The sequence below is a fragment of the Delftia sp. PE138 genome (assembly GCF_018320755.1).
In the GTDB taxonomy this organism is placed as follows: Bacteria; Pseudomonadota; Gammaproteobacteria; order Burkholderiales; family Burkholderiaceae_C; genus Comamonas; species Comamonas tsuruhatensis.
The window spans coordinates 1,848,654-1,906,324 of sequence record NZ_JABEPN010000001.1; the positions used below are offsets into that span (position 1 = coordinate 1,848,654).

49 protein-coding genes (2 of these 49 cut by a window edge) are annotated in these 57,671 nt (G+C 63.0%); 29 read left to right on the forward strand and 20 right to left on the reverse strand.

The genetic code is table 11. The annotated features are described in order from the left end of the window. The 11 genes from sucC to HFGMBDPB_RS08430 form a co-directional block, all read left to right on the forward strand. Positions 1-459 carry the 3' portion of an ADP-forming succinate--CoA ligase subunit beta gene (gene sucC / locus HFGMBDPB_RS08380; protein ID WP_016449395.1) on the forward strand. The gene continues 702 nt to the left of window position 1, outside the view, so the window shows 459 of its 1,161 coding nt (coding positions 703-1,161); the start codon falls outside the window, past its left edge; it ends in the stop codon at positions 457-459. Positions 460-479: 20 nt separating this feature from the next. Continuing rightward, positions 480-1,373 (forward strand): succinate--CoA ligase subunit alpha, encoded by an 894-nt coding sequence (gene sucD / locus HFGMBDPB_RS08385; protein ID WP_016449394.1) that lies wholly within the window; start codon positions 480-482, stop codon positions 1,371-1,373. Positions 1,374-1,538: 165 nt separating this feature from the next. After that, positions 1,539-2,231 carry a TerC family protein gene (locus HFGMBDPB_RS08390; protein WP_016449393.1) on the forward strand — a complete coding sequence of 231 codons (693 nt, stop codon included), beginning with the start codon at positions 1,539-1,541 and terminating at the stop codon, positions 2,229-2,231. A 294-nt stretch (positions 2,232-2,525) separates the two neighbouring features. Beyond that, the gene (locus HFGMBDPB_RS08395) at positions 2,526-3,308 is read left to right on the forward strand and encodes a PP2C family protein-serine/threonine phosphatase (RefSeq protein ID WP_047474588.1); all 783 of its coding nucleotides are present in this window, start codon (positions 2,526-2,528) and stop codon (positions 3,306-3,308) included. A 248-nt stretch (positions 3,309-3,556) separates the two neighbouring features. Then, positions 3,557-4,267 (forward strand): FHA domain-containing protein, encoded by a 711-nt coding sequence (locus tag HFGMBDPB_RS08400; protein WP_017405118.1) that lies wholly within the window; start codon positions 3,557-3,559, stop codon positions 4,265-4,267. Positions 4,268-4,489: 222 nt separating this feature from the next. After that, the gene (locus HFGMBDPB_RS08405; RefSeq protein WP_212645199.1) at positions 4,490-4,930 is read left to right on the forward strand and encodes a pilin; all 441 of its coding nucleotides are present in this window, start codon (positions 4,490-4,492) and stop codon (positions 4,928-4,930) included. Positions 4,931-5,117: 187 nt separating this feature from the next. Continuing rightward, positions 5,118-6,959, forward strand: coding sequence for a tetratricopeptide repeat protein (locus HFGMBDPB_RS08410; protein WP_212645200.1), 1,842 nt, complete (start codon positions 5,118-5,120; stop codon positions 6,957-6,959). Continuing rightward, positions 6,956-7,807, forward strand: a complete 852-nt coding sequence (locus tag HFGMBDPB_RS08415) for a glycosyltransferase family 2 protein (protein ID WP_212645201.1) — start codon at positions 6,956-6,958, stop codon at positions 7,805-7,807. Before HFGMBDPB_RS08410 ends, HFGMBDPB_RS08415 begins: the two co-directional genes overlap by 4 nt. After that, entirely contained in the window at positions 7,804-8,847 is a 1,044-nt protein-coding gene (locus HFGMBDPB_RS08420; protein WP_212645202.1) for a glycosyltransferase family 4 protein, read from the forward strand. The genes HFGMBDPB_RS08415 and HFGMBDPB_RS08420 overlap by 4 nt, the downstream gene beginning before the upstream one ends. Next, positions 8,801-9,721, forward strand: coding sequence for a glycosyltransferase family 2 protein (locus tag HFGMBDPB_RS08425; protein ID WP_212645203.1), 921 nt, complete (start codon positions 8,801-8,803; stop codon positions 9,719-9,721). The genes HFGMBDPB_RS08420 and HFGMBDPB_RS08425 overlap by 47 nt, the downstream gene beginning before the upstream one ends. Positions 9,722-9,734: 13 nt before the next feature. Continuing rightward, a complete protein-coding gene (locus tag HFGMBDPB_RS08430; RefSeq protein WP_212645204.1) occupies positions 9,735-10,838 on the forward strand; it encodes a glycosyltransferase in 1,104 nt (367 codons plus the stop codon). Here HFGMBDPB_RS08430 and HFGMBDPB_RS08435 read toward each other — a convergent pair. From HFGMBDPB_RS08435 to moaC, 6 genes are all read right to left on the reverse strand, one after another. Beyond that, positions 10,831-11,676 carry an FkbM family methyltransferase gene (locus HFGMBDPB_RS08435; RefSeq protein ID WP_212645205.1) on the reverse strand — a complete coding sequence of 282 codons (846 nt, stop codon included), beginning with the start codon at positions 11,674-11,676 and terminating at the stop codon, positions 10,831-10,833. The genes HFGMBDPB_RS08430 and HFGMBDPB_RS08435 overlap by 8 nt on opposite strands. After that, on the reverse strand, positions 11,669-12,928 hold the full coding sequence (locus HFGMBDPB_RS08440; RefSeq protein WP_212645206.1) for a lipopolysaccharide biosynthesis protein: 1,260 nt from the start codon (positions 12,926-12,928) through the stop codon (positions 11,669-11,671). Before HFGMBDPB_RS08440 ends, HFGMBDPB_RS08435 begins: the two co-directional genes overlap by 8 nt. A gap of 1 nt (position 12,929) precedes the next feature. Next, positions 12,930-14,078 carry a glycosyltransferase family 4 protein gene (locus HFGMBDPB_RS08445; RefSeq protein WP_349305363.1) on the reverse strand — a complete coding sequence of 383 codons (1,149 nt, stop codon included), beginning with the start codon at positions 14,076-14,078 and terminating at the stop codon, positions 12,930-12,932. Positions 14,079-14,486: 408 nt separating this feature from the next. Beyond that, a complete protein-coding gene (locus HFGMBDPB_RS08450; RefSeq protein WP_212645208.1) occupies positions 14,487-15,809 on the reverse strand; it encodes a nucleotide sugar dehydrogenase in 1,323 nt (440 codons plus the stop codon). Continuing rightward, positions 15,799-16,545, reverse strand: coding sequence for a class I SAM-dependent methyltransferase (locus HFGMBDPB_RS08455; RefSeq protein WP_212645209.1), 747 nt, complete (start codon positions 16,543-16,545; stop codon positions 15,799-15,801). The genes HFGMBDPB_RS08450 and HFGMBDPB_RS08455 overlap by 11 nt, the downstream gene beginning before the upstream one ends. Before the next feature lie 58 nt (positions 16,546-16,603). Continuing rightward, entirely contained in the window at positions 16,604-17,077 is a 474-nt protein-coding gene (gene moaC / locus HFGMBDPB_RS08460; protein ID WP_212645210.1) for a cyclic pyranopterin monophosphate synthase MoaC, read from the reverse strand. Between the two features lie 152 nt (positions 17,078-17,229). Between moaC and HFGMBDPB_RS08465 the strand changes: the two genes are divergently transcribed. Next, positions 17,230-18,855, forward strand: a complete 1,626-nt coding sequence (locus HFGMBDPB_RS08465; RefSeq protein ID WP_047328056.1) for a M48 family metalloprotease — start codon at positions 17,230-17,232, stop codon at positions 18,853-18,855. Here the strand turns inward: HFGMBDPB_RS08465 and HFGMBDPB_RS08470 are convergent. The 3 genes from HFGMBDPB_RS08470 to HFGMBDPB_RS08480 form a co-directional block, all read right to left on the reverse strand. Next, entirely contained in the window at positions 18,829-19,176 is a 348-nt protein-coding gene (locus tag HFGMBDPB_RS08470) for a phage holin family protein (RefSeq protein ID WP_012202791.1), read from the reverse strand. The two genes, HFGMBDPB_RS08465 and HFGMBDPB_RS08470, sit on opposite strands and share 27 nt — an antisense overlap. 152 nt (positions 19,177-19,328) lie before the next feature. Then, positions 19,329-19,787, reverse strand: a complete 459-nt coding sequence (locus HFGMBDPB_RS08475) for a hypothetical protein (RefSeq protein ID WP_016449386.1) — start codon at positions 19,785-19,787, stop codon at positions 19,329-19,331. 134 nt (positions 19,788-19,921) lie between these two features. Beyond that, positions 19,922-20,662: a TerC family protein gene (locus HFGMBDPB_RS08480; RefSeq protein ID WP_016449385.1), complete on the reverse strand. Its 741-nt coding sequence runs from the start codon at positions 20,660-20,662 to the stop codon at positions 19,922-19,924. A gap of 508 nt (positions 20,663-21,170) precedes the next feature. On the opposite strand from HFGMBDPB_RS08480, the gene HFGMBDPB_RS08485 reads away from it, so the two are divergent. From HFGMBDPB_RS08485 to HFGMBDPB_RS08495, 3 genes are all read left to right on the forward strand, one after another. Then, a complete protein-coding gene (locus HFGMBDPB_RS08485; protein ID WP_017404072.1) occupies positions 21,171-21,602 on the forward strand; it encodes a DUF3717 domain-containing protein in 432 nt (143 codons plus the stop codon). 57 nt (positions 21,603-21,659) lie between these two features. After that, positions 21,660-21,839, forward strand: coding sequence for a hypothetical protein (locus HFGMBDPB_RS08490; protein WP_047328055.1), 180 nt, complete (start codon positions 21,660-21,662; stop codon positions 21,837-21,839). A 140-nt stretch (positions 21,840-21,979) separates the two neighbouring features. Then, the gene (locus HFGMBDPB_RS08495) at positions 21,980-22,669 is read left to right on the forward strand and encodes a hypothetical protein (RefSeq protein WP_047328054.1); all 690 of its coding nucleotides are present in this window, start codon (positions 21,980-21,982) and stop codon (positions 22,667-22,669) included. 29 nt (positions 22,670-22,698) lie between these two features. On the opposite strand, the gene HFGMBDPB_RS08500 is transcribed toward HFGMBDPB_RS08495, so the two are convergent. From HFGMBDPB_RS08500 to purB, 3 genes are read right to left on the reverse strand one after another with little or no spacing between them, the layout of a single operon-like run. Beyond that, the gene (locus tag HFGMBDPB_RS08500) at positions 22,699-23,259 is read right to left on the reverse strand and encodes a YaeQ family protein (protein WP_017404069.1); all 561 of its coding nucleotides are present in this window, start codon (positions 23,257-23,259) and stop codon (positions 22,699-22,701) included. Positions 23,260-23,286: 27 nt separating this feature from the next. Beyond that, positions 23,287-24,366, reverse strand: coding sequence for an acyltransferase family protein (locus tag HFGMBDPB_RS08505; protein WP_212645211.1), 1,080 nt, complete (start codon positions 24,364-24,366; stop codon positions 23,287-23,289). A 4-nt stretch (positions 24,367-24,370) separates the two neighbouring features. Then, positions 24,371-25,750 carry an adenylosuccinate lyase gene (gene purB, locus HFGMBDPB_RS08510; protein ID WP_016449379.1) on the reverse strand — a complete coding sequence of 460 codons (1,380 nt, stop codon included), beginning with the start codon at positions 25,748-25,750 and terminating at the stop codon, positions 24,371-24,373. A gap of 114 nt (positions 25,751-25,864) precedes the next feature. Between purB and HFGMBDPB_RS08515 the strand changes: the two genes are divergently transcribed. Then, positions 25,865-26,485: a glutathione S-transferase family protein gene (locus HFGMBDPB_RS08515; protein ID WP_016449378.1), complete on the forward strand. Its 621-nt coding sequence runs from the start codon at positions 25,865-25,867 to the stop codon at positions 26,483-26,485. 352 nt (positions 26,486-26,837) lie between these two features. Here HFGMBDPB_RS08515 and glnE read toward each other — a convergent pair whose 3' ends face one another. Further along, on the reverse strand, positions 26,838-29,579 hold the full coding sequence (gene glnE, locus HFGMBDPB_RS08520) for a bifunctional [glutamate--ammonia ligase]-adenylyl-L-tyrosine phosphorylase/[glutamate--ammonia-ligase] adenylyltransferase (protein WP_016449377.1): 2,742 nt from the start codon (positions 29,577-29,579) through the stop codon (positions 26,838-26,840). 133 nt (positions 29,580-29,712) lie between these two features. Here glnE and HFGMBDPB_RS08525 point away from each other — a divergent pair, with 133 nt between their 5' ends. The 4 genes from HFGMBDPB_RS08525 to HFGMBDPB_RS08540 are packed head-to-tail and all read left to right on the forward strand — an operon-like array spanning position 29,713 to position 37,433. Next, positions 29,713-33,849 (forward strand): YhdP family protein, encoded by a 4,137-nt coding sequence (locus tag HFGMBDPB_RS08525; protein WP_212645212.1) that lies wholly within the window; start codon positions 29,713-29,715, stop codon positions 33,847-33,849. After that, positions 33,846-34,661, forward strand: coding sequence for a carbon-nitrogen hydrolase family protein (locus tag HFGMBDPB_RS08530; RefSeq protein ID WP_016454246.1), 816 nt, complete (start codon positions 33,846-33,848; stop codon positions 34,659-34,661). Before HFGMBDPB_RS08525 ends, HFGMBDPB_RS08530 begins: the two co-directional genes overlap by 4 nt. Beyond that, positions 34,658-36,769 carry a two-component system sensor histidine kinase NtrB gene (locus HFGMBDPB_RS08535; protein WP_016454247.1) on the forward strand — a complete coding sequence of 704 codons (2,112 nt, stop codon included), beginning with the start codon at positions 34,658-34,660 and terminating at the stop codon, positions 36,767-36,769. The genes HFGMBDPB_RS08530 and HFGMBDPB_RS08535 overlap by 4 nt, the downstream gene beginning before the upstream one ends. Positions 36,770-36,803: 34 nt before the next feature. Further along, entirely contained in the window at positions 36,804-37,433 is a 630-nt protein-coding gene (locus HFGMBDPB_RS08540; protein ID WP_012202778.1) for a response regulator transcription factor, read from the forward strand. A 5-nt stretch (positions 37,434-37,438) separates the two neighbouring features. Here HFGMBDPB_RS08540 and HFGMBDPB_RS08545 read toward each other — a convergent pair whose 3' ends face one another. The 3 genes from HFGMBDPB_RS08545 to HFGMBDPB_RS08555 form a co-directional block, all read right to left on the reverse strand. Further along, positions 37,439-38,713, reverse strand: a complete 1,275-nt coding sequence (locus tag HFGMBDPB_RS08545; RefSeq protein ID WP_212645213.1) for an amino acid deaminase — start codon at positions 38,711-38,713, stop codon at positions 37,439-37,441. A gap of 105 nt (positions 38,714-38,818) precedes the next feature. Beyond that, a complete protein-coding gene (locus tag HFGMBDPB_RS08550; RefSeq protein ID WP_016454249.1) occupies positions 38,819-39,517 on the reverse strand; it encodes a YiaD family glycine zipper/OmpA-like lipoprotein in 699 nt (232 codons plus the stop codon). 145 nt (positions 39,518-39,662) lie between these two features. Further along, positions 39,663-39,833, reverse strand: a complete 171-nt coding sequence (locus HFGMBDPB_RS08555) for a hypothetical protein (RefSeq protein WP_016449371.1) — start codon at positions 39,831-39,833, stop codon at positions 39,663-39,665. Between HFGMBDPB_RS08555 and mltA the strand changes: the two genes are divergently transcribed. Further along, positions 39,832-41,016 (forward strand): murein transglycosylase A, encoded by a 1,185-nt coding sequence (gene mltA / locus HFGMBDPB_RS08560; protein WP_017404060.1) that lies wholly within the window; start codon positions 39,832-39,834, stop codon positions 41,014-41,016. The genes HFGMBDPB_RS08555 and mltA overlap by 2 nt on opposite strands. 210 nt (positions 41,017-41,226) lie before the next feature. Here mltA and HFGMBDPB_RS08565 read toward each other — a convergent pair whose 3' ends face one another. Both HFGMBDPB_RS08565 and HFGMBDPB_RS08570 read right to left on the reverse strand, forming a co-directional pair. Beyond that, the gene (locus HFGMBDPB_RS08565; protein ID WP_374006324.1) at positions 41,227-42,987 is read right to left on the reverse strand and encodes an MFS transporter; all 1,761 of its coding nucleotides are present in this window, start codon (positions 42,985-42,987) and stop codon (positions 41,227-41,229) included. A 159-nt stretch (positions 42,988-43,146) separates the two neighbouring features. Beyond that, positions 43,147-43,650 carry an Lrp/AsnC family transcriptional regulator gene (locus tag HFGMBDPB_RS08570; protein WP_016449368.1) on the reverse strand — a complete coding sequence of 168 codons (504 nt, stop codon included), beginning with the start codon at positions 43,648-43,650 and terminating at the stop codon, positions 43,147-43,149. A 188-nt stretch (positions 43,651-43,838) separates the two neighbouring features. Between HFGMBDPB_RS08570 and HFGMBDPB_RS08575 the strand changes: the two genes are divergently transcribed. From HFGMBDPB_RS08575 to HFGMBDPB_RS08595, 5 genes are all read left to right on the forward strand, one after another. Then, complete coding sequence (locus HFGMBDPB_RS08575) at positions 43,839-47,420, forward strand: indolepyruvate ferredoxin oxidoreductase family protein (RefSeq protein ID WP_016449367.1); 3,582 nt, start codon at positions 43,839-43,841, stop codon at positions 47,418-47,420. A 332-nt stretch (positions 47,421-47,752) separates the two neighbouring features. Further along, entirely contained in the window at positions 47,753-48,088 is a 336-nt protein-coding gene (gene yajC, locus HFGMBDPB_RS08580) for a preprotein translocase subunit YajC (RefSeq protein WP_016449366.1), read from the forward strand. A gap of 91 nt (positions 48,089-48,179) precedes the next feature. Continuing rightward, on the forward strand, positions 48,180-50,102 hold the full coding sequence (gene secD / locus HFGMBDPB_RS08585) for a protein translocase subunit SecD (protein ID WP_016449365.1): 1,923 nt from the start codon (positions 48,180-48,182) through the stop codon (positions 50,100-50,102). Between the two features lie 13 nt (positions 50,103-50,115). Then, positions 50,116-51,066, forward strand: coding sequence for a protein translocase subunit SecF (gene secF / locus HFGMBDPB_RS08590; protein ID WP_016449364.1), 951 nt, complete (start codon positions 50,116-50,118; stop codon positions 51,064-51,066). Between the two features lie 39 nt (positions 51,067-51,105). Continuing rightward, the gene (locus tag HFGMBDPB_RS08595) at positions 51,106-53,508 is read left to right on the forward strand and encodes a DUF1631 family protein (RefSeq protein WP_212645214.1); all 2,403 of its coding nucleotides are present in this window, start codon (positions 51,106-51,108) and stop codon (positions 53,506-53,508) included. A 142-nt stretch (positions 53,509-53,650) separates the two neighbouring features. Here the strand turns inward: HFGMBDPB_RS08595 and dprA are convergent, their stop codons facing one another. Then, entirely contained in the window at positions 53,651-54,856 is a 1,206-nt protein-coding gene (gene dprA, locus HFGMBDPB_RS08600) for a DNA-processing protein DprA (protein ID WP_212645215.1), read from the reverse strand. 25 nt (positions 54,857-54,881) lie between these two features. Further along, positions 54,882-56,087: a LysM peptidoglycan-binding domain-containing protein gene (locus tag HFGMBDPB_RS08605; RefSeq protein ID WP_212645216.1), complete on the reverse strand. Its 1,206-nt coding sequence runs from the start codon at positions 56,085-56,087 to the stop codon at positions 54,882-54,884. A 199-nt stretch (positions 56,088-56,286) separates the two neighbouring features. Here HFGMBDPB_RS08605 and def point away from each other — a divergent pair, with 199 nt between their 5' ends. The 3 genes in view from def to fmt are tightly spaced (at most 36 nt apart) and all read left to right on the forward strand, a layout consistent with a single transcriptional unit that may run on beyond the window. After that, positions 56,287-56,799 (forward strand): peptide deformylase, encoded by a 513-nt coding sequence (gene def, locus HFGMBDPB_RS08610; RefSeq protein ID WP_016449360.1) that lies wholly within the window; start codon positions 56,287-56,289, stop codon positions 56,797-56,799. Then, the gene (locus HFGMBDPB_RS08615; protein ID WP_016449359.1) at positions 56,796-57,329 is read left to right on the forward strand and encodes a hypothetical protein; all 534 of its coding nucleotides are present in this window, start codon (positions 56,796-56,798) and stop codon (positions 57,327-57,329) included. The genes def and HFGMBDPB_RS08615 overlap by 4 nt, the downstream gene beginning before the upstream one ends. Before the next feature lie 36 nt (positions 57,330-57,365). Further along, a protein-coding gene (fmt, locus tag HFGMBDPB_RS08620; RefSeq protein WP_212645217.1) for a methionyl-tRNA formyltransferase crosses the window boundary here: on the forward strand, positions 57,366-57,671 show its beginning. The gene runs 678 nt beyond the window's last position; only the first 306 of its 984 coding nucleotides appear in the window; the start codon lies at positions 57,366-57,368; its stop codon lies beyond the right edge, outside the window.

Here is a 57,671-nt window from a genome sequence, read left to right on the forward strand (position 1 = left end):
CTGGACGAAGAAGATCCCGCCGAAGTCGAAGCCTCCAAGTTCGATCTGGCCTACATCTCGCTGGACGGCAACATCGGCTGCCTGGTCAACGGTGCCGGCCTGGCCATGGCCACCATGGACACCATCAAGCTGTTCGGCGGCGAGCCGGCCAACTTCCTGGACGTGGGCGGCGGCGCCACCCCCGAGAAGGTCACCGAAGCCTTCAAGATCATGCTGAAGAACCCCAAGGTCGAAGGCATTCTGGTCAACATCTTCGGCGGCATCATGAAGTGCGACACCATCGCCACCGGCGTGATCACTGCCTGCAAGGCCGTGAACCTGCAAGTGCCCCTGGTCGTGCGCATGAAGGGCACGAACGAAGAACTGGGCAAGAAGATGCTGGCCGAGTCCGGCCTGCCCATCATTAGCGCCGACACCATGGCCGAAGCGGCCACGAAGATCGTCGAAGCCGTCAAGTAAGCAGGCCCGGAGAACACACCATGTCTATCTACATCAATAAAGACACCAAGGTCATCACCCAAGGCATCACGGGCAAGACGGGCCAGTTCCACACGGAAAAATGCATCGAGTACGCGAACGGCAAGAACTGCTTCGTGGCCGGTGTGAACCCCAAGAAGGCCGGCGAAAAGATCTTCGACGTGCCAATCTACGCCTCCGTCAAGGAAGCCGCACAAGGCACGGGCGCCACGGTCTCCGTGATCTACGTTCCCCCCGCAGGCGCTGCCGCCGCGATCTGGGAAGCCGTGGAAGCCGACCTGGACCTGGCCATCTGCATCACCGAAGGCATCCCCGTCCGTGACATGCTGGAAGTGCGCAACAAGATGCGCGCCAAGGAAGCTGCAGGCGGCAAGCGCACCCTGCTGCTGGGCCCCAACTGCCCCGGCCTGATCACACCCGACGAGATCAAGATCGGCATCATGCCCGGCCACATCCACAAGAAGGGCCGCGTCGGCGTGGTCAGCCGCTCCGGCACGCTGACCTACGAAGCCGTGGCTCAGCTGACCGAACTGGGCATTGGCCAGTCGTCGGCCGTGGGCATCGGCGGTGACCCGATCAACGGCCTCAAGCACATCGACGTGATGAAGGCCTTCAACGACGATCCCGACACCGACGCCGTCATCATGATCGGCGAAATCGGCGGTCCCGACGAAGCCGAAGCTGCCCGCTGGTGCAAGGACAACATGAAGAAGCCCATCGTCGGCTTCATCGCTGGTGTCACCGCCCCTCCCGGCAAGCGCATGGGCCACGCCGGCGCGCTGATCTCCGGCGGCGCCGACACGGCCGACGCCAAGCTGGCCATCATGGAAGAGTGCGGTTTCGTCATCACCCGCAATCCCTCCGAAATGGGCCGCCTGCTCAAGGGCCTGATCTAAGCGGCACCGGTTCTGCGTGACATCCAGGGTTCGCTCCAGGAAGAAATTACGCAGAATTACGAATCGGTAAGGCGGCAAGTCCGCCCTACACTGACGACTCCAAAAAAGAAAAAGCGCCAGAGGCTACCGCCCTGGCGCTTTTCAACTCATAACAGCGGAGAAACCATGGAATACCTGCAAAGCGCCGATTTCTGGATCGGCCTGTTGAAGATCGTCTGGATCAACATCATCCTGTCTGGCGACAACGCCGTCGTCATCGCCCTCGCAGCACGCTCGCTGCCTCCCGCACAGCAAAAGAAAGCCGTCATGTTCGGCTCCGGCGCCGCCGTGGTGCTGCGGATCATCCTGACCGTGGTCGCGGCCAAGCTGCTGGAGCTGTCGTTCCTGCAGATCGTGGGCGGCTGCCTGCTGCTGTGGATCGGCCTGCAGCTGCTGACCGGCGAAGAAGATGATGAAGGCGAATCCAAGGGCCATGGCAGCATGATGGTCGCCATCCGCACCATCCTGATCGCCGATCTGGTGATGAGCCTGGACAACGTGATCGCCGTGGCCGCCACTGCGCAGGGCAACATGGTCCTGCTGATCCTGGGCCTGGCCATCAGCATCCCGCTGGTGATCTTCGGCTCCACGCTGATGATCAAGCTCATGGAGCGCTTCCCCGTCATCATCACGCTGGGCGCCGCCCTGATCGGCTGGGTCGGCGGAGAAACCATCGTCAACGACCGCCTGCTGCACGGCTACGCCATCAGCCACCCCTGGCTGCACTATGTGGCGGCCGCAGCCGGCGCCGTGCTGGTCGTGGGCATTGGCAAGTTCCTGCAGGCGCGCTCAGGCGCAAAGCACGCAGCCCAGGCCTGACGCTGCCGCAGGCAGCACCTTCGCCGCATCACGAACGCACTGCCCCGGCAGTGCGTTTTTGCTTTGTGAGGACCCATCTTGATGTGGCGTCAAGCTGACGAGCCGTTGCGCCCGCGCATTCCGGGCACTTGCGCGCACTGTTTTCATTTACGCTGTGCACCGGTCTTCACCATTGCATCTGCACACCAGGGACTGATGGCACCACCGCCGAATCCGTCCTTTGCCACCATGCCCAGCGCCCCCAAAATCCCGGACCAACCCACCCGGCAGCAAGCTCCTGCCCAGTACTGCGCCATGGTTGCACGCACCGATGTGGGCCGGCGCCGTGACAACAACGAGGACGCCGTCACCATCCACCCCAGCGCCCAGCCCTGGCCCATTGCCGTGCTGGCCGATGGCATGGGCGGCTACAACGCCGGCGAAGTCGCCAGCGCCATGGCCATCAGCCTGGTATCCGTGGCGCTGCAAAGCACCACCACCGAGGCGCCCGTGGCCAACACGCCGCAGGCCCGCCAGGAATTGCAGCAGTCACTTGCCAATGCCCTGAACCTGGCCAACGCCGCCATCCTCACCGCCGCCCAGGAAACACCCGGCTGCCGCGGCATGGGCACCACCGTCATCGCAGCCGCTTTGCTGCCCGGCCTGCTGATGCTGGCCCACCTCGGCGACTCGCGGGCCTATGGATGGCGCGATGGCCAACTGCTGCGCCTGACCCGGGACCACACTTGGCTCCAGGAAGAAATCGATGCAGGCCGCATCCAGGACCACGAAGCCCGGCAGTCCGGCCTGGGCCACCTGCTCACCCAGGCCCTGGGCGTGACCCAGGACGTCACACCCGACTTCAATGAATGGCCGCTGCAGCCTGGCGACCGCATCCTGCTGTGCTCCGACGGCCTAACCGACATGCTCGATGACGACGCCATTGCCGCACTGTTCAAGCAGTCCAGCCCGCTGCCCGTGCTGCTGACCTCGCTGCTCACGGCCGCCAATGAAGCAGGCGGAAACGACAACATCAGCGCAGCGCTCATCGAACTCCAGGCCAACCCGCCCTCTGCCGCCTGCGCTGCCATCGATTGAGCCCAGACAGAGCGCAGGGATCGACGGCAGAACCCATCCGATGGACGCGCTTGCGTGCGCAGAAACCCCAGGTTCCAATTGTCAAAAATGATTGCGCACCCAACAATCGGTCAAAGACAAGCCATAGCCTGTATCAAATACGATGACGGACTCCGGCGTGCCCGGGCCGCAGACATAATAGTTGGATAGACCCCAGCTCCGGATCACCCAGTGCAGTGCAAGCCGGGCATAACAAAGGAATTTTGAGCATGCCGACCCTGGTCATCTCCATCGACGGCGCCGTCATCAAGGAAGTGCAGCTGACCAAGGAGCGCACCACGCTGGGACGCCGCCCCTACAACGACATCGTCATCGACAACCTCGCGGTCAGCGGGGAGCATGCCGTGCTCAGCATCGTCGACGGTGCCGTCATCATCGAAGACCTGCGCAGCACCAATGGCACCTATGTCAACGGCCAGCCCATACTGCGCCAGACCCTGAACCACGGCGACCTGCTGGACATCGGCAAGTACAAGATCCGCTTCGTGCAGCAGCAGGTCAGCGCCTCCTCGCGCTCGGCACTGGCGGCCATTGCCGCAGCAGTGGAGGCAACCCGCCCAGCCCCCTTGGCGGAAGACCTGCCATCGCAGTTCAGCACCCAGACCCCCTCAGGCTTCGACCACACCCTGCCGCCTTCGATGGCCGGCCTGGCCACACGCCAGGCTGCCATCCGCATGCTCAACGGCAACGCCGCCGGCCGCGAAGTCCCGCTGGTCAAAGTCGTCACTACCCTGGGCAAGCCCGGCGTGGCCGTCGCCTCCATCACCCAGAAGCACCACGGCTTCGTGCTCGCCCAGCTGGAAGGTGACGCCCTCAGCCTCAAGCTCAACGGCCAGGAAATCGGCCGCCGCCCCATGCCACTGCAGCACGGAGACACGGTGGAGCTGGCAGGCACGCAGATGCAGTTCCTGGTGGCGTGAGGAACCAGCTCGACCCCGCCGACAAGCCTCGCGTGACGTCTGTAGCAAGCGCACGATCTCTGACAAAAACGTCACAACAAGTGGATCAATTTGTCAGAGAATGGCGTCCAACCGTGTCAGTTGCAACCAAACCATACATAGACCTGGACCTTGGCCCCCTGGAGCGACTGGCACGGCTCTTGCTCAGTAGAGCATGCAATCAACCCCTATGAGGAGAAGTTCATGAAGCGTTCCATCCAGCAAGGTTTTACCTTGATCGAATTGATGATCGTTGTGGCGATCATCGGCATCTTGGCAGCGGTTGCGCTGCCGGCTTATCAGGATTACACGGCACGTGCCCAAATGTCGGAGGCCATGACTCTGGCCAGCGGCGCCAAGGGTGCTGTGACTGAATCGTATTCCAACAACGGTGCTTGGCCGGCCACCAATGGCGCCGCTGGACTGGCAACCGCAAACACCATTACCGGCAAGTACGTGAACAACGTTTCCGTTGCTGATGGCGTTATTACCGCCCGGATGAAGAGCACTGGCATTACCAAGGATATTCAGGGCAAGACCTTGGTTCTCAGCCCCATTACTCGAGTGGGTTCGATCGAATGGAAGTGCAAGCCCGGTGCTGGTGGCGCTCCTCTCAAGTTTTACCCTGCTTCTTGCCGCGGCTAAGCCTTTGACGACGGTATAGCAGCGCAATCAGCGCATCCGACTGCCCGCTATTGCGGGCAGTTTTTTTTGAGAAGGACAAAGTAGTTTGCTGAGAAGAAATGCATGGTGCCTAGCTTTCTGGCTGTTCATCGGTCTATGCTTGGCAAGCTATCTGCCCGGTCTAAACGGCGGTTTCCTATTCGATGACATGCCGAACCTCTCCGAGTTGGGAGCACGTGGAGGGGTGGAGAATTGGGACAGTTTCAGGGCTTTCGTGTTGCATGGTTCCGCAGGCCCCCTGGGCCGCCCAGTCTCTCTCGCCAGCTTTCTGCTGGACGACAATTTTTGGCCCAGTGCCCCCGCTGCGTTCAAGCGCACCAACTTGCTGTTGCACCTGCTGACGGGCGTGCTTCTGTGCTGGACGACGCTGAACCTGCTGCGGCTGTATGGGGTTCGGGAGGAGCAGGCCCGCTGGGGCGCCGTCCTCAATATGGGCTTCTGGCTGCTACACCCCTACATGGTCTCCACCACGCTGTACGTGGTACAGCGCATGGCGCAATTGGCAACGCTGTTCGCCCTAGCCGGACTGGCGGGCTATCTGCATGGGCGCCTGCTGATGCGGCGCCGGCGTATCGGGGGGTATCTCTGGATGAGCGCTTCCCTGGGCCTGGGCACCTTACTCGCCACCTTGAGCAAGGAGAACGGTATTTTGCTGCCCATGCTGGCCATGCTGGTCGAATGGTGCAGGCCCGTGACCGTTGCTGCTGGACCAACGCAAACTGAGCGCCCCGACTGGCGCTGGCGCCTGATTTTTCTATGGCTGCCCAGCTTGGCCGTTTTCTGGACACTTGGCAAGGAGATCAATTTCTCACCCGATGTGTGGCCGGCCCGCCCTTTCAACCAGGTCGAACGCTTGCTCACCGAACCCCGCATCGTCTGGGAATACCTGCAGCATCTGTTCATCCCGCGTATAGAAGGCCTGGGCCTGTTTCAGGACGGCTATGAAATCTCGACCAGCCTGCTCAGCCCATCAACCACGCTGCCCAGCCTTGTCGGGTTGGCAATACTGCTGCTCGCAGGGCTGCTACTACGTCGACAGCAGCCTTATGTAGCTCTGGCCATACTGTTCTTTTTCGTATCCCATCTCATCGAATCCACGGTCGTGGGCTTGGAGTTGTACTTCGAGCACCGCAACTACGCTGCGGCGCTGTTCCTTTTCCTGCCCATCGTCATGGGACTACTATGGCTGGCTGAAAAGAAAAGCATGTTCATCGCGGCCACGACGCTGTGCGCCATGTTGGCCCTGCTGGCCCTGCTGACTTGGCAGCGTGCCACACTATGGTCAAACACAGAGGCCTTGCAGAACTATTGGGCCGTGGCCTCTCCCCTGTCGCCGCGGGCTCAGAACCATCTGGCCATGCAGATGTTCAAGTCCAATCAGCCAGAAAAAGGCTTCCAGCTCCTAGAACAAGCCTCGGAGAGGCTCCCTCAAAGCTCGCTTTTGACGATGCAATGGCTGCTTCAGAAGGTCTTACACAAAGAAGCCACTCCCCAGGACTTTGCCAATGTGAGAAGCCAACTGCCGAACCAGCGTTTCGACGCCCAGGCTCTGCTGGGCATACGCATGATTGTCGACAGCTTGCAGGAAACAGGCACACGCCCAGAGTACCGGCGGCAGATGCTTGAGCTGCTGGATGTAATGCGCGGTCTGCCACGCTATACGGCAGTACCACTGTTCAACCGTCTGGAGCCCTACCTGCGTGGCAGCTTGCTACTGAGTCAGGGAGAATACGCGCAGGCAACCACCAGCTTCAAGCAGGCCATAGAGAAGTATCAGGACATTGATGCCGCGCTGCCCATGGTGGCAGACATGGGCAACTCCAATCGTCCTCAGGAAGCTCTGGAACTATTGCAAGCAGCCAAGGATGTCTATGCCCAGCAATCCAATAGAACGCTTAAGAGATCAAGAGAAAGCTATGAACAGGAAATCGAGCGCTTCAACCAACTCTTGCTCCTCGATATACAAGCCATAAAGCCAGGTCACAAATGAAGCTCAGCATCGTATTACCAGCCAAGAATGAAGCTCTCAGTGTAAGCGATACGGTACGAAAGATCCTATCGGAGGTTGCCCATGCCGAAGTAATTGTCGTGAGCGACGGATCAACCGATCATACTGCACAATTGGCCGAACAGGCAGGTGCCCATGTAGTGCAGCACCCGTATAGCAAAGGAAATGGTGCGGCCATAAAAACTGGAGCGCGAGCGGCCAAAGGTGAAATTATAATTTTCATGGATGCCGATGGCCAGCATGACCCAGCAGATATCGCAAGGCTGCTTGAGAAAATTCACCAAGGCCATGATATGGTGGTAGGTGCAAGACAAAAAGGTTCGCAAGCAAGCTTAGGACGCGGCATCGCGAATGCGTTTTACAACCGGTTGGCATCGTGGATGACGGGCCATCGCGTGGAAGATCTGACTTCCGGCTTCAGAGCGGTACGCGCCGACAAGTTTCGCGAATTTCTTTATCTCTTACCCAACGGGTTCTCCTACCCTACAACAAGCACGATGGCATTTTTCCGTGCTGGCTACTCGGTAGCGTATGTACCAATCCATGCGGCGCAACGTATGGGAAAAAGCCATATTCGTCTAATTCGCGATGGCGCGCGATTCTTACTCATCATATTTAAAATCGGCACACTATTTTCACCTCTTAAGATTTTCGCCCCCGTGGCATTTTCAATGTTAGCTCTAGCGTCCGGCTGGTACGGATGGACATGGTGGCATCATGGTCGCTTCACAAATATGAGTGCCTTGCTCTACAGTGGCAGCGTAATGGTATTTCTCATGGGCTTGATATCTGAGCAAATAACAGCCTTAATGTATAGGGGACGGGATTGAGCCTATCCACCAACCAAAATCACCTTGGGGTCTGGTTCCTTGCAATTAAAACCGGGACGGGCACAGACGTTTTCACATTGCAACTCTGTTCCGCCCTCAACGCAAGAGGAATCCGTGCAGAGATCACATGGCTGCCGCACCATGCTGAATATTTTCCTTGGATGGTAAAAATCCCGCAAAAACCAGCCTGGGCCAATATAGTCCACCTAAATACATGGACTCACGATCGGTTTATACCCAAATCCATTCCAATCGTCGCAACTATGCACCTATGTGTGCACGATCTGGCGCTGCGCCCTTACAAAAGCCTGATTCAGCACCTCTATCACCAATACTGGATCCGCCCAACAGAGAAGTCACTACTCCTCCGGGCAGACAAAACTATTGCGGTCAGCCACTATACGGCGTGCCGCACACAAGAATTCTTCCAGACCAAAGAAATTCAAGTCATCCCCAATGGAATACCTATATCACCATCGCCAGCCATTAAAGCCCATGATCCGCACCAGCCATTCCGTCTGCTATATGTTGGCAACTGGTCGAAAAGGAAGGGAGTCGATCTCCTGCCAGGTATCATGCAAATGCTGGGTCCGGATTTTGAACTTTACTATACCGAAGACGCGCATGGCCTCCACAAGAAAATCAATCTTCCCTCAAACTGCAAATGCGTTGGCCGGTTAAACCAAGAGCAACTACAACAGGCTTATATCAATGCACACGCTTTAATCTTCCCATCTCGACTGGAAGGACTACCTCTAACAGTCATGGAAGCAATGGTAAACAGTCTCCCCGTTGTCGCAGCACACGCCTCTTCTCTGCCCGAACTGGTGACAAATGGAGTAACAGGCATTCTCTTTCCTCAAGATGATATAAATTCCGCTGTAGTTGCCATTAGAAAACTAGCGTTATATCCCGATTTTTGCAAGATACTTGGCGAGAATTCAAGAAAAACGATAGCATCCAGTTTCAGCCTCAACACGATGACAGATGCTTATGAAAAAATATACAGAGATATTAGATCCGAGCACTTACAATCATAAAAAGATTGTGGCAGTGATTCTCAATTACAGAACACCAGAGAAAACCCTGAAATGCCTTGAAACCCTTGTTGATCAAGGTATTTCACGCATTATCCTTGTCGAAAATTCAGAAGATGGTGGAGTTACGCTAGCAGCGATGCAGCGAGGACTGGATTCTATTTCAGAAAAAGAAGTATCAGTTGCAATCCTAGACAATGGTAAAAACCTTGGATTCTCTGCAGGAGTTAACATTGCTCTTGCAAGCAAATATATAAGAAAGGAAGATTCGGTATTACTAATAAATTCAGATGCTCATCTGATGCCGAATTCACTTGCAAATCTCATTTCAGCGCTCCCTGCTGGGGCAGATATTGCAGCTCCGCTAGTCGCGGAACCCGGTCACTCGCCTCGTCCACCTTTATTTTACTACAACAGATATTTTGCCCTATTGACTAGACACAGAATCCCAGGATCATTCCCTTATATCACAGGTGCCTGTATGATGATTTCATCAAAGGTTGTTAGCTCACAGTTATTCAATGAGAAGTTTTTCTTTTATGGCGAAGATGTGATGCTGGGGGCCACCATGATTCAGCTGAGAAAGAATTTCACTGTTGTAAAAAATAGTATTGCCGTGCACGAAGGCTCAGGAAGCGCAAAAAATGGTTCACTATTTTATGAATATCACATAAATAGAGGGCATTGGCTTCTGGCACGAGAGCTATTTCCAGAGAATATTAAATACAGCGCAGCTTTATTTTTCAGGATCTTCACACTAACAGTTCGCGCAATATTACGCTCAATCAGATTAAGAAGCACATTACCCCTGAAAGGATTTTTTAGAGCTAGTAGCGACTTCTTTTCAGGTGAAAAAAATTTTCCGAACTCTAAATAGCCACTTCAGCCAAATGACCCCCCCCGCAAAGCCAAAGAAAATAATCTTCTTTGTCCCATCCTTAATAGGTGGCGGCGCAGAGAAAGTAGCATTACTACTAGCAAGAAGCATGAGTGGTCTTGGATGTGAGATCAAAATTGCAACAGCCAGAAAAAATGGAGAGCTAGCTTACTCATTTCCGGAAAACGTAAAGATCATTGATTTTGCCTGCAATAAACCAATATCCGGAATACGCACACTATCAAAACTAGTAGCATCATCTCAAGCAGATGCAATTATTTGCTTCGGAATACAGACAGGTATCGCCGCCGCCTTATCCCAAAGAATGTACAAATGGAAATCCACTCTAATTATCAGAAACGAAAATAATTTGGAGTTAGAATGGAAAAATGCCAGCAAACTAAATCAACTTATTGGCCCAGCACTTTCAAGATGGTCGGCCAAGCAATCGAAATTCGTTTGTGTCTCCAGAACTTTATCTCAAGCCACAAAACAATATTTGAAATTGCACGATGATGAAGTCATCACCATCAGAAATCCGGTTTTCGATAACATAGATTGGCCCCAGTCAGAAAAACCGTTACATCCCTGGCTTGCATCCAGTTCATTGCCCACCTTTGTCGCCATTGGACGGCTGGAGCATCAGAAAGGTTTCGACACACTCATTGATGGATTCAAGATTGCAAACGAAACTATTCAAGCAAGATTAATAATTTTTGGAAACGGCGGATTGAGAAATCAGCTTGAAGAAAGAATAGAGTCTGCCGGACTTTCAAACCACATATCTCTACCAGGGTTCACTGAAAATCCATTGCACCAACTGCGCGCCGCAACAGCATTCATACTAAGTTCACGCTATGAGGGATTTGGCCTTGTTTTAGTCGAAGCACTTTTCAGTGGAACAACCATCATATCCACTGATTGTAACTATGGACCTTCCGAAATTCTAGAAGATGGAAAATATGGGATATTACTTCCCGTAAATGACCCCCATTCAATAGCAAATGCCATCATAAATTCCGCTAATGGCTCAATAAATCATGAACGCCCATCACCGGAATGGTACAGAGAATTCTTATCGAGCATTTCCGCCAAGAAGCATCTGGAGCTCACATAGGAATCGCCAGGATATCCGTAAAATCCTTTTTATATTGATTTCTCAAATACTCAAAAGAAACCATCTCATTAGGATGTTTCAAGTCGAATATTTTTCGATTTTTCAAAATTTCGACAAACACTTCCAAACCGCCAGAAGCAGACAAATAAGTCGGATTAAACTCTGAAACCAGCGGTACACCAGTTGCGAGCAATGCACTCGCCCCCTGAAGTGCATGCCCCTCATATCCTTCTATATCCATCCACAGAAGAGCATTATCCAGATTGATATTCAGATCATCAAGCCTTGTCGAATGTATCCTGATACCAACATTAGATACATAATGATTTCCACTATTGGTATCTGATATTTTCAGGAATAAATCCTCATCTTTCCTGCTTCCAACGGCCATTTCAAAAACTTCAACCTTTTCGGCAACCTCATTGAGTTCAATGTTGGCCTTCAGCAGGCACAAATTCTCAGGATGAGGCTCTATAGCAATCGCCGAAGAGAAGTATCCACGTTTCAATGCTGGTATCAGAATAGTGCCAATGTTTGCACCTACATCTATCAGATGTCTTGGTGTTGGCCTATTTTCTCTTTTGAGAATAGCGAGGGCCACCTCCATTTTTTCAAAATCAAATTTACCATGCAGGAAAATCTCTCGTCCGATGACTTTATCTGCTGTTGAAATAATAAACTTCTCCGGTGAGCCTGCAACCAAATATGGAATAGGCATTACATCATAGGCAGCCCGGCGAAGGATTGGAATTCCAGCTTTCAAAGGCATAAGCAATGCCCTGGTAATCACCAGCAAAGGCTTACGTAATATTTTTGAATTTCTAATTAAATCAATCATAACTCCTCCGCCGCCTCTCCATTAAACTCCAGACCCCAAAACTCAACCAGATTATCATTGTAAGCTCTGAAATGTAAGCCATCGCCACCGCACCTTTTACACCGACGAGTGGAACCAATAGAGAAACACCAATGATATTGACAAATGCTGCAGCCAAACAAGACCAACCTATTTGGTGTGTAATTCCATAGTAAATTGCGCAGAAATTCATCATTGCCCGAATCACCTGGAACACCGGTAACCATGCAATAACCCTCAGAATTTCTATTGCACCTTCATATTTAACACCAAATACAACACTCAACCAGGGAGCACACAACCATATCCCCCCTCCACAAAGCAAGGCAAACAACAAAAGCCCAGCCCCAAAATACTTCAACGACCATAGTGGATCAGAGTAGGAATATAGGCGTGGCCACAGCGATTCTTGAAGCGCCTGTATTGGTATAACCACTATTTCCAACGTGCGTTGCGCAATATTGTACGAACCCACCAAATCAAATCCGACATGAGCCAGAACAGGCTTGTTAAATTCCCCCTGCACTCGCATAGCAAAGGCAGAGAGACTCAGAGGTAGCCCGCCAGTAACTGGCATGGGCTCGGATCCTTGCGATAGTTTCCTGTCAATTTCAATTTTGAAAGATATTTTCAATAGAAAAATATAAAGCAGACCACTTGCAGCATATAGCCACAAGACACTTTCAACATTAGGCTCAAAAATTACCAATAAAATATACAGAAGCATCAGGCGAATTAATGGCAAACCGGCATTAATCGCACCATATTCTCCAATTTTGTTTACCGCTTGCTTGTAGCGTGCACACAATTCAGTAAGCGAGATAGCGCACATCTCAATAAAAATAGCAGCATATGCGGCAAAAGTTGGCAATCCATCAGGCACCAACCACTCAAAAATAATAATTGAAAGCAACGTCAACGGCAACAGCGTCAAAAGCCACCAATAAGCTGCATAGCGAAAGTAAAACCGCAAACTCTGATAATCTCTTGCACCGTTTCTCAAAACCAAATTTGATAAACCTAAACCAACGAATGGCAACAAAAACCCAGCCACTGCCAATACTGATACAAATTTCCCATAGTCAACAGGCCCGATTATATGAGCCAACGCAAATACCGTCGCTGCCTGAGTGGCAGCGCGTAACAACATCCACGCCAGCAATACCGAGCTGTGCCACGCCAATTTTCCCGGCTTCCATCGAATAATACCAAAAAGAAAATCATTTAATTTCACACTATTTCCTAGTATGACTATTACTGATTCTAACTTCTGAAGTTAGTGAAAGGTATATTTTTTCTCCAAATTTTTCCCAAGAGAAACTCTCCGAAAATGACTTCGCCTTTACTTCCCACAAGCTGGAAGATTCGGCCAATATCTCCAGCACTTTCTTGGAAAAAGAAGCATAATCATCCGATTCGACTAGATATCCAGAACAGCCATGAGCAACTGCATCGACAACACCCCCTGTAGCAAAAGCAACCGTGGGCACGCCATGTGCCGCAGCCTCAACCGCAACCATTCCAAATCCCTCAGGATCGCCTACTAAACTGCGAACGGGGAATACATGCAAGGCAGCGCATTCGTAAGCGGCGGCCAATTCTACAGGATCTGTAATCATCCCTAAGAATCTTATTTTCTCCCCTATTCCTGCTGCATCAGCAACTGCCTGAATGCTCTCCCGCGTTTGAACAGTAGCGTGAAGTGAATTATCGGGAGCATCCCCTATTACCATTAACAATGTATCAGGCTGCTGCTTTATGATCGCTGGCAAAGATTTTTCCACAAACTCTCGCAATCCCTTTCTCGTAGTCAAGCGGCCTACAGAGATGAGAATTCTTGCCTTTCCCAAACTATGCCGCTTTCGAAAATCGCAGAGCATGTGTCTTGGCTGAGGCTCGTGCGGCAGCTGGACCCCGGGATGTACCACGGACACACGCTGTGGATCCACGCCGATAGCCCGTGCCAGATCGGCTGTGGGCCTGCTGTTGACGATCACGTTGTCCATACGGCGGATCACCGGATGCCAGATCGCCTGATAAATGGGGTGCCGAACGGCAGCGTCCAAACCATGCAGGTAGACGCTAGCCAGAGAGCCGACAGCACGTGCGGACAGCCAGGCCGCGGGAGCCGTCAAGCCGCTGCCGGCCAGTATCCTGTCCGGCTTCCAGCTCTTGGCCACGCACAAGGCTTTGGCGGTGGAGCATGCGAGAAATTTCCATAGTGGCTGCAGCGGTACCTCCGTGCATTGCACACCAGGAGGACAGAGCGCGGCAGCTCCCTGCGGTCCAACCACATGCACCTCACCGCGGCCGGAAAGCTCTTGTGCCATATGCCAGTTGAGCCGCTCCATACCGCCCACCAGCGGAGGAAGATTGCGAGTCACGATCAAGAAGCGGGTAGGCCGCGGTGGAGGCGTTAAATCGGGCGATGGGGGCATTGTTCTCATCTTGCAGCAAGCCAAACCATATAGCTATGCGTGTGCATGGTTTCAGGAGGTCGCCTGTACATTTATATTACTTATCTATGAATTTACTGGAGGCCGCAATACCAGTCAATTACGTATCCATGCCATCAACTCCGATTATCTTGATGATTCATTTTTCCCCTGGAGCATCAAGACACGGATGTATACGCCTGGAAAGAATACGATAATTCCCATGTATTCAGAAGAAGATCCGGGACTTTCCAATTTATAAATTACCACAATCGAGGCCGCAGCGGCCTCCAATCCTTCAGTTTCCGAAGAAAATTAAGAGCCAAACTGCATTTCAGTCATGGAGATTTACCATCCTCACGCTACTACCACGGTTTCTCCCCCTCCTTTCATCCGCCCCCTCGTATCCACTATCAGCGATGCATTTACAAGCAGATTTTCATAATCAAACCCGTCATGATCCGTAGCCAGCACCACACAGTCATAAATGGCCACGGACTCTGATGTCAGCTGTATGGATTTCAGATCGAAATAATAATCCCGCTTGCGCGGGAACACCGGAACGTGTGGATCGCTGTATTCAACATGCGCCCCCTTGCCCTGCAATAGATCCATGATCTCCACAGCTGGGGATTCCCGCGTGTCATCAATATTCTTCTTGTAGGCCAGCCCCAGCACCAATATACGGCTCCCCTTGACGGCCTTGCCCCGTTCATTGAGTGCATCGGCGACCTTGCCCACCACCCAGTGCGGCATGTAGTGGTTGATTTCACCGGCCAGTTCAATGAAGCGCGTGTTCACGCCATATTCACGCGCCTTCCATGTCAGGTAGAAGGGGTCGATGGGAATGCAGTGGCCGCCGAGGCCGGGGCCGGGTCGATAGGGAACAAAGCCGAAGGGCTTGGTGGCAGCTGCATCAATGACTTCATGGATGTTGATGCCCATCTTGTCCGCCACGATCTTCATCTCGTTGACCAAGCCGATGTTGACGCTGCGATGGATGTTCTCCAGCAGCTTGGTCATTTCAGCCGCCTTGGTGCTGCTGACGGGCACCATGGTCTGGATGGCATGTTGGTACAGCGCCATGCCCAGTTCCAGGCAACTGGGTGTGCACCCTCCGATCACCTTGGGGATGTCCTTGGTGCCGTAATGCGGATTGCCAGGGTCTTCGCGCTCCGGAGAGAACACCAGGGCGCAATTGGCGCCAGGCTCCAGTCCACGGCTGCGAAGGCGCGGTGCCAGCACTTCGTCCGTCGTGCCGGGCCAGGTTGTGCTCTCCAGGCTCAGCAGCTGACCTTCACGCATGTGAGGCAGCGCCGCTTCCACCGTGTCAATGATGAAGCTCAGGTCGGGCTCGCGGTGAACGTTCAGGGGCGTGGGCACGCAGATGATCAGGGCATCGATTGCTTCTGTCCGTGCAAAGTCAGTGGTGGCCTCGAATCCCTGCTCCAGGGCACGTGCGATCTGCTCGGGAGTGATGCGTTCAATGTAGCCGCCTTCGCCAAGGGTAAGGACCTTGGCTTCATCGATGTCAAAGCCCAAAACCTTGATGCCAACCTCGGCGAAGCGCAGGGCAAGAGGCAGACCTACATAGCCCAGTCCATAGACACCTACGCGCACAGAGCCATGGGAGATTTTTTCCTTGAGGCTTCCAAGAGTTGAAGAGAAATTAATGCTCATTGAGTTTGACATGGTGAACTTGGTAAATCAGGGTGGGAATGGCCGGCACCAATGGCTTTATCAGCCAATCAGGAATTACGCCCATGATCCGGGTTCCCAATTTACCAGGCCTCTCTAATTCCAAAGTTTTCCGCAATGCTTGGATGCACATGTTTTCAAATGATAGCCCACAGCCAGAAATCATTCTTTCCAGAGTCTTCATTTCCAAAGGTTCACAGTCATAGAAATCCCCTTTCCCCATCATTCTGAGGTAAGGTGTGCGCCAGCTCCGCGGAAGCCAGCTCAGGAATTTCAACTGATAATGTGGCTCTTTCAGCATCCAGCGATTGGGAACCGCAATATATGCTTTTCCATTCTTGCGCAAGACACGCGCTATTTCCGCAAGATGCTCTTTCTGAAAATTCTCTTCCCCAACATGTTCTATGACATGATTGGAAATGACCAGATCGAAGTTCTCGGGATCGAAAGGCAGCTTGACTCCTTGGACCTGGATATATTCATAACCTTCAAATATTTGCCGATTATCAAAAATATCAACAGCCACCACTTCACACTGCAGAGATGAATGCTTTCCAAAATAATTAGCTATCCATCCCGAACCCGTTCCAATCTCAAGAACTTTCAGAACTCCCTTGTGATCTGAAAGATTGAGCAGAACTTCTATTTTTCGTGCCTTTTTATGTCTTGACAGTATATCCAGGGCCGCATGAGGCTGCCGCGCCAAATCAGTATTCATGAACTCCGCTCCCTTTTCTCATCTGATGATTTATCAGGTCTCGGCAGCCCTGGCTTCGCTATGCGACGAAACTGCCCGATTTCCCGCCATGCTTCTCCAACACCCTCACCCCCTCCATCACCATGCCCTTGTCCACCGCCTTGCACATGTCATAGACCGTGAGCAGGGCCACCTGCACGGCCGTGAGCGCCTCCATCTCCACCCCGGTCGGGCCAACGGTCTCCACGGTGGCAAAACAGCGGACGGACGACGTTTCGGGCAGCAACTCAAACTCCACAGCCACCCGCGTCAGTGCCAGTGGATGGCACAGAGGAATCAGGTCACTGGTCTTCTTCGCTGCCATGATGCCAGCAATGCGCGCAATGCCCAGCACGTCGCCCTTCTTGGCCGTGCCGCTCTGGATGATGGCCAGGGTTTCGGGCTGCATGGTGATGCGGCCCTCGGCGACCGCGATGCGGTGGGTTGCGGGCTTGGCGCCGACGTCGACCATGTGGGCCTGGCCCTGGGCATCGAAGTGGGTGAGGGAAGACATGGAAACTCCTGAAAATGCACTGGCCGGCCCACGGCTGTCCTGACACGCTGGTCGAACCCGCCATGAACGTTCGGCGAACCGAGGCATCATAGTGGGGTGTTCCACCGCCCCGTGACTATGCACGGGCCCGGCCCCTTGGTTCTTACCTGCCCATGCGCCCATCACGCCTGAAGACACGTATCGCCGTTGGCCTGCAGCTGCTGGCGGCCTCTCTCACCATCGCAACGCATGCACCCGCACAGGCCCAGTTGCGCCTGCCCACCTTGGGCGATGGCGCAGCCACGACTACCAGTGACGAGCGGCGCCTGGGTGACCGCATCATCCGCTCGCTGTACCGCGATCCGGACTACATCGACGATGCGGTACTGCAGGAGTATGTGGAAGGCATCTGGCAGCACCTGGTCGATGCGGCGCGCACGCGGGGCGAGCTGTCGGACGAGCTGGAAGAGCGCTTTGCCTGGGAGATCCTGCTGGGGCGGGACCGCTCGGTCAACGCCTTTGCGCTGCCCGGCGGCTATCTGGGAGTGCACCTGGGACTGATCGGAGTGGTCAGCACGCGCGACGAGCTGGCGTCGGTGCTGGCGCATGAGCTGAGCCACGTCACGCAGCGCCACATTGCGCGGCTCATTGCCCAGCAGGGCAAGCAGACGCCGCTGATGATCGGATCGATGATCCTGGGCGCCCTGGCCGCCAGCCGCAGCCCCGATGCCGCCATGGCGATGATGATGGGCGGCCAGGCGCTGGCCGTGCAGAACCAGCTGAACTTCTCTCGCGACATGGAGCGCGAGGCCGATCGCATGGGTTATGGCTTGATGGCGCCTGCGGGCTTTGCACCGCAGGGCTTTGTCACCATGTTCGACAAGCTGCAGCAGGCCAATCGGCTCAATGACAACGGCAGCTGGCCCTATCTGCGCAGCCATCCGCTGACCACGGAGCGCATGGCCGACATGCATTCACGCCTGCCGCGCGGCGTTGCGCCCGCGCCCGCCCCTTCCCTGGAACACGTGATGATGGCCGCACGGGCCCGCGTGCTGTCGCGCCCGGGCGTGGACGTGCTGCGCCAGTGGGCCGAGCTGCCGCGCTCCACCAGCTTTGGCAGCCAAACCCCGACCCAGCAGGTGGCACAGTTGTATGCCGCCACGCTGAGCGCCGTGCAATTGCGCGATTGGGCCGAGGCGCGGGAAATGTCCGAGCGCCTTCAAGCGGCCACGGCCGCCGATCCCGGCGCCCTGCGGCAGGCCAAGCTGCTGCAGGCCGAACTGGAGCTGACAGCCGGCAAGCCCGGCGCCGCGTTGCAGGCGTTGCCACCGCTTTACCTGCCTGCAGCCGCACCTGCCCAGGCTAGTCCCACGGTATCCGTCCCCGCCAAGACAACGGAAAGCGGCCCCAGCCTGGCCACCGTCAATGTGGTCGAAAACCGCGCCGTGCGCAGGCCGGAATTGCTGATGCGCACGCAGATCCTGCTGCGCGAGCAGGGCGCCGCCAGCATGGCAGGCCCGCTGCAGACCTGGGTGACGGACCACCCGCGCGATGCCAGCGCCTGGCAACTGCTGGCCCAGGTTCAGCGCTCTCAGGGCCAGGAGCTGCGCGCGCTGCGCGCCGAGGCCGAGGCCCAGGTCGCGCACTACGACTATGCGGCCGCGGTGGATCGCTTCAAGGCAGCGCAGGAACTGGCCCGCAAGGGCGGGCCCAAGGTGGATTTCATTGAAGCCTCCATCGTGGACACGCGGCTGCGTGCCGTGGAGGAGCTGCTAAGGGAACAGGCGCGCGAGAAGTGACTCGATGGCCAGGCCCAGCAGCGAGTAGATGAGCGCGCCCAGCATGGCCGCCCAAAAGCCCGCGACATGAAAGCCGCTGAGCAGGCCCGAGGCTGCCCAGAACATCAGTCCGTTGACCACGAAGAGAAACAGCCCGACCGTCACGATGGTCACGGGCAGCGTCAGCACCACGAGGATGGGCCGCAGCACCGCGTTGAGCAGGCCGATGACCAGCGCCGCGATCATGGCCGAGCTGAAGCTGTTGACCTGCACGCCACCATAGAGATAGGCCACGACCAGCAGGGCACCGGCGCTGAGCAGCCATTTGATCAGGATTTTCATGCGGGCAGCATAGCAGCAGCCAGCAGATCCGGGTTGAGGCGGCGCACTGGGAACCGTGGACCGGAGAACTCCATGAAAAACGGCATCCCGTTTTCCGGGATGCCGTCCTGACAGTGATCGCCTGACCAGAGCAGCCAGGCAGATGCCAGCCTTTAGACCATCGCTTCCTCGAACACCAGGCCCATCAGCGCGCCGATGGCCGCCAGCGTTCCCGGAAGATTCCAGCGCCGGCCCAGCGGGGCTGCAGGCGCCACGGCTGGGGCCGTGGCTTCCTGCTTGGGGCGGCGCGCATCGACGATCTGGGCCGCGCCATGCTCCTGCTGGAGCTGGGCCACCAGTTCGGCCAGCGGCCCCTTGGCCAGCACCGGCGTGATTCGGCCTGCACTGTCACCGAACACCGGCAGCAACTGGGCAAACAGCTTGTCGGCCCACTTGCCGCGCCAGCTTTCGCGTGCGCTGTGGCTCACCCATTTGCTGACACGGTGGGTTATGCGCGGTGCGCAGGCCACCAGCAACCAGTGCGAGGACTGGGCCTGCGGCGAGGCGGCCAGGGCCTGGACCAGAGGCAGAGCGTAGGAAGCGTCATCCACGTAGACGATGATGGGGTTCAAAGCAAGTCCTTGTCGAACTGGGTTTGCGGGGTGGGACAGGCGGGCGGTCAAAGCCGCCCTTGCACTGGATTGTCGCGAATCGGCGCGGGAGGCCAGACAGGCCAACCCGGCGCCAACCTCAACTTTTCAGGAAATCAAGCTCCGTGGGCATCCGCCTTGGGAGCAGGACGGCGCGAAGCGATGTACTTGCCCAGTGCCAGCACCAGCAGGGCTCCGAACACGCTGGCACCGTACTTGAGCATGTCGGTCTGGGGCAGCTTGACCATCCAGTCCCACTTCTCCGTATTGGCGAAGACGGGGTCGGTGACCAGCATGCCGCCGGCAATCCAGCCCAGCAGCATGCCGCCGGCCACGATGATGATGGGGAAGCGCTCCATCAGCTTGATCACGAGCTGCGAGCCCCAGACGATGATGGGGATGGAGATCAACAGACCCAGCACGACCAGCAGCAGCTGGTGTTCGCCCGAGCTCTGTGCGGCGCCGGCGATGGCGATCACGTTGTCCACGCTCATCACCAGGTCGGCGACGATGATGGTCTTGATGGCCGCCAGCAGCTTGTCGCTGCCCTGGATGTTGTCATGGCCATCTTCATCAGGCGCAATCAGCTTGATACCGATCCACACCAGCAGCAGTGCGCCGACAAACTTCAGGAAGGGCAGCGCCAGCAGCGTCATCGCGAAGGCGATCAGGATGACGCGCAGGATGATGGCGCCAGCCGTGCCCCAGATGATGCCCTTCTTGCGCTGCGCGGGCGGCAGCTTGCGGCAGGCCAGCGCGATCACGACCGCGTTGTCCCCGCCCAGCAGGATGTCGATGATGATGATTTGGCCCAGGGCCACCCAGAACGGGGCGTGAGTCAGAAAGTCCAAGTCCATAAGGTCCTCGCTGTTGAGTACGGCCGGCGGAAACTCCTCCCTCCTGGAGAAACACCCACCAGCACAGAAAGACCGATGCGACGACACAGCGCCTACCCGGGCAAGGACATGCCTGGCTCAGGGGAGAACACCTTGATCGACCGTCATCAGGTCCATCAAAGGTCTTGCTCGGCTGCGGTATGCACCGCAGCCCGGAAGGCCGGAAGCTTGCGCTTCGTATTGACGACCATTCCGATGCCGGCGCGGTGGCTTTGCAACCACCCCTGCCGGCAGAGAGCTACTCCCCTTCGAACCTGCGGATTGCAACACAAAGCCGCTGCGGCACGCAAGTGAAAAAACCCTTCAATTCCACGGAAAGCACAAGCAACACATCCCGCACTCCTTTTATACATCTGCCCCCAACGCTTCACTATTCATAGCAACCCTGAAGTTGATGGAGTGTTGCAGCAGTGCCCGGCCGAGGACTGGCATGCGCCTTATCATCGCTGTCCCTTCCCCTTGCCCGTCCATGACCGCACTGCACATAACCGATATCGAAGCCGCCATCAACTACTGGCGAGAGCGCCACCCGTCCCCGGACGGCGTGCTGCTGCAGCCCGAAGTACGGGCCCTGGCCGAGGTGTACGCGCTGATGATCTTCTGGCATGAGACCGAAGTGCAGGTTGAGGGCTTTCCCTCGCACGCCATGGCAGCCTGGCTGGCCTGGTACGACACCACCCCCGATACGCCCTGCATCGCCATCTGCTCCACCAGCCAGGGCGACGAGAAATGCAAGGGTTGTGGCCGCAGCTTCGACGAAGTGCAGATGTGGACCGCCATGGAGCCACCACAGAAGCGTGCCGTATGGCGCAGGATCACGACAGAAGGCGACTCCTGGCGCTTTACCCGCTATGCAGAGCGTGCGGCCGAGCGCGCGGACATATCGCGCAAACCCGGCTGATTGCCGTATATCGCACCGAACCAGTGCGATGTTGCAGGCGGCCTAACATCAGTCCCCATGCTGCAGACCGCCGCTTCCAGCCACCGCCGCCCCCGCCCCTGCATGCGCCTCACGGCAAGTGATGCGGGGAGCGCGCGCGTGCCGGCCGGCAAGGCCTGGCCTGCCACGGCCGCTCGCCTGCGCGAGCGCGATGCAGCGCGGCTGAACATCGGCCCCAGACAGGCCGCACGGTCTTGATGCGCTGCCCTGCGCGGAACCGGGCAGCGTCGCTTCACTGAATCCGCTCTTCTTGCGCCGCCTTCACCTTGAAACTGAAGGCGGTTGGGTTTTCACGCGTCTGCCGGGCCACAAGGCCTGCCGACAAAGCGAGCTTTGCCGTGACCTGTCTAGCCTTTGCCCCAGCCGGGCCCTCGTTTTCCTCCCTCTGGCGCCATCTGCGTGATGCCGTGGCGCATCGCGCCTCGGCCCGCTTGCGGCCGCACCACGTCACCGAACTGCGCATCGACGTGATGCAGCCGCTGGTGGAGGGCGAGCTCGAAGCCATTCATGAGCGCCTGTACCAGCCCGGCAACAAGCTGCACGGCCTGGAGCGACGTCCGCTTCACGATCCGCAGTTCCAGCTGCACTGGCGGGAGGCCGACGGCGAATGGTTTGCCTACGTGGAGGATATGGAGCGGCGCTGCCTGGCCGGCTACACGGTGTTCAATCGCCTGGTCGAAGTGGACAAGCGCACCGACCGCCGCGTGCGCTCGCCCCATTCGCGCTTTGCGCCGGACTACCAGCGGCGCGGCATCGCCAGCGCCGTCTACCGCAGCGTGCTCGATACGGGCACCTGCCTCGTCAGCGGCGCACGCCAGTCGCCGGGTGCCCACGGCCTGTGGAACCATCTGGCGCGCAGCTATGACGGCCGCTATGTGGGCATCACGGAGAGCAAGTCGCTGATCCATCTGGGCTGCAATGTGCCCGACGATGTCATGGACCGGCTGTCCACTCGCCGCATGCTGCTGGGCGCGGGCTGGACGGTGGAGTCCTTCGCCCAGGCCGTCCGGATGCAGTTGCCTGACTGAGACAGTGGCTTGCTTGGGCCAGTGCCCGGCTACTTCCAGCGCAGCGGCTCGATGAAGACCGTGCCTAGATTGCTGCTGAGCGTCAATGCGCCTTCCTGGATGGTGGCCTGCAGTTGCATGCTGCGCTCGGCCAGCTCCGCCAGCGACTGGGAGGTTTCGGAGGGAATCCGCCAGACCTGCAGCTTGTTCAGTCGTGCCAGCTTGCCTTCCAGGCCTTTCCACCAGACTTCCGCCGCATGGTGGAAGGCGTAGAGCACTACGGCATCGGACTTGTTGCATGCCTTGGCGATGGGCTTTTCCTCGGGCTGGCCGACCTCGATCCACAGGCGCTTGGCTCCCGTGAAGTCGGTCAGCGAGACATCGGGGTCCTCGGGATCGGACAGGCCCGCGCCAAAGGCCAGCGTGCCGTCGCCGTTGCACATGTCGCTGAGCTGGTGGGCATTGAGGGCCAGGGCCACAAGGCGCACCATCATGCGCTCGTCCGTTTCGCTGGGATGGCGAGCCAGGGTCAGCGCATGGTCGGCGTAGTAGCCGTGGTCAATGTCGGCGATGGACAGGTTCGCCTTGAAGATGGTGGATTTGAGGGCCATGAGAAAACCAGGGACAGCGCATGGCCATCAGGAGGACAGATGCGCAGGAATATCGAGGGAGGATGAGACAGCCGGCTTGCGTGGCTTGAAGACCAGCGCCTTCTTTTCAACAAGGTGCCAGGACAGCATCGCCAATAGGCCAGCCCCCACAAGACTGCAGGCCAGCGCCGCTCCAAAACCGATCCGGCCTGAAAAGTACCAGACCACTGTCTGTTGAACGGGAAAGGCGTAAATGTACAGGCCGTAAGACAAATTACCAAAGCGACCAGCTTGTCGCAGCAGGGGTGTGCTGGCGGAGCCCAGTATCACCGCGAGCACGGCCATTGCCAGCAAAGGCGCTTGCAGCACCAGGATCAGAGGTCCTTTGGCATGCAGCAGCACGCAGCCGGCCAGCAATAAGGCAAGGGCCAGCATCCGCCGGGAGATCCAGAGATGGCGCCAGCACGCCAGCGTGGCGCCAAGCGAGAACACCATCGCATACTGCAGCGCGAACGACCATTCAGGAATGGGCTCGCCAGGCTCGATGCTGTAACGCCGCCACAGCGCCACCATCAATGCCACAAAGACCAAGGGTGCGGTATAGCGCCAACGCAGCAAGCCCAGAGCGCCCGCCACAGCCAGCATCACATAGCAGCCGACCTCCAGTGGAATGGTCCACAGCGGCCCGTTGACTGCGGCGCGGATCACATTCATCTCGAATACGCCAGGCAGCTCATATCGAATCTGCAGCCAGAGATTGCTGAAATATCCCCAGGTCAGCGGCTGCTCCAGATACACCCTCAAGGGGATCGAACTCACCAGCGGCCCCAGCACCAGGGCACACAGGGCCACAGCCACGGTCAGACCCGGCCATATACGCAGCACCCTGCGAGTAGCGAATCGACCCAGATGGGGATCTGCCAGCCAGGATAGCGTCACCAGATAGCCGCTGATGGCAAAAAAGATGACGACGCCCACGGCCCCAGGCTCGTCGTAAAGCAGCTTTGGGATCGGTAACCCAAGGACCGCGAACTGGTGGCTCCAGATGACCAGCAAGGCTGCCAGCAGCCTGAATGCGTCGAAATTATTGGAGCGCAGGGCAGTCCCAGCCCCTAGGGCCACTTGCACCAACTCAGACGCGGCGCGCCAGCTCAGCCGCCTTGCCCACATAGGAGGCAGGCGTCATGGCCAGCAGGCGGTCCTTGTCGGCCTGGGGGATTTCCAGGCCGTTGATCAGGCGGTGCAGGTCTTCGGCCTGCACGGTCTTGCCGCGCGTGACTTCCTTGAGCTTTTCGTAGGCGCCCTGCACGCCGTAGCGGCGCATGACGGTCTGGATGGGCTCGGCCAGGACTTCCCAGGCGTTGTCCAGGTCTTCCTGCAGGCGCTCTTCGTTGAGTTCGAGCTTGTTCAGGCCGGTCATCAGCGAGCTGTAGGCCAGCGTGGCATAGCCCATGGCCACGCCGATATTGCGCAGCACGGTCGAATCGGTCAGGTCACGCTGCCAGCGCGAGATGGGCAGCTTTTCGGCCAGGTGCTTGAGCAGGGCGTTGGCCAGGCCCAGGTTGCCTTCGGCATTCTCGAAGTCGATGGGGTTGACCTTGTGCGGCATGGTCGAGGAGCCGATCTCGCCGGCCTTCAGGCGCTGCTTGAAGTAGCCCAGGGACACATAGCCCCAGACATCGCGCGAGAAGTCGATGAGGATGGTGTTGGCGCGCGCGATGGCGTCGAACAGCTCGGCCATGTAGTCATGCGGTTCGATCTGGATCGAGTAGGGCTGGAAGCTCAGGCCCAGACCCTGGGGCTCGGGCGACTCGATCACGTTCTTGCTGAAGGCTTCCCAGTCGAACTCGGGCCAGGCGGAAAGGTGGGCGTTGTAGTTGCCGACGGCGCCGTTCATCTTGGCCAGGAGCTTGACCTCGGCGATGCGGGCAGAGGCCTTTTCCAGGCGCACCAGCACGTTGGCGATTTCCTTGCCCACGGTGGTGGGGCTGGCGGTCTGGCCGTGCGTGCGGCTGAGCATGGGCACGGCAGCATAGGCATGGGCCATCTCGCGCAGCTTGGCCGTGATGCCGGAGATTGCGGGCAGCAGCACGCTGTCGCGGCCGGCACGCAGTTGCAGCGCGTGGCTGGTGTTGTTGATGTCTTCGCTGGTGCATGCAAAGTGCACGAATTCGGCGGCCTTGAGCAGCTCGGGACGGCCGTCGAACTTGCCCTTGATCCAGTACTCCACGGCCTTGACGTCGTGGTTGGTGGTCTTTTCGATGTCCTTGATGGCCACGGCATCGGCCTCGGAGAAGTTCTTCACCAGGTCCTGCAGATAGACGCGCGCGCCTTCGGACAGGGGCTTGAACTCGGCAAAGCCGGCATCCGACAGGGCGATGAACCAGGTCACCTCCACCTGCACGCGGCGGTGCATGTATCCCATCTCGCTCATGATCGGGCGCAGAGGAGACAGTTTGGCGGCGTAGCGGCCGTCGAGCGGGGACAGGGCGGAGATGTGCGGCAGATTCATGGGCCGTGATTGTAGGTGCGCGCGGCAAAAACGGGGGCCGAGGGGGAGATCGTCGGGCAGCGCATAGAATCTGCTGCCCGCCCATGGGCCGCCTCTTCGCCACGGAAAATTGCCATGAAACTGATAGGTTCCTCCACCAGCGCCTACGTACGCAAGGTACGCGTCGTACTGGCAGAGAAAAGGCTCGACTATCAGTTCGTCGAGGAAAACCCCTGGAGCCGCGAGCTGTCGCCCGGCACCGGCAACCCGCTGGGCAAGGTGCCGCGCCTGGTCATGGACGGCAGCGATGCCATGTTCGACTCGCGCGTGATCGTCGAATATCTGGACACACTTTCCCCGGTAGGCAAGCTGATCCCCGGCACGGGGCGCGAGCGCGCCGAGATCAAGACCTGGGAAGCACTGGCCGATGGCCTGCTGGATGCCGGGGCGCTGGCCCGCCTCGAAGCCACCTGGGATGGCCGCAGCGAAGAACAGCGCTGCCAGGCCTGGATAGACCGCCAGCTTGCCAAGGTGCGGGCTGCACTGAACGTGATGTCCCAGGGGCTGGGCGACAAGCCGTATTGCTGCGGCATCCACTTCACCCTGGCCGACGTGTGCGTGGGCTGCGCCCTGGGCTGGCTGGACTTTCGCTTTCCCGAGCTGGACTGGCGCGCCGACCACCCCAATCTGGCCGCACTGCAGGCCAAGCTGGCCGAGCGTGCCAGTTTTGCAGCCACGCGCCCTCCCCAGCCCTGACGCCGCACCAGCCCGGGAATGCAAAAAGGCCACCCGATAGGTGGCCTTTTTGCTGGCATAAAAAAGTTGCGAAGCATCCCGAAACGAATAAAGAGAGGGAGGGAGGAGAAGCGCTTCGGGCGGAACAGTTCAGGACTGTGGCCCCAGAGGCTTCGCAACGTGAAATTCGGTCTGGATACTCTCTCTCAACAAGCTGTTCAATAGATGAGCTACTTTTGCAGAAGTTCCAGGGGTCGTGGGCAGGAAAAATGTAACATTTTGAGGATGCCCGCGATCCTGCTGTAGGCCAATTTCCACGGATGCTGAAGTGAAGGCGTTCGCAGCCGCAAGCCGCCTTCTTTGCTTCACATCGTCAAGCCGCAACGGCGTTGGCGAAAACCGCATCCCACAAGGCCTTGACGGGCGCACTCAGCGGCTCGGCCTGCCCTGGCACCAGCTGTGCCGAGCGCTCATCCAGCCGTGCCACGTGCTGCAGGCGGCGCAGCTCGCGGTAGGCCCGGGCCGCCTGCTGGCCTACGCCGGCCGGGATCAATCCTGCCTGTTCGGCGCGCTGCAGCAACGCGATATTGCCGAGGTTGGCCATCAGTTCCGGGTGCGAGGCCGATTGCGAGAGCACGAGGTACTGGACCGCGAATTCCACATCGACCATGCCGCCCGGGCTGTGCTTGACATCGAACAGGCCGCCGCGCACCGGATGGGCGCCGCGCACGCGTTCGCGCATGGCGACGATTTCGTCGCGCAGCGCCGAGGCGTCGCGAGGCGCGGTGATCACAGCCTCGCGCACGGCATCGAAGCGGGCCTGCAGATCGTCACTGCCCAGCACGAAGCGCGCCCGCGTCATGGCCTGGTGCTCCCAGGTCCACGCCGTGTTGCTGCCGCGCTGCTGCTGGTAGTTGGCATAGGAGGCGAAGCTGGTCACCAGCAGGCCCGAGTTGCCGTTGGGGCGCAGCGCGGTGTCGATCTCGAACAGGTCGCCCTCGCCCGTCTTGACGGCCAGCCAGTTGATGAGCTTGCGCACAAAGGCGGCATAGATCTCGGAGGCGTGTTCGTCTTCGTCATCGAAGACGAAGACGATGTCCAGGTCGCTGCCGTAGCCCAGCTCCTTTCCGCCCAGCTTGCCGTAGCCGATGATGGCGAACTGCGGCGACTCGCGGTGGCGGTTCTTGAGCCGGCTCCAGCACCAGCTGGCCGTCACCCGCAGCACGCAGTCGGCCAGTGCGCTGAGATCGTCCGCCACCTGCTCGACCGTGATGCGGCCTTCGATATCGCGCGCCAGCGTGCGAAAGACCTCGGCATGGTGGGCGCGGCGCAGCAGGTTCAGCAGGGTTTCGTCATCGTCCTCGCCCGTGGCCTGCAGCGCGGCCAGGCGCAGGGCCAGCTCATGCTCGAAGTCCATGGGCGAGAAACGCTCGCCCAGCATGGCTTCGTTGGCCAGCTCGTCGATCACGCCCGGGTGCTGCTGCAGGTAGCGCGCGGGCCAGCGTGCCGCGCCCAGCAGGTCCAGCAGCCGCTCGTGCACGGCGGGGCGCTCCAGCAGCAGGGCCAGATAGCTTTCACGGCGCAGCAGCGGCTCCAGCCAGTTCAGAAAGCGCAGCGCGGCGTCTTCGGGCACGCTGCGCTCAGCCACCCATTGCGCCGTGCGCTGCACGAGTCGAAACAGCCGGCCGCGCGCCTCGTCGCGCAGGTTGGCGATGCGGGCATTGCCGCGCCAGTCGGCCACATGGGCGGCCAGGGCTGGCGGCAACTGCTCCATGAGGCCGTCTATCTCGCGCGGCGTGCCCTGGGCGGGGCTGCGCGCGCCATTGCAACGGCCCGAGCCGCACTGGGGCTGGGCCGAGCCGCCCAGCAGGGTGTCGAATTCCTCGGCCACCTTTTCGCGATGGGCATCGAGCTGGTGCAAAAAGGCGCAGGCATCGGCAAAGCCCATGGTGCGCGCAATCCATTCCAGGTCATCGTCGCGGGTGGGCAGCACATGGGTCTGCTGGTCGTCCAGGTACTGGATACGGTGCTCGACACGGCGCAAAAAGGTGTAGGCCGAGCCCAGGGCGTCGGCCACTTCCTGGCTCATGAGGCCGGCGCGCGCCAAGCGGCCCAGCGCCTCCAGCGTGGGGCGGCAGCGCAGTTCGGGGAACTGGCCGCCACGCACCACCTGCAGCAGCTGCACGGTGAATTCGATCTCGCGGATGCCGCCGCGCGAGAGCTTGACGTCATTGGAGCGGCCCGGATGGCCCGCGCTGCGCCGCGCCGCATGCTCGCGGATCTGGCGGTGCAGCGAGCGCAGCGCATCAAAGACCGCGTAGTCCAGGTAGCGGCGAAAGACAAAGGGCAGGACCACGGCACGCAGCGCCTGCACCTGCTGGGAGCGCACGCAGTCCATGGGCGCCACGACGCGGCTCTTGAGCCAGGCAAAGCGCTCCCACTCGCGTCCATGGGTCTGCAGATACTCCTCCAGCGAGGCCAGCGAGACGGCCGAAGGCCCCGAGTTCCCGTTGGGACGCAGCGCCAGGTCCACGCGGAAGACAAAGCCGTGCTCGGTGGTGTCGCCGATCAGGCCGTAGATGCCCTTGACCACGCGCGCGAAGTACTCGTGGTTGGAGATCACCCCGCGCCCATCGGGCAGGCCGGCGGTGTCGCCGTCCTGCTCGTAGACGTAGATCAGGTCGATGTCGCTGGAGACGTTGAGCTCGCGTGCGCCCAGCTTGCCCATGCCGATGATCCACAGCTGCACTGGCCGGCCGTCGGGGCCTTGGGGCGCGCCATGGCGCGCGTCGAGCTCGGCGCGCGCCTGGATGCAGGCGCGCTCCAGCGCCAGCTCGGCCAGTTCGGTCACGGCGCGCGTGACCACGGCCAGCGGCGCCTGCTGCTCGCAGTCGAGCACCATGGTGCGCTCCATGACCAGCTGGCGCAGCACACGCAGCGCAGCCGACAGGTCCAGGCCACGCTCCAGCAGTGCCACCAGGGCCTGCTCCATGGACGCGCGCTCGGGCGGACCCGGCGGCAAAAGGCTCAGCTCGTCGCCATAGCGACGGTGCAGCCGTTGGTGAAAACGGGAATAGGCGGCCTGTGCGGGGACATTCAAGGCCGTACCTGCCATTGCGTGAACTGAGGATTGCATACGGAACGCGAAAGAAGCGGCCACTCACGCGCAGAGGGATTGCAGCAACCCTTGGTTACCGCCCAGGCCCTGAGGGCGCCGGTCATAATTCCCGTCATAGCTGATGCCGCCGATGATCGAACCGAAACCGCACCCCACACGCCTGACCCGTTGGATGGCCGGCCTTGCGCGGTGGTCACTGGGGCTGGTCCTGGCCTTCTGGCTGGTCCTCGCCTCCGTGTGGGGGGTGCTCCATGGCTGGATTGTGCCGCGAATCGGCGAATGGCGTCCTCAGCTGGAATCCCTGGCCTCACGCACGCTGGGCCTACCGGTTCGCATAGGCAGCATCACGGCCCGCAGCGAGGGATTGGTCCCCCGCTTCGAGCTGGGCGACGTGGTGGTGCAAGACCCCGAACATTCGGCAGACGCCCTGCGCCTGCCCAGCGTGGTGGTCGCCGTTTCGGCACGCTCGCTGATGCGCCTGGGCGTGGAACAGATCTACATAGACCGTCCTGAACTCGTGGTGCGCCGCGCGGCCGATGGCCGAGTCTTCGTGGCCGGCATCGAGATCAGCCCTTCGGCCGGCGGGGACAATGCCGCCGCCGACTGGCTGTTTTCGCAGACCGAACTGGCGCTGCGCGGCGGCAGCCTGCTGTGGTTGGACGAACTGCGCCAGGCTCCGCCGCTGGCCTTGCGCGATGTGGACCTGGTGCTGCGCAACAAGGGCTGGGGCCACGGACTGCGCCTGGATGCCACGCCGCCCGAGGGCTGGGGCGAGCGCTTCATGCTGACCGGCCTGTTCCGCGAGCCGCTGCTGTCCACGCACGAGGGCAACTGGCGCCGCTGGAGCGGCCAGGCCCATGCGATGTTCACGCAGATCGACCTGTCCCAGCTTGGCCAGTACATAGACATCTCTGGCTTGCGCCTGCAGCAGGGCCGGGGCGCGCTGCGCGCCTGGATAGACCTGCGCCAGGGCCAGCCCGTGGGCGCCATGGCCGACGTGGCCGTGAACGCGCTGCAGCTGCAGTGGCGCGAAGACCTGCAGCCGCTGAAGCTGCAGGCCCTGACGGGCAGGCTGAGCGTGCAACACCAGGACGGCTGGCGCTTCGCTGCGCAGAACCTGGAATTTTCCACGGGCGACGGCCTGCACTGGCCGGCTGGCAATCTGCGCGCGCGCTACAACCCCGCCGGCGCCAGCACGCAGGGGGCGCTGGGTGAGCACGGCGAGTTCCAGGCCGATGGCATTGACCTGGCCATCCTCGCCCAGCTGGGCCAGCGCCTGCCGCTTCCAGAGCAGGTGCAGCAGCACCTGGCCGATCTGGCACCGGCCGGCCGTCTGCACCAGTTCCAGGGAAGCTGGCGCGGCCCGCTGGAGTCCTTGCAGCAGTACAAGGCCAGTGGCGAACTGCAGCAACTGTCGATCAACGGCGTGGCATCGTCCGAAGGCCCCGCGGCGCCGGGCATGCCCGGCCTCAAGGGCCTGAACGCGCGCTTCTCGCTGGACCAGGACGGCGGCCAGGCCCAGCTGGAGATGGAGGGCACAGAGCAGCGGCCGGCGTCGCTGTCGTTCCCCGGCGTGTTCGAGGAGCCCGAGATCCCGCTGCACCGCCTGCAGGCCAGCCTGCGCTGGCAACTGCGCGGCCAGGCCATCAGCGTGCAGGTGCCCAGCCTGCGCTTTGCCAACGACGACACCGAAGGCGAGGCCCGCGCGCAATGGCATACCGGCGACGGCAGCGACAGGCAGCCGCGCTTTCCCGGCGTGCTGGACCTGCAGGGCCAGTTGCGCAACGCAGACGGCACGCGCGTGCACCGCTACCTGCCGCTGGAGATTCCCGCCGACGCGCGCCACTATGTGCGCGAGGCCATACACGCCGGGCGCGCGAGCACGGTGAACTTCAAGGTGCGCGGCAACCTGGACCACGTACCGGCCGACAAGCCCAGCCAGGGCGAGTTCCACATCGCGGCCAAGCTGCATGACGTGCACTATGAATATGTGCCGCCCCATCTGCTCACGCATGGCGAGGCGCCCTGGCCGGCCCTGGTCGATCTGTCCGGCGAGCTGGTGTTTGACCGCTCCTCCATGGTCGTGCGCAATGCGCGCGGCCAGTTCGCCGGCTATCCGCAGCTGCAGATGCGCGACATCCAGGCCAGCATTCCCAACCTGGCCCACACCGAGGTGGCCGTCACCGCCAAGGGCCAGGGCCCGCTGGCCGACATGCTGGGGGTGGTGAAGACCTCGGCCCTGTCGGCGCTGACCGGGCACGTGCTGGACGGCAGCGAGGCCACGGGCGCCGCGCAACTGGCCCTGCAACTGCAATTGCCCATCGACCATCTGGACCGCAGCAAGGTGTCCGGGCAGGTCACGCTGGCGGGCAACTCGCTGCAGCTCGATGACGAGACACCGCACCTGAGCCAGCTGCGTGGCGCCGTCAAATTCTCCGACACCGGCTTCTCGCTGGTGGGCTTGCAGGCGCGGGCCCTGGGCGGTGAACTGCGTGCCGATGGCGGCATGCAGGCGCTGGCGCGCAATGCGCCAGCCACCGAATCGTCCGTCAAGGTGCGGGTGCAGGGCACGGCCACGGCACAGGGGCTGCGCGATGCCAGGGAACTGGGCTGGGTGGCCGACCTGGCCCGCCATGCCGAGGGCCAGTCGCCCTATTCCCTGCTGCTGAAGGTGCGCCGTGGCACGCCCGAAATCCAGGTCCAGTCCAGCCTGCAGGGCATGCGCATCAACCTGCCGGCTCCGCTGGGCAAGGCCGCCGAGTCCATCCAGCCGTTGGCCGTGAGCCACCAGCTCGCGCCCGCCAGCTTCGCCGCGCCCGATGCCCCGCTGCGCGACCAGATCAGCGTGCAACTGGGCGACACGGGCTCGGTCTTCTATGAGCGCGACATCAGTGGCAAGCACAGCCGCGTGCTGCACGGCAGCATCCTCATCGGCCAGGAAGCGGTCACGGCCCCCACTTCGGGCCAGGGCGTGCAGGCCCATGTGCAGTTGCCGCTCTTCAATATCGACGACTGGCTGGCGCTCGCGCCGCAGTCCAGCGGCACCATGCCAGAGCCCGCCGACGCCGCCACGGACCCTGCGCGCGAATACCTTCCCGATCGGCTGAGCCTGCGCGTCAAGCAGCTGCAGGCCAAGGGGCGGCAGCTGCACGATGTGGTGGCGGGCATTTCGCGCGATGGCGGCTCGTGGCACAGCAACCTCACTTCCCAGGAGCTGGATGGCTATGTAGGCTTTCGCGAAGGCACGGACGCCCAGCCCGAAGGGCAACTGGTCGCCCGGCTGTCCCGCCTGACGGTGCCGGAGGCCAAGTCCGAACGCGTGGACGCCCTGTTCAACGAAGGGCCGCGCCAGCTGCCGGCGCTGCAGATCGTGGTGGACGACATGCACCTGTCGGGCCATGCGCTGGGCCGCCTGGAGGTCGAGGCCCGCAACCGCCCCGTGCCCGGCAACGCGGCGGCACGCGAATGGCAGCTGTCGCGCTTCAACATTTCCACGCCCGAGGCCACGCTGACGGCCAACGGCCAGTGGCGCCTGCCCCAGGGGCAGTCCGAGCATCCGGGGCGCAGCCAGCTGCAGTTCCAGCTGGACCTGCGCGACGTGGGCAAGCTGCTCACGCGCTTTGACATGCCCGGCGTGGTGGGCAATGGCAAGGGGAGCCTGCAGGGCTCGGCGGGATGGACGGGCTCGCCCATCACGCCCGATTTCCGCAGCCTCTCGGGCTCCATGCACCTGGATGTGCAGACCGGCCAGTTCCTCAAGGCCGAACCGGGCCTGGCCAAGCTGCTGAGCGTGCTCAGCCTGCAGGCGCTGCCACGCCGGCTGACGCTGGATTTCCGCGATGTCTTCAGCAACGGCTTTGCCTTCGACTTCATGCGCGGTGATGTGCAGATCACCGATGGCGTGGCGCGCACCAACAACATGCAGATGAAGGGCGTCAACGCCGCCGTGCTGATGGAAGGCACGGCAGACCTGGTCCAGGAGACGCAGAATCTGCACGTGGTGGTGGTGCCAGAGATCAACGCGATGACCGCCTCCCTGGTGGCCACGGCCATCAACCCCGTGATCGGCCTGGGCAGCTTTCTGGCGCAGGTGCTGCTGCGGGGCCCGCTGATTGCGGCAGCCACCAAGGAATTCCGCATCGACGGCAGCTGGGATGATCCCCAGGTCACTGCCTTGCCGCGCCGCCGGGCCGCAACGCCCTCTGACACACCGTCGCGCACGCCCTCCACCGCCACCGAGTCAGCCCCTTCAGGAGAGAACCCATGAAAATCGCAGCCCTGCAAATGGTGTCGGAACCCGATGTGCGCGCCAACCTCGACCAGGCCATGGCCCTGCTGCGGCAGGCGCGCGAGCAGGGCGCCGAACTCGCGGCCCTGCCCGAATACTTCTGTGCCATGGGCCTGCGCGATACCGACAAGCTGGCCTACCGCGAGAGCTTCGGCCAAGGCCCCATCCAGGACTTCCTGGGCCGCGCCGCGCGCGAGCTGCAGCTGTGGATCGTCGGCGGCACCCTGCCCCTGGTGGCCGATGACGATGCCCACGTGCTCAACAGCTCGCTGGTGTTCTCGCCCCAGGGCGAATGCGTGGCGCGCTACGACAAGATCCACCTGTTCCACTACGACAACGGCCGCGAGCGCTACACAGAGGCCGCCGTGGTCCAGGCCGGCCACACGCCCGTGACCTGCGACATCACCTCGCGCGAGGGCGAGTCCTGGCGCCTGGGCCTGAGCGTGTGCTACGACCTGCGCTTTCCCGAGCTGTACCGCCGACTGGCCGAGCAGGGTGCCGACCTGCTGCTGGTGCCCGCCGCCTTCACCCACATCACGGGCCTGGCCCACTGGGAGGTGCTGCTGCGCGCCCGCGCCATCGAAAACCAGGCCTACCTGCTGGCGCCCGCCCAGGGCGGCCACCATGAGAACGGCCGCCGCACCTGGGGCCACAGCCTGCTGGCCGACCCCTGGGGCATGGTGCTGGCGCAGCAGGCCGAGGGTGCCGGTGTGGTGCTGGGCGAGATCAAGCGCGAGCGCCTGGCGCATGTGCGCCGCCAGTTGCCGGCCCTGGAGCACCGCGTCCTGTGAATCCGCTGCACCTGTCCACGCCCGCCCCTGCCGAAGGCCGCTGGCCCTGGCGCCGCTGGCGCACTGCCTGGCGGCGCTGGTCGCTGTGGAGCCTGCTGGTCGCTTTGGTGGCCAGCATGCTCATCACCATGGTCTGGCTGGCCGGACGCTATGAGGCCTCCCAGGTCCAGGACAAGCTGGAGCGCGACACCGCCAATGCCGTGGCCGACATACGCGCCGCCCTCAACCGCAACCTGCAGGACCTGCAGGCGCTGAACGCGCCCGACAACGACCCTGCCGAGTGGAAGACCCGCGCCGCCGAGCTGCTGCAGGTGCGCCGCGAGCTGATGCGCATCGAATGGCGCGATGCGGGCCTGCAGATCCGCTCCCATGCCGAGACGCCCTACCGCAACGTGCAGTGGGAAGACCAGCTGCGCACGCAAAACACCCATCCGGAGGCCGTGCTGACCTGCACCCACGCGCGCCGCCTCAACGGCCCGGCCTACTCGCCCAGCTACTTCCAGCTGCTGGCCGAAGGCCTGGGCACGGAGATGATGGAGGTCTGCCTGCCATTGACGCAAAGCGGCCACATCATCGGCTTTGTCATCGGCACCTACAGCCTGCAAAGCCTGCTGATTACCCAGGTCAGCAAGAACCTGCCGCGCACCCAGGAAGTGTCCTTCACCGAGCCGGACGGCACGCGCCTGGCCCTGCTGGGCGCCTCCTGGCGCGGCACGCGCATGTTCACGGCGCAGCAGCTGCTGGACCTGCCGGGCAGCACCCTGGTGCTGCGCATGGACAGTTGGCACCGCGCGCCCAGCGTATTCCCCAACGTGCTCACGGCCCTGGTGACGCTGATGTCCATCGCCCTGGTGTCCGTGGTCGCCGTGCTGGTGCGCGACAACCGCCGACGCCTGCGCGCCGAGCGCGATCTGGGCGATGCGCTGGCCTTTCGCAAGGCCATGGAGGACTCGCTGGTCACGGGCCTGCGCGCGCGCGATCTGCAGGGCCGCATCAGCTATGTGAACCCGGCCTTCTGCAGCATGGTGGGCTTCACGGCCGAGGAACTGCTGGGACTGAGCATTGCGCCCTACTGGCCGCCCGAGCGCGCCGAGATCTACGCGCGCCGGCGCGACAGCCGCCTGTCCGGCAACGCCCCGCCGCCGCGCGAGGGCCATGAAAGCATCTTCATGCGCAAGGACGGAACGCGCTTTCCGGTATTGATCTTCGAGGCGCCGCTGATCAATGCCCAGGGCCAGCACACCGGCTGGATGAGTGCCTTCATCGACATCAGCGAGCAAAAGCGCATGGAAGAGATCTCACGCGCCTCGCAGGAGCGCCTGCAGGCCACGGCCCGCCTGGCCACGGTGGGCGAGATGGCCTCGCTGCTGAGCCATGAACTCACCCAGCCGCTGGTGGCCATCTCCAGCTACGCCACGGGATCGCTGAACATGCTGGGGAGCGACGATGGCACGGGCACAGGTGCAGGTGCGGGCAGCGCCATCTCGGACCATGAAGCCCGGCTGCGCCAGCAACTGCAGGACCTGCGCATGGCCATGGAGCGCATCAGCTTCCAGGCCGACCGCGCAGGCCGCGTGATCAAGAGCGTGCGCGATTTCGTGCGGCGGCGCGACCAGTCCCGCGAAGTCATAGGCGCCGCCGAACTCATAGACGCCGTGCTGCCGCTGATCAGCCTGCAGGCACGCAACCTGGGCGTGCGCGTGACCACCGACATCGAGCCCGGCCTCCCGCCCGTGCTGTGCGATCCGACCATGATCGAGCAGGTGCTGCTCAACCTGGCGCGCAACGGCATGCAGGCCATGGACTCGCCCGAGACCATGGAGCGCGAGCTGCAGCTGCGCGTGCGCCGTGCGGCCGCCAGCACGCGCCGCAGCTGGGTGGAGTTCGCCGTCATCGACTGCGGCACCGGCATTCCCCAGCATGTGGCGGAGCAACTGTTCACGCCCTTTTTCACCACGCGCAACGAGGGCATGGGCCTGGGCCTGAGCCTGTGCCGTACCGTGGTCGAGCAGCATGGCGGCCACCTGCAGCACAGCCCCCACAGCCCGCGCGGGACCGTCTTCGCCTTCACGCTGCCGGCGCACAGCCCTGCGCAGGTGCAGGCATAGATGGCACCCATGGAACAAATGGAACAATAGGCCCATGGAACCTGTACCCGACGCCACCGTCTACATCGTCGACGACGACACCGATGTCCGCGAAGCGCTGGCCTGGCTGCTGCGCTCGCGCCGCCTGCTCAGCGAATGCTATGACAGCGCAGAGGCCTTCGACGCCATGCTGCAGTCGCGCCCACCGCCACGCAATCCCTGCTGCCTGCTGCTGGACATGCGCATGGGCGGCATGAGCGGGCTGGCGCTGTTCAACCTCATGCTGGAACGCAACCAGATCGCAGGCATGCCCGTGATCTTCCTGACCGGCCATGCCGACGTGCCCACGGCCGTGGACACCGTCAAGCGCGGCGCCTTCGACTTCTGCGAGAAGCCTTTCTCGGACAATGCCCTCGTGGACCGTATCGAACAGGCGCTGGAACTGTCGGCCCAGCACCAGGCTGAAACCCGTGCGCGCGAAGCCGTGCGTGCACGCTTCAACGAGCTGACGGAGCGCGAGCGCGACGTGATGCGCCTGGTGGTCGAGGGCATTCCCAACAAGCTCATCGCCGACCAGCTGGACATCAGCGTGCGCACCGTCGAGGTCCACCGCGCGCGCGTCTTCGACAAGATGCAGGTCAAGTCGGCCGTTGAACTGGCCAACCTGCTGCGCACACACGGCTGACCCCTTCAGAAATACGTGGCAATCACGTCCACCACGTCATAGCGGTCATTGACGACGGCCAACTGCCGCCATTTGTCAAAGGTCAGGCAGGGGTGGGAGATGTCGAAGGCCAGCATGTCGCCTATGCGCAGGCCATCGTCCTCGGCCACCTTCAGGAAAGCATGCTGGTCCATCATGGCCGTGACCTCCCAATGCGGTGGCGCCGCCACGGGCGCGGCATCGCCGGGGCGGTAGCGCAGCGCGGGCCGGGGAGGCACAGCCTCGAAGGAGGTATCGCGCTTGCCCAGCGCCACGATGGCGCGGCCGGGCTCGGGCAGCGACTGCACATAGGCCCAGACCTGCAGCGCAGGCTGCAGGCTGGCACGCATCTGCTGCGCCACGGGATTGGTCTGGTCGATGCGCCGCTGCGCTGCCTGGTAGATGCCCGCGTCATGCGTGAGATAGCAGCCCGGGCGCAGCACCAGATCCAGCGGACCGCCGATGTCGGCCTTGCCGAACTCCTGGGCCACCACGTCATACCAGGCCGAGCCGGCGCCAGTGAGCACGGCCGGGCTGCGCTGCAGCCGGCCCTCGCCCGCCAGCCGCTGGAGCCAGTCCACGGCGCGCCGCAGCAGGGTGCGGATGGGTTCTTCTTCCTTGAGCACGCCCTCGTAGACCTCGATCCCGGCCAGTCGCACGCCGGCACCGGCCCGGGCCAGCGCGTCCAGCAGCGGCTGCATCTGCGCATCGGAGCGAACGCCCGTGCGCCCGCCGGGCGGGCCCAGTTCGATCAGCACCTGCACGGACCGGCCCGCTGCGCCAAAAAAGGCGGCCAGCTGCTCGACCTGCTCGGCACAATCGACCAGGCAGAAGAACTCGAAGCCGGGATCGGCCAGCAGCTCGGCCACGGCCGCCATGTTGCGCCGGCCGATCAACTGGTTGGCCATGAGCACGCGGCGCACGCCATGGGCATGGGCCACGCACGTCTGCTGAGCGGTGGCCAGCGTGATGCCCCAGGCGCCCGCGTCGATCTGCTGGCGGAACAGGCGGGGCGCCATGGTCGTCTTTCCGTGGGGCGCGAGCTGGGCGCCGTAGGCATCCACAAAGCGCTGCATCCAGGCCAGGTTGTGCGACAGGCGCGACTGCGACAGCACAGCCACAGGCAAACTCAAGTCTTCCCGCAGCAGATTCCAGCCCTGCGCGGCAGCGTCCTGCGGCGTGCAGGGGGCGGACAGCGCGCCCAGGCCCTTGTCGAGCGGGCTGACCACGTCGGCCGCGCCCGCTGTGCTTGCTTCACTCATACGACTCCCCATTGATGGATGGGAGCCAGCATAGGGCAATGCCGGTGCCCGCCCACGCAAAAACGCCCCGCGTTGCGGGGCGTTGCATCTGGCACAGAGCCCGGGTCAGCGGGGCTGCTGGTACTGCGGCTGCTGTTGATACTGAGGCTGCTGGTGCTGCTGCGGGATCTCGCCCACGAAGATCTCCACGCGGCGGTTCATGGCACGGCCGCTGGCCGAGTCGTTGGAAGCCACGGGCTGGTGCGAGCCACGGCCTTCGGTGGCGATGCGGGCGCCCGAGACGCCGCGCATGGTCAGGTAGTTGCGCGTGCTGTTGGCGCGGTCCAGCGACAGCGGATTGTTGATGGCGTCAGAGCCGGTGCTGTCCGTGTGGCCGATGATGCGCACCTCGGCATTGGGGTTGTTGCGCAGGCCCTCGGCGAAGCGGTCCAGGATGGGAGCGAAGTTGCCCTTGATGTCGGAACGGTTGGTATCGAACGAGATGTCGCTGGGAATGTCGAGCTTGAGCTGGTTGTCGGCCGTCTGGCTCACGTTCACGCCCGTACCCTGGGTGGCCTGCTCCATCTCGCGCTTTTGCTTTTCCATGTTCTGCGACCAGATGTAGGTACCCAGTGCACCCACGCCAGCGCCGATCACGGCACCCGTGCCGGCCCTGCCGCCGGTGACGGCGCCCAGCACGGCGCCGGCTGCAGCGCCCACGCCAGCGCCCGTGGCCGTGCGGCGCTGGGTGTCGCTCATGTTCGCGCAGCCGGAGATGAACAGTGCGGCCGCCGTTGCGGCGGCCAGAACGATGTGCTTGCGCATTGGAAACTCCTTTTGAATCTTGGGAACGCACCGTGCGGTAGCGCCAGGGTCCCCATTGTGGAAAGCAGGCTGCGCACAGCCTATCAGTGCGGGCAGGGCATACCCGTAGGACGGCGCCCGCTCCGCGAGGCTGCCTCCACGGCCGTCACGGGCCGCTGCGATCCTGCCCGGGAGAGGGTTTGTCTGGAGACGGATGCGAATCCCGTGGCGTGTCCACGGGCAACTCGCCCTTGCGGCGTCCGGAGAACATGGTCCACCACACAATAGCGACCAGAATCACCAAGGCCAGCAGTGCTTCGAGCAAAATCAACCCCATGAATTTCCACCTCCTGCGCCATGCCGCGATGGCGCTGATTGTAGGGACGCTGGTCGCCTGCACGACCACCACCAAGCCGGTCTACGACCCCTCGCCCGTACCCGATCTGCAGCCGGGCGGCTCTCCCGCCGTCACGCCCAGGCCCCCGCTGGTCACCAACACGCCCACCAAGAGCCGCTGGATCGCGGCCGACTGGAGCGAATTGCCCGGCCTGCAGGAGGACGCGCTGCACGAAGCCTGGAATGCCTGGCTAAAGAACTGCGAACGACCCAGTTCGGTCTTCGCAGGCCTGTGCCGCGATGTGCGCCAGCTGAGCATCGCCACGGGCGACGAGCAGCGCGCCTGGCTCATGGCCAATCTGCAACCCTACCGCATCGAGGCGCTGGGCGGCGGCCCGGACGGCATGCTGACCGCCTACTACGAGCCGCTGTTCGAGGCGCGGCGCCTGCCCGGCGACGGATTCAACGTGCCGCTGTACAAGACGCCGGCCGGCGCCGGCTTCGGCAGCCGCAAGCCCTGGTTCTCGCGCCAGCAGATCGAGACCCTGCCAGAGGCCCAGGCGGCCCTGGCAGGCCGCGCCATCGCCTGGCTGCGCGACCCCGTCGATGCGATGGTGCTGCACATCCAGGGATCGGGGCGCCTGAACATCACCGAGCCTACAGGCGCGCAACGCACGATCCGCGTCGCCTTTGCGGGCACCAATGACCAGCCCTACAAGAGCGTGGGCCGCTGGCTGCTGGACCAGGGACTGGTGCGCGACGCCACCTGGCCCGGCATCAGCGCCTGGGTGGCCGCCAACCCCGGCCGCGTCAATGAAATGCTGTGGAGCAACCCGCGCTACGTCTTCTTCCGTGAGGAGCCGCTGGAAGGCCTGGACCTGCAGTTCGGCCCCAAGGGCGCCCAGGGCGTGGCCCTGACGCCAGGCCGCTCCATCGCCGTGGACAAGCAGAGCATCCCCTACGGCACACCGGTCTGGCTGTCCACATCCGGGCCCACCGTGGCGCTGAACCGCCTGGTCTTCGCCCAGGACACGGGCAGCGCCATCGTCGGCGCCGTGCGCGCCGACTACTTCATGGGCTGGGGCCCCGAAGCCGGCGACCTGGCAGGCCGCATCAAGCAGAACCTGCGCCTGTGGGCCTTCTGGCCGCGCGCCCTGGCGAGCCAGGCCCCGCACTTGAGGTGACCCCCTGAGCGGCTACGCCGCTTCCTCCCGCTTTGGGGTGCGCCGGTTTTATCCTTTGCGCCAAGGCTCGCCCCGCATGGCACAAGACCAGCGCAGACACACCTCTATCCACTGTCCCTCGCTCTGGCGCGGCCCAACGCCAGGGGCGCCGAGCAAGAGCCGCCTCGCTGCGAGGGCGCCGTCCCCCTCTGGGGGAAGGCGCGCAGCGCCTCAGGGGGTATCGAAGTACCTCGTGACGCGCGGCGGTTCCTTGCCCTTGTGATACGCCAGCTTGCGGTCGCGCAGCGCCACGTCGGCGGCGGTGACGCGGTCGAAGCGGCGAAGGTGCTCGGTCCATGACTCATCGATGATCTGCTCCACGTAGCGCTCCGGGTGGCTCATGCTGTGCAGCAGGCTCCAGCCCAGCGCGCCCTGGCGCATGCGGCTGCGGCGGCTTTCCTGCATGAGGGCGCGGAAGGCCTCGGCCTGGGTGGGGTCGATCTGGTACTCGATGGTGACGACCACGCGGCCGGCTTCGGGGATGTTGACCTCGGGGCGCTGGAAGGCCTTGGAGGGGCTCAGGTCCTCCTCGATCTGGCGGTCGCGCACCAAGCGCTGCACCAGCAGCATGCAGGCCACGCCGCTGGCGGCCGCCACCATGAGGCTGCCGCGCACGCCCACCATGCTGGCCACCTGTCCCCAGAGCGCGGCGCCTGCCGCCGTGCCGCCCATGATGGACATCTGGTAGATGGACATGCCGCGCGCCCGCACCCAGTTGGGCAGGGCCATCTGGGCCGAAACGCCCAGCACGTTGGCCGTGGAGATCAGCGCCATGCCGGCCAGCATCATGGCCGGCACCGCCATGTAGACATTGGGCGACAGGGCCACGGCCAGCGTGGCCAGCGCATGCACGGCAGAGCCCGACCGGATCAGCCTTTCCTTGGACATGGCCTGGCGCAGGCGCGGCAGGAACATGGCGCCCACGATGGCGCCCGCCCCCATGGAGGCCAGCAGCAGCGTGAAGGTCTCGGCGCCGCCCCCGCCCTCGGTCGGGCCGTGCAGGCGCTGGGCCACCAGGGGCAGCAGGGCCATCACCGCCGTGCACTGCAGGAAGAAACACACCGTGCGCGCCAGCACCGCATGCATGCGCGGCGACTCGCGCACGAACTGCAGGCCCACGCGCATGGCCGAGGGCAGGCGCTCGCGGCCCAGCGGGTTGGCCACGTGGCGGCGTTTCCAGCGGATCAGCACGATGCCCGAGATGACGGACAGCACGGCATTGAGCACGAACACCCAGGCACTGCCCAGGCTGGCGATGATGGCGCCCGCCACCAGGGGTCCGATGATGCGCGAGGCGTTCATGGCCACCGCGTTCAGCGCCATGGCCGAGGGCAGGTGGTGCTTGGGCACGAGTTCGGGAATCAGCGCCGAGAACACCGGCCAGCGCATGGCCAGGCCGATGCCGTTGGCAAAGGTCAGCACCAGCAGCCAGTGCGCCGTCATCCGGCCCGAGAGCACGAACAGGCACAGCACCAGGGCCACGGCCGCCACCCAGAACTGGGTAACGATGAAGTAGCGGCGCCGGTCCAGGATGTCGGCCAGCGCACCGCTGGGCAGGCCCAGCAGGAAGACGGGCAGCGTGGAGGCCGATTGCACCAGGGCCACGAGCACGGGCGAGGTGGTCAGCGAGGTCATGAGCCATGCCGCCGCCACATCGTTCATCCACATGCAGGTATTGGCCGCCATCCAGATCAGCCAGAGCATGCGGAAGGTGGGGCCGGACAGCGGCGCCCAGACGCCCTGCTGGGCCTGGGCCGTCTTCTGGCCTTCGGCCTCGGCGGCCGCCCTGTCGGCAGCGGCCATGCCGGACGGGTCCTCGAGCAGGGTGCCCGGCGCCCCCGCGCCCGAGGGCTCGGCCGGGGGCTGGGTGGAAGGCTCGGTTTCTGAGGCGGGTGGCTGGGCGGGGTCTGGTGTTGATTGTTCTGCGGCCATGTGTCCCGATTCTCGGGCCAAACGCAGGGTGGCGCCAGAAATGGTTGCCTTACTAATAACCACGATCACCACCTTGTACGACAACCGTTTTTCGCTCCTGTTACAGGAGCACACTGTCGCTTCGGCGCGACCTTCATAGGCCAGTCCGCCGGCCTGCGGCTACTGGCCAGGCAGTCCCTGGCCCGCCATGGGTCCCAGCTGGGACAGCGGCAGCGCATGGCTGGACTTGATCTCGCCCAGCGAGAAACTGGTCTGCATGTCCTTCACGTTGGGCAGGTTCAGCAGCGTGTTGCGCGCGAACTGCGCAAAGCTGTCCAGGTCGCGCGCCACCACCTGCAGCTCGAAGGTGCCGGTGCCGCTGATGTAGTGGCAGGTGACCACCTCGGGCAGCTTGCGGATGGCGTCCTCCATCTCCAGCGTCAGCGTGCCGGCCGTGCGCACGGCATCGAGCCGCACGAAGGCCAGCACGCCCAGGCCGATCTTGTGGCGGTCGATGTCGGCGTGGTAGCCGCGGATGAAGCCCGCTTCTTCCAGCGCCCGCACGCGGCGCCAGCACGGCGCGGCCGACAGGCCCACGCGCTGGGCCAGCTCGGCATTGGTCAGGCGCGCGTCGGCCTGCAGGTGGCCGAGGATGGCAATGTCGAATTTGTCCAAAGTTTGCACAAAACACCATTTTCAAGAAAGATCCTTGCTCAGGATACTTGAAACAGCGCAAAGAAAGCAAAGACCTATCAGACGAGCACGAATACACTGAAAAAAGGCGATTTGGTTCAGACAACGAGTGCCGTGCATGCCTCTTTCCCGTTCCGGGCAGGACATGACAGGGCGCCGACCATCGATGGAGACAAGCCATGAATGCCCCACTGCCCGAAGACGTGCGCCGCGCCCTGGAGACGGTCACCCTCGACGACAAATACGCTCTGCAGCACGGCCGTGCGTTCATGAGCGGAGTACAGGCCCTTGTGCGCCTGCCCATGCTGCAGCGCCAGCGCGACGCTGCAGCGGGCCTGAACACCGCAGGCTTCATCAGCGGCTACCGGGGCTCCCCGCTGGGCGGCTATGACCAGGCGCTATGGGCCGCGAAAAAGCACCTCGAATCCAACAACATCGTCTTCCAGCCCGGCGTCAATGAAGAGCTGGGCGCCACGGCCGTCTGGGGCACGCAGCAGCTGGATCTCTATCCCGAGACCAAGAAGTTCGACGGCGTCTTCGGCCTGTGGTACGGCAAGGGCCCGGGCGTGGACCGATGCTCCGACGTGTTCAAGCACGCCAACATGGCGGGCACGGCCCGGCACGGCGGCGTGATCGCGCTGGCCGGCGACGACCACATCAGCAAGAGCAGCACGGCCGCCCACCAGAGCGACCACATCTTCAAGGCCTGCGGCACGCCGGTGTTCTTTCCCAGCAATGTGCAGGACATCCTGGACATGGGCCTGCATGCCTTTGCCATGAGCCGCTTCTCGGGCCTGTGGTCGGGCATGAAGACCATCCAGGAGGTGGTCGAGTCCTCGGCCAGCGTGTCGGTGGAGCCGGACCGCGTGAACATCATCCTGCCCGAGGACTTCCAGATGCCGCCCGGCGGCCTGCACATCCGCTGGCCCGATGCGCCGCTGGAGCAGGAGCAGCGGCTGATGAACTACAAGTGGTATGCGGCCCTGGCCTATGTGCGCGCCAACCGGCTCAACCACAACGTGATCGAGGGCCCCAACGACCGCTTCGGCCTGATCGCCAGCGGAAAGGCCTACAACGACATGCGCCAGGCCCTGGCCGACCTGGGCCTGGACGACGACACCTGCCGCCAGCTGGGCATACGCGTGCACAAGGTCAACGTGGTCTGGCCGCTGGAGGCCACCATCACGCGCGACTTCGCGCGCGGCCTGCAGGAAATCCTGGTGGTGGAGGAAAAGCGCCAGGTCATTGAATACCAGATCAAGGAAGAGCTGTACAACTGGCGCTCCGACGTGCGGCCCAACGTGGTCGGCAAGTTCAGCGATGAGCACGGCGGCGAATGGTCGGTGCCCAATCCCAGCCAGGACTGGCTGCTGCGCCCCAATGCGGACCTGACACCGGCCCTCATCGCGCGCGCCATCGTCCAGCGCCTGACCAAGATCGGCGTGCCCGAACACATCGCCCAGCGCATGCACGAGCGCATTGCCGTGCTGGACGCCCGCGAAGCCGCGCTCAAGGTGGCCCAGAGCCAGCCCACGGGCGACCGCGTGCCATGGTTTTGCAGCGGCTGCCCGCACAACACCAGCACCCGCGTGCCCGAGGGCAGCCGCGCCGTGGCCGGCATCGGCTGCCACTACATGACGGTGTGGATGGACCGCTCCACCAGCACCTTCACGCAGATGGGCGGCGAGGGCGTGACCTGGGTGGGCCAGGCGCCCTTCACCAAGGACGCCCATGTCTTCGCCAACCTGGGCGACGGCACCTACTTCCACAGCGGCCTGCTGGCGATACGCCAGAGCATCGCGGCCGGCGTGAACATCACCTACAAGCTGCTGTACAACGACGCCGTGGCCATGACGGGCGGCCAGCGCGTGGGCGAGCGGCCCGAGGGCCATTCGGTGCTGCAGATCATGAACAGCCTCAAGTCCGAGGGCGTGGCCAAACTGGTCATCGTCACCGACGAACCCGCCAAGTACGACGGCGTGCCGCTGGCCGAGGGCGTGACCGTGCACCACCGCGATGAGCTTGACCGCATCCAGCGCGAGTTCCGCGCCCTCAAGGGCTGCACGGCCATCATCTACGACCAGACCTGCGCCACCGAAAAGCGCCGCCGCCGCAAACGCGGCACGCTGGCCACGCCCGACAAGACCGTGGTCATCAACGAGCTGGTCTGCGAGGGCTGCGGCGACTGCTCGGTGCAGTCCAACTGCCTGTCGGTCGAGCCGGTGGAGACCGAGTTCGGCCGCAAGCGCCGCATCAACCAGAACACCTGCAACAAGGACTACTCCTGCGTGAAGGGCTTTTGCCCCAGCTTCGTCACCATCGAAGGCGGCCAGCTCAAGAAGCCCAAGAAGGAGAAGAAGGGCGACCTGTCCATGCTGCCCGCCATCCCGGAGCCCGTGCTGCCGGTGGCCGAGCAGGCCTGGGGCATTGTGGTGGCCGGTGTCGGCGGCACGGGGGTGATCACCATCGGCTCGCTGCTGGGCATGGCGGCCCACCTGGAGGGCAAGGGCGTGATCACCCAGGATGCGGCCGGCCTGGCGCAAAAGGGCGGCTCCACCTGGAGCCACATCCAGATCGCCAATCGTCCCGAGGCCATCTACACCACCAAGGTGGACATGGCCAAGGCCGACCTGGTGATCGGCTGCGACCCCATCGTCACGGCCACGCCGACCACCATGTCCGTGATGCAGCCGGGCCGCACCTTCGTGGCGCTCAACAGCCATGGCTCGCCCACGGCAGCCTTCGTCACCAACCCTGACTGGCAGGCACCGGACGACCGCTGCGCCAGCGCACTGGCCCAGGCTGTGGGCCCCGAGCTGCTGGGCAGCTTCGACGCCGAGCAGGTGGCCGTGCAGCTGCTGGGCGACAGCATCTACACCAACCCGCTGATCCTGGGCTACGCCTGGCAAAAGGGCCGCGTGCCGCTGTCGCATGCGGCGCTGATGCGTGCCATCGAACTCAACGGCGTGCAGGCCGACAACAACAAGGCCGCCTTCGAGTGGGGCCGCCGCTGCGCCCATGACCTGGCTGCCGTGCGCGCCCTGTTCCAGACGGCCCAGGTGATCCAGTTCGTCAAGAAGCCTTCGCTGACCGAGATGGTGGCCAAGCGCGTGGACTTCCTCACGGCCTACCAGAACGCCGCCTATGCGGCCGAGTACCAGGCCTTCGTGGACAAGGTCCATGCCGCCGAGCGCGCCGTGGCGGGCTCGGGTACGCGCCTGTCGCAAGCAGTGGCCCGCTATCTGTTCAAACTCATGGCCTACAAGGATGAGTACGAGGTCGCGCGCCTGCACACCGATGCGGCCTTCAGCCAGCGCATCGCCAGCATGTTCGAGGGCGACTACCGCGTGGTCCACCACCTGGCGCCGCCGTCGTCGGCCGCCAAGGACGAGCAGGGCCATCTGGTCAAGAAGTCCTACGGTCCCTGGATGCGCAAGGCCATGCAGGTGCTGGCGAAGATGAAGGGCCTGCGCGGCACGGCGCTGGACCCCTTCGGCCGCACGCAGGAACGCCGCACCGAGCGCGCACTGATCCAGGAATACCGCCAGTGCATAGAAGGACTGCTGTCCGAGCTCACGCCCGAGCGCCTGGCGCTGGCCGTGGAGATCGCCAGCATTCCCGAGGACATCCGCGGCTACGGCCACGTCAAGGAGCGCAACCTGGCTGCGGCCCGCACCAAGTGGAAGGCGCTGATGGCACGCTGGAACGCCCCGTCACGGGGCGCGGGCAGCACGGGACAGCCCGCAGTCGGCGTGGCCTGAAACCACACGGACAGCCCCGCCACAAGGGCGTCCTGTAAGATCGCGGCCGCCGCCCGTACCGTGAGGTGCGGGCGGCGCGGTTGCCTCCGGGGCCGCTTCAAGTGCCGTCACGCCGGGCGCAAAAACCACGAAAAACCGCGCTCCGCCCCTTTAAAAACGGCAGATGGCCGCCAGTTGCAGCCATCGTCGCCGAAAAACCCGCAGCAGCCAGATCCTGGCAGCCCATGTGGGTCAGGGCTGACGCATACAATGCTCCGTTCTCCTGCGCGGGCCCGTGCATATCGGCGTGCGCAGCGACCCTTTTTCGACCTTCCAATCCTGGAGTCTTGCCCGTGTTTATTTCTTCCGCTTTTGCCCAGACCGCACCCGCAGCAGCAGCCTCCGGTGGCGACTTCATGTCGCAGTTGATGGGCATGGCGCCTCTGGCGCTGATGTTCGTGGTGCTGTACTTCGTGATGATCCGTCCGCAGATGAAGCGCCAGAAGGAGCATCGCTCCATGATCGAGGCACTGGCCAAGGGTGACGAAGTGGCAACGGCCGGCGGCATCATCGGCCGCGTGACGCGCATGTCCGAGCAATTCCTGCACATCGAGATCGCCTCGGGTGTGGAAGTCCAGATCCAGCGCAGCGCCGTCGTCCAGGTGCTGCCCAAGGACACGCTGAAGTAAGCGTTGTCCCTGTCTTGCGGGTGTGCGGACCGCGCAGGCGGCAGCACACCCTTTTGTGCGTTGCTGTCTACAAAGAGCGAAGAGCGCGATCATGAACCGATATCCGGTCTGGAAGTACGCGATCATCGTGATCGCGCTGCTGGTAGGGGTGCTCTACACCCTGCCCAATTTTTTCGGTGAGGCGCCTGCGGTGCAGGTCTCCTCGGCCAAGGCCACCATCAAGGTGGACAACGCCGTGCTGCAGAAAGTCGAAGAGGCCTTGAAGGCTGCCGATGTCAAGCCCGACGTCCTGTCCATCGAAGGCACCTCGGTGCGCGCGCGCTTCAACACGCCCGACGAGCAGCTCAAGGCCAAGGACGTGATCCAGAAGGCCCTGATCCCCGATGCCAACGACCCGGCCTACATCGTGGCCCTGAACCTGGTGTCGCGCTCGCCGCAATGGCTCACGGCCATCGGCGCCAAGCCCATGTACCTGGGGCTGGATCTGCGCGGTGGCGTGCACTTCATGCTGCAGGTGGACATGGCCGCCGCCCTGACCAAGAAGGCAGACTCCTTTGCCGGCGACCTGCGCAGCTCGCTGCGCGACAAGAACATCCGCCACGGCGGCGTCTCGCGCAACGGCAACACCGTCGAGATCCGCGTGCGCGACGAAGCCATGCTCACGGCCGCGCGCAACCTGGTCTCCGACCAGTTCCCCGATCTGGCGGCCACCTCCGAGCCGGATGGCGCAGGCTTCAAGCTGCTGGCCTCCATCAAGCCCGAAGCCCTGCGCAAGGTGCAGGAGCAGGCGCTCAAGCAGAACATCGTCACCCTGCACAACCGTATCAACGAGCTGGGCGTGGCCGAGCCCGTGATCCAGCAGCAGGGCCTGGACCGCATCATCGTGCAACTGCCCGGCGTGCAGGACACGGCCAAGGCCAAGGACATCCTGGGCCGCACGGCCACGCTGGAAGTGCGCCTGGTCGACGAATCCTCCGAGGCGCGCGGCGCCGAACTGGGTTCGGGCCCCGTGCCCTTCGGCTCCGAGCGCTACCTGGACCGCAACGCCCAGGCCGTGATCGTGCAAAAGCAGGTCGTGCTGACCGGCGAGAACCTCACCGACGCACAGCCCGGCTTCGACAGCCAGACCCAGGAGCCCACGGTCAACCTGGTGCTGGATGCCAAGGGCGCACGCATCTTCAAGGACATCACGCGCGAGAACGTGGGCAAGCGCATGGCCATCATCCTGTTCGAAAAGGGCAAGGGCGAGGTCGTGACGGCTCCCGTGATCCGCACCGAGATCGGCGGCGGACGCGTGCAGATCTCGGGCCGCATGACCACGGCGGAAGCCAACGACACGGCCCTGCTGCTGCGCGCCGGCTCGCTGGCCGCGCCCATGGAGATCATCGAGGAATACACCATCGGCCCCAGCCTGGGCGCCGACAACATCAACCGCGGCATCCACTCCGTGGTCTGGGGCCTGGTGGCCATCGCGGCCTTCATGTGCGTGTACTACCTGCTGTTCGGCGTGATCTCCACGGTGGCGCTGTCGGTCAACGTGCTGCTGCTGCTGGCCATCCTGTCCATGCTGCAGGCCACGCTGACCCTGCCCGGCATCGCCGCCATGGCGCTGGCGCTGGGCGTGGCCATCGACTCCAACGTGCTGATCAACGAGCGCATCCGCGAGGAACTGCGCGGCGGCGCGTCGCCGCAGGCGGCCATCCATGCGGGCTACGAGAACGCCTGGCACACCATCCTGGACTCGAACGTGACCACGCTGATCGCGGGCCTGGCGCTGCTGGCCTTCGGCTCCGGCCCGGTGCGCGGCTTCGCCGTGGTGCACTGCATCGGCATCCTGACCAGCATGTTCTCGGCCGTGTTCTTCTCGCGCGGCCTGGTCAACCTCTGGTACGGCCGCCGCAAGAAGCTCAAGAGCATTTCCATCGGCCAGGTCTGGAAGCCTGAAGACACCAGCCAGCTGCGCTCGGTGACGGCCAAGGGATCCAGCGTCGCCGATTCCGGCGCCAACAACTGAAAGGGGGAAGACCATGGAGTTCTTCCGCATCCGCAAAGACATCCCCTTCATGAAGTACGCGTTGATCCTCAACGCGGTGTCCTTCATCACCTTCGCGCTGGCCGTGTTCTTCCTGCTCACCCGCGGCCTGCACCTGTCCGTGGAATTCACGGGCGGCACCGTGATGGAGGTGGCCTATACCCAGCCCGCCAACATCGCCAAGGTGCGCGACACGGTCGCCGGCCTCGGCTACGCCGATGTCACGGTGCAGAACTTCGGCACATCGCGCGACGTGATGATCCGCCTGCCCGTGCAAAAGGACGTGACCTCGGCCCAGCAAAGCGAGCAAGTACTCACGGCACTCAAGAAGGAAGACGCCGAAGTCACGCTGCGCCGCACCGAGTTCGTGGGCCCGCAGGTGGGTGACGAGCTCATGCACAACGGCCTGATGGCCCTGGGCTTCGTGGTGCTGGGCATCGTGATCTACCTGGCCATGCGCTTCGAGTGGAAGTTCGGCGTGGCCGCCGTGATCGCCAACCTGCACGACGTGATCATCATCCTGGGCTTCTTCGCGTTCTTCCAATGGGAGTTCTCGCTGTCGGTGCTGGCCGGCGTGCTGGCCGTGCTGGGCTACTCGGTCAACGAGTCGGTCGTGATCTTCGACCGTATCCGCGAAGCCTTCCGCAAGTTCCGCAAGCTCAGCACCACCGAGGTGATCGACCACGCCATCACCAGCACCATGAGCCGCACCATCATCACCCACGCATCCACCGAGGCCATGGTGCTGTCCATGTTCTTCTTCGGCGGTCCCAGCCTGCACTACTTCGCGCTGGCGCTGACCATCGGCATCCTGTTCGGCATCTATTCCTCGGTCTTCGTGGCCGCCGCCATCGCCATGTGGCTGGGCGTCAAGCGCGAGGATCTGATCAAGGCGCCCAAGGCTTCCACGGACCCCAACGACCCCAACGCCGGCGCCACCGTGTAAGCGGATGTTTTAGCCCTGGACCGGCTTACACTCCCGGGCATGCCCTCCCTGCCCCACCCTTCCAACGCGCCTGCTGGCCCCCAGTCCTCGCTGGGCCAGCAGGCGCGTTTGCATTGGGTGCGAGGACTGTGCAAGGGCCTGCCCGGCGTGGCCCAGCAGCTGCTGGCGCAGATGGAGCAACAGGCCCAGGCCGTGGGCACGCAGCGCGAAATGCAGGAGCGGCGTGAAGCCTGGGGCAACTACCGCCAGCACCAGAGCGCCTGGCTGAACGCCAGCATGCAGGCCCTGCAAGGCGCGCTGCAGCCGGCCAAAGCCGCGCCTGCCGCCGTGCCGCAGCGCGGCGCGCTGCAGTTCGAGTTGCTCAGCGACGATGTGGTGGAGAACAAGATCCTGGCCTCCCGCATGGCCCTGGCCATGGGAGAGACCGCAGCGCCGGCCTTCGACACGCTGCGTCTGCGCATGCAGTTCATCGAGGGCCGCGAGCTGCCCTCGGACGACATCCTGCGTACCGAAACCGTGTGCCGGCACCTGGTCGAGCAATGGCTGGCCACGGGCCTGCAGCGCGGTGATCTGCAGCGCGTGCTGGACCTGCTGCAGACGGCCCTGGCGCCCGTGCTGGTGACCGAGTACCAGGCCGCCCATGTGCTGCTGGACGGCCAGGGCGTCACCCGCTCGCAGGACGTGGCCATGCGCTTGCGGCGCACCGAGGCAGGCAACTCCACGCGCGCCATGGGCCTGGGCCAGACCGCCGCGCCACCTGCTGCGGCCTCGCAGCATGCCACTGCATCACAGCATTCCTCGGCCTATGCGCCCACGCAGATGGGCGGCGTGCCCGGCGCTGCGGCGCCCCCCCATGGCCAGATGCCGGCGATGCCCGCCATGCCCGTAGGCCTGACAACCCTTTCGCGCGCACGCCACCGCGCCCAGGAAGTCGTGGGCCAGTTGCGCCGCCTGCTCATGCAGCCGGGCGTGGGCGTGCAGGGCCTGGTGCCCGGTGTGGGCGCAGGCATGCCCCAGGCGCCCGCATCGGCCGCGCTGACCCAGGCCTTGCTGGAGCAGCGCGTGGTGGCCCAGACGCAGTACCAGCAGATGCTGGCCCAGGGCCTGACCACGCTGCACATCGATGTCAGTCCGGCTGCCATCGGCCAGCTGGTCGGGCAGGTGCGCGAACGTTCGGCCGACCTCAAGCGCAAGGCCACCACCTCGGGCGAAAAGGCCACCATCGAGATCGTGGCCCTGATGTTCCAGGCCATCCTGACCGAGGACCGCATTCCGCCCTCGGTGCGGGTCTGGTTTGCCCGGCTGCAGGTGCCGGTGCTGCGCGTGGCACTGGCCGAGCCGGAATTCTTCAGCAACCTGCGCCATCCGGCCCGGCTGCTGATCGACCGCCTGGGCTCCTGCGTGATGGGATTCGACGCCTCCAGCATCAGCGGCAGCGCGCTGGAGTCCGAGATCCGGCGCATCGTCCAGGTCATCGAGCAATACCCCGAAACGGGCCAGAAAGTGTTCGTGCTGGTGCTGCGCGAGTTCGAGGATTTCCTGGCGCGCTACCTGACCCAGTCGCAGGACAAGGCCAAGATCGTCACCGTGGCCCAGCAGGTGGAGCAAAAGGAAACCCTGGCCATCCAATACACGATCGAGCTGCGCCACCTGCTCACCGACATGCCGGTGCGCAAGGAGATCCGCGAGTTCCTGTTCAAGACCTGGACCGAGGTGCTGGCCCTGGCCGCCGTGCGCCACGGCGCCAAGGACGCGCGCACCATGCGCTTCAAGCAGGCCGCCAGCGAACTGGTCTGGGCCGCCAGCGCCAAGCCCACGCGCCAGGAACGCTCGCGCGTGATCCAGACGCTGCCGACGCTTTTGCAGACCCTGCGCGAAGGACTGGCCCTGATCGGTGTCACGGGCGACGCCCAGTCCACGCGCATCAAGCTGGTCACCGACACGCTGGCCGAGGCCTTTGTCTCCAAGACCGCGACCATCGCCCCGGCCCGCATCGAGGCCATGGCGCAGCGGCTGGCCCATCTGGAGCAGTACATCAATGAAGACGGCATGCTCGACGAGGACATGCCGCTGTCGCCCGAGAACATCGAGATGATCCTGGGCGTGGACACGGCCGGCCTCAACGTCATCCCGAGCACGAACACGGCCGTGGAGCCGGTGATGCTGGAATGGGCGGCCTCTCTGGAGACGGGCCGCTGGTTCACCCTGGACCACAACGGCGCGCGCATCCAGGTGCAATACACCTGGCGCAGCCGCCGCAAGCAACTGCACCTGTTCGCCGCGCTCGATGGCACCTGCCACCTGCTGCAGCTGCGGCGCATGGCCTCCTACCTGCAGTCCGGCCTGCTGGCCGTGCATGACGAGGAGGCGCTCACCGTGCGCGCGACGCGGGATGCGCTGCAGAAGATTCAGGCGAACCCTGAAAGGCTAAGCTCCCCCTGAGGCGCTACGCGCCTTCCCCCGGGGCACGGCGCCTCTCTACCCGCTTCGCGGGGGAGGGGGACGATGCCATCGGCTAGGCGCCCCCACCGCGAGGCGGCTCTTGCTCGGCATCTCCCGCTTGGGGACGCGCCAGTTTTTGAGATCAGGCCTGGGCCAGGCGCTGGAACAGGCCGCCGGGCAGGCGTTCCACGCGGCCTTCCAGTTCCAGCTCCAGCAGGCGGGCCTGCAGGGCTGAGGCGTCCATGCCTGTGCGGTCCATGAGCTCGTCCAGCGACAGCGGGTCGTGGGCCAGGGCGCGCAGGGTGGCGTCGCTCTCAGGGTCCTGGGCGGACTGGAAAGCTGCCGCTGCCGGTACGGGCTTGGGAAGCGGCAGGCGCGCGGCCGTGCCCTGCAGCTCATCGAGCACGTCCTGCGCCGTTTCCACGAGCTTGGCGCCCTGGCGCAGCAGCGCATGGCAGCCGCGAGACTGGGGCGCGTGGATGGAGCCAGGAATGGCAAAGACTTCGCGGCCCTGTTCGCTGGCCAGCCTGGCCGTGATCAGCGAGCCCGACTGCAGGGCCGCCTCGACCACCAGCGTGCCCTGGGACAGGCCCGCGATGATGCGATTGCGCTGTGGAAAGTGCGCGGCCATGGGGCCGGTGCCCAGCGGATATTCGCTGACGATCAGCCCGTGGCTGGCCACTTCGCGAGCCAGGGCGGCATGGCGCCGCGGGTAGACCTGGTCCAGGCCCGTGCCGACGACGGCAATGGTGACGGGAGCACCCAGTCCGCCCAGGCGTGGCGCCGCGCGCAGCGCGCCTTCATGGGCCGCGCCATCCACGCCTTGCGCCAGTCCGGAGACGATGCACAGGCCGGCCTCGGCCAGCGCCTGCGCCATGGCACGCGCGTTGGCCGCGCCCTGGACCGTCGGCCCGCGGCTGCCGACCATGGCCAGGGACTGTGGATAAGGGAACCAGGGGCCAGAACCTGTCATGCAGCGCTCGCTGCCCTGCACATGCAGCAGCAGCGGCGGATCTTCGGTCTGCAGCAGCGCCTGCGGATACTGGGGATGGCCCAGCGCAAGCACGGCATGCAACTGCCCGGAAGCGGGCTGGTCCAGCCATTGCGCCGTGGCCGCCACAAGCTGGTCCAGGCGCTGGGGCACGGTCTGCAGGGCATGGGCCTGAGCGGCGGTCACCAGTCCGTGCCAGGCGGACGGCGGGCCGCTCCAGATGTCCTGCGCACCACCGCAGGCCGCCAACAGACGCCGGGCCGTGGTGCGGCCCACTCCGGGCGTCAGCAGCAGCCGGAGCCAGGCAGAGAGTTCGTCAGGAGCCAACCGGTCCGTGGACTGCAGGGCGGCCGCCATGGCGCTGCCGGCAGGCCGTGGTGGCTCAAGGAGCCGGCGAGGTCAGGCTGTCGCCGACCTCGACACCGCGCCGCGCCTCCAGGATCAGCGCGTAGGAGACGCGATCGAAGGTCCGGAACACCATGGCATGGCCGTTGTGTTCGTCGGGCAGTTGCACCTCTTCCTTTTTCTCGCCCGTCTTGTCCACGATGCGTGCGCCGCGGCGTATCAGCTCCAGCACCGTGCCCACGTCCATGCCGTCCTGCGTGCCCTTGTTGATGGCAATGACCTGGTTGTTGGCCGCCCAGCGCACGGCCTGATCACCGTACAGGGAAACCACATGGGCCTTCACTGCCTGTTGCGGCGCGTGGGGCGCGTAGTTCATGTAGCTGCGCTCGGGCGCGGGCAGCAGGCGGTCGCCGGCGCGCATTTCGGTCTTGGAACGCGACAGGTCCACCGTGGCGGGAGAGTTCTGCTGGTGCTTTTCGCCCTTGCTGTCGACGATCTCCAGCGTGGTCTCGCCCTCGATGAGATCGGCCAGGCCCAGGTACTTGGCCTCATAGCCCAGCACCTCGCCGGAGATGGGATCCTTGAGCGCCACGGCATCGCGGAAGACGCGGTACTGGCGCGGCAGGCCGTCGCCCTTGCGCAGCGGCGCCTCGGCGGTGCCGCGTGCATAGGCGCGGTCGCCGCTGGCCATGAGCACGCGCTCGTCCGTGGTGGCGATCAGGCGGGGCGCGCGCAGCAGCGTTTCGGCATCGACGACCAGGGGCTCGGCCAGGAAGGGCTCGATCAGATGGGGCTGCAGCGTGGGCAGGGCCGCCTGGGCCAGGGATTCGCTGCGCGTGCTCGGAGTGATGCGGACCACGCCGGGCTCTCCGCCATCGCCCATGGGGCGGGCCGTGCTCAGGCGGGCGTAGCCGTCACGCTTGTCCAGGTACAGCACCTGGCCCGGATAGATGAGATGGGGGTTGGCGATGGCCTGCATGTTCATGCCCCACAGCTCGGGCCAGCGCCAGGGACGGCGCAGGAACATGCCGGAGATGCCCCACAGCGTGTCGCCGCGCTTGACGGTGTAGCTGTCGGGCGCATCGGGCGCCAGCTCACCCACGGGAACGCCCTGCTGCGCCACCTGCTGGGCTGCCGAGCGCTGCGATGGCGTCACCGGATACTGCTGCGCGTGGGCCGCCGCACACGCGGCGATCAGGGCCGAGGCAACAGTCCAGGTACGAGCTGTGGCGAATGCAGTCATGGAATTCCTCTTCTTGTGTCTGACACAGCGTCCCTCCTAGGCACTGCGGCACGGCCGATCTTGTCATGAACGGCCATACAGGTCTTACAAATCAGCAAAGATTCTGCGTGCAAGGCCATGAGAGGGCAACGCTTATTGCGTCGTCCCGCTGCGCCCAGGCAGAAAAGTGGCGAAAATAACGACATTCACCGACCACGCCATGTCCATTCTGCCCATTCTTTGCTATCCCGACCCCCGCCTGCACACCGTCGCCAAGCCGGTCGCCAAGGTCGATGACCGCATTCGCCAACTGGTCCAGGACATGTACGCCACCATGTATGACGCCCAGGGCGTGGGACTGGCCGCCACCCAGGTGAATGTGCATGAACGCGTGGTCGTGGTCGATGTCTCCGAAGGCCGCGACGAGCCCTTTGCGCTGATCAACCCCGAGCTGCTCTGGGCCAGCGACGAGAAGCAATTGGGCGAGGAAGGCTGTCTGTCCGTGCCCGGCATCTACGACGGTGTCGAACGCTCCACGGCCATCAAGGTCAAGGCGCTGGACGAGAACGGCAACGAACGCATCATCGAGGCCGAAGGCTTCAAGGCCATCTGCATCCAGCACGAGATGGACCACCTGATGGGCAAGGTCTTCGTCGAATACCTGTCGCCGCTCAAGCGCAACCGCATCAAGACCAAGTTGCTCAAGCAGCAGAAACAGGCAGAACGCGCATGACCCGCCTGCCAGCGCCTCGCTTCATGCCGCGCTGGAAGATGGACGGCGCGGGCCTCGTTGCCTGGGCGCTGCTGGCCCTGTCCCTGCTGCTGGCCGGCTGCACCGTACCCGAGTGGCAAAAGCCCGGCACGCCACGGGCCGACATCGAGCGATCCATGGGCCGCCCGACCCTGAGCCTGCCGCTGGACGGCGGCGGCACGCGCCTGGTCTACAGCTGGCAGCCTGCAGGCCAGCAGGTCTATCACATGGATTTCGACGCCAGCCAGCGCCTGGTGCGCGTGGAGCAGGCGCTCACCATCGAACGCTTCCACGCCCTGCGCAATGGCGAGGACACCCGGGAAAGCGTACGCCAGCTCTTCGGCCCGCCTGCGCTGATCGAGAGGGTCTACAGTTTCAACGGCGACATCTGGACCTACCGTATCCTGGAAAATGGCATTCGCCGCCAGGCCCATGTGCATATCGACCCCGCCGGCGTGGTGCGCCGCGTGATGTTCACCGACGAAGTGTTCAATGACGACGATCGGCGTTGAGCCTGCACACCGTCCCCACCGTCCCTACTGGATTGCATGAGAGTCATTTTTGCCGGCACGCCCGAGTTCGCGCGCGTTGCCCTTGAACGCCTGCTCGCCGCGGGCTTCACCGTTCCCCTGGTGCTGACCCAGCCCGACCGTCCCGCCGGGCGTGGCATGAAGCTGCAGGCCTCGCCCGTCAAGCAGTGCGCGCTGGGGCATGGCATTGCCGTGGCCCAGCCGCGCAGCCTGCGCCTGGACGGCAAATACCCCGAAGAGGCCGCCGCCGCCCGCGCCGCCATCGAAGCGGCCCAGGCCGATGTCATGGTCGTGGCCGCCTACGGGCTGATCCTGCCGCAGTGG

Coding starts and splice junctions, on each gene's coding strand:
- sucD (WP_016449394.1), top strand. CDS start 480: ATGTCTATCTACATCAATAAAGACACCAAGGTCATCACCCAAGGCATC.
- HFGMBDPB_RS08390 (WP_016449393.1), top strand. CDS start 1,539: ATGGAATACCTGCAAAGCGCCGATTTCTGGATCGGCCTGTTGAAGATC.
- HFGMBDPB_RS08395 (WP_047474588.1), top strand. CDS start 2,526: ATGGTTGCACGCACCGATGTGGGCCGGCGCCGTGACAACAACGAGGAC.
- HFGMBDPB_RS08400 (WP_017405118.1), top strand. CDS start 3,557: ATGCCGACCCTGGTCATCTCCATCGACGGCGCCGTCATCAAGGAAGTG.
- HFGMBDPB_RS08405 (WP_212645199.1), top strand. CDS start 4,490: ATGAAGCGTTCCATCCAGCAAGGTTTTACCTTGATCGAATTGATGATC.
- HFGMBDPB_RS08410 (WP_212645200.1), top strand. CDS start 5,118: ATGCCGAACCTCTCCGAGTTGGGAGCACGTGGAGGGGTGGAGAATTGG.
- HFGMBDPB_RS08415 (WP_212645201.1), top strand. CDS start 6,956: ATGAAGCTCAGCATCGTATTACCAGCCAAGAATGAAGCTCTCAGTGTA.
- HFGMBDPB_RS08425 (WP_212645203.1), top strand. CDS start 8,801: ATGAAAAAATATACAGAGATATTAGATCCGAGCACTTACAATCATAAA.
- HFGMBDPB_RS08430 (WP_212645204.1), top strand. CDS start 9,735: ATGACCCCCCCCGCAAAGCCAAAGAAAATAATCTTCTTTGTCCCATCC.
- HFGMBDPB_RS08435 (WP_212645205.1), bottom strand. CDS start 11,676: ATGATTGATTTAATTAGAAATTCAAAAATATTACGTAAGCCTTTGCTG.
- HFGMBDPB_RS08450 (WP_212645208.1), bottom strand. CDS start 15,809: ATGAGCATTAATTTCTCTTCAACTCTTGGAAGCCTCAAGGAAAAAATC.
- HFGMBDPB_RS08455 (WP_212645209.1), bottom strand. CDS start 16,545: ATGAATACTGATTTGGCGCGGCAGCCTCATGCGGCCCTGGATATACTG.
- moaC (WP_212645210.1), bottom strand. CDS start 17,077: ATGTCTTCCCTCACCCACTTCGATGCCCAGGGCCAGGCCCACATGGTC.
- HFGMBDPB_RS08465 (WP_047328056.1), top strand. CDS start 17,230: ATGCGCCCATCACGCCTGAAGACACGTATCGCCGTTGGCCTGCAGCTG.
- HFGMBDPB_RS08470 (WP_012202791.1), bottom strand. CDS start 19,176: ATGAAAATCCTGATCAAATGGCTGCTCAGCGCCGGTGCCCTGCTGGTC.
- HFGMBDPB_RS08480 (WP_016449385.1), bottom strand. CDS start 20,662: ATGGACTTGGACTTTCTGACTCACGCCCCGTTCTGGGTGGCCCTGGGC.
- HFGMBDPB_RS08485 (WP_017404072.1), top strand. CDS start 21,171: ATGACCGCACTGCACATAACCGATATCGAAGCCGCCATCAACTACTGG.
- HFGMBDPB_RS08490 (WP_047328055.1), top strand. CDS start 21,660: ATGCTGCAGACCGCCGCTTCCAGCCACCGCCGCCCCCGCCCCTGCATG.
- HFGMBDPB_RS08500 (WP_017404069.1), bottom strand. CDS start 23,259: ATGGCCCTCAAATCCACCATCTTCAAGGCGAACCTGTCCATCGCCGAC.
- purB (WP_016449379.1), bottom strand. CDS start 25,750: ATGAATCTGCCGCACATCTCCGCCCTGTCCCCGCTCGACGGCCGCTAC.
- HFGMBDPB_RS08515 (WP_016449378.1), top strand. CDS start 25,865: ATGAAACTGATAGGTTCCTCCACCAGCGCCTACGTACGCAAGGTACGC.
- glnE (WP_016449377.1), bottom strand. CDS start 29,579: ATGGCAGGTACGGCCTTGAATGTCCCCGCACAGGCCGCCTATTCCCGT.
- HFGMBDPB_RS08525 (WP_212645212.1), top strand. CDS start 29,713: ATGATCGAACCGAAACCGCACCCCACACGCCTGACCCGTTGGATGGCC.
- HFGMBDPB_RS08530 (WP_016454246.1), top strand. CDS start 33,846: ATGAAAATCGCAGCCCTGCAAATGGTGTCGGAACCCGATGTGCGCGCC.
- HFGMBDPB_RS08540 (WP_012202778.1), top strand. CDS start 36,804: ATGGAACCTGTACCCGACGCCACCGTCTACATCGTCGACGACGACACC.
- HFGMBDPB_RS08545 (WP_212645213.1), bottom strand. CDS start 38,713: ATGAGTGAAGCAAGCACAGCGGGCGCGGCCGACGTGGTCAGCCCGCTC.
- HFGMBDPB_RS08550 (WP_016454249.1), bottom strand. CDS start 39,517: ATGCGCAAGCACATCGTTCTGGCCGCCGCAACGGCGGCCGCACTGTTC.
- mltA (WP_017404060.1), top strand. CDS start 39,832: ATGAATTTCCACCTCCTGCGCCATGCCGCGATGGCGCTGATTGTAGGG.
- HFGMBDPB_RS08555 (WP_016449371.1), bottom strand. CDS start 39,833: ATGGGGTTGATTTTGCTCGAAGCACTGCTGGCCTTGGTGATTCTGGTC.
- HFGMBDPB_RS08565 (WP_374006324.1), bottom strand. CDS start 42,987: ATGGCCGCAGAACAATCAACACCAGACCCCGCCCAGCCACCCGCCTCA.
- HFGMBDPB_RS08575 (WP_016449367.1), top strand. CDS start 43,839: ATGAATGCCCCACTGCCCGAAGACGTGCGCCGCGCCCTGGAGACGGTC.
- secD (WP_016449365.1), top strand. CDS start 48,180: ATGAACCGATATCCGGTCTGGAAGTACGCGATCATCGTGATCGCGCTG.
- secF (WP_016449364.1), top strand. CDS start 50,116: ATGGAGTTCTTCCGCATCCGCAAAGACATCCCCTTCATGAAGTACGCG.
- HFGMBDPB_RS08595 (WP_212645214.1), top strand. CDS start 51,106: ATGCCCTCCCTGCCCCACCCTTCCAACGCGCCTGCTGGCCCCCAGTCC.
- dprA (WP_212645215.1), bottom strand. CDS start 54,856: ATGGCGGCCGCCCTGCAGTCCACGGACCGGTTGGCTCCTGACGAACTC.
- HFGMBDPB_RS08605 (WP_212645216.1), bottom strand. CDS start 56,087: ATGACTGCATTCGCCACAGCTCGTACCTGGACTGTTGCCTCGGCCCTG.
- def (WP_016449360.1), top strand. CDS start 56,287: ATGTCCATTCTGCCCATTCTTTGCTATCCCGACCCCCGCCTGCACACC.
- HFGMBDPB_RS08615 (WP_016449359.1), top strand. CDS start 56,796: ATGACCCGCCTGCCAGCGCCTCGCTTCATGCCGCGCTGGAAGATGGAC.